The organism is Mesorhizobium sp. WSM4846 (genome assembly GCF_055811415.1).
In genome coordinates this window covers 115,344-171,631 of record NZ_JBVVPZ010000002.1, presented here as the reverse complement: position 1 = coordinate 171,631, position 56,288 = coordinate 115,344, and the positions used below count along the sequence as shown (strand labels likewise).

Annotated in this window: 55 protein-coding genes and 1 pseudogene (1 of these 56 only partly in view); 28 read left to right on the top strand and 28 right to left on the bottom strand. The window is 59.5% G+C overall.

Annotated elements, in window-relative coordinates; all coding sequences use genetic code 11:
• Positions 1–153: 153 nt before the first annotated feature.
• The gene (locus AC0L15_RS03100) at positions 154–1,020 is read right to left on the bottom strand and encodes a glycosyltransferase family 2 protein (protein ID WP_128245259.1); all 867 of its coding nucleotides are present in this window, start codon (positions 1,018–1,020) and stop codon (positions 154–156) included.
• A 344-nt stretch (positions 1,021–1,364) separates the two neighbouring features.
• On the opposite strand from AC0L15_RS03100, the gene AC0L15_RS03095 reads away from it, so the two are divergent.
• The 4 genes from AC0L15_RS03095 to AC0L15_RS03080 all read left to right on the top strand — a co-directional run bounded on the left by AC0L15_RS03095 (position 1,365) and on the right by AC0L15_RS03080 (position 5,885).
• Positions 1,365–2,648, top strand: a complete 1,284-nt coding sequence (locus tag AC0L15_RS03095) for a glycosyltransferase (RefSeq protein ID WP_473495927.1) — start codon at positions 1,365–1,367, stop codon at positions 2,646–2,648.
• A gap of 233 nt (positions 2,649–2,881) precedes the next feature.
• Complete coding sequence (locus AC0L15_RS03090; protein ID WP_287244726.1) at positions 2,882–3,865, top strand: class I SAM-dependent methyltransferase; 984 nt, start codon at positions 2,882–2,884, stop codon at positions 3,863–3,865.
• A 30-nt stretch (positions 3,866–3,895) separates the two neighbouring features.
• Positions 3,896–4,855, top strand: a complete 960-nt coding sequence (locus AC0L15_RS03085; protein WP_287244724.1) for a glycosyltransferase family 2 protein — start codon at positions 3,896–3,898, stop codon at positions 4,853–4,855.
• A 40-nt stretch (positions 4,856–4,895) separates the two neighbouring features.
• Positions 4,896–5,885, top strand: a complete 990-nt coding sequence (locus AC0L15_RS03080; protein ID WP_473495886.1) for a hypothetical protein — start codon at positions 4,896–4,898, stop codon at positions 5,883–5,885.
• Here AC0L15_RS03080 and AC0L15_RS03075 read toward each other — a convergent pair.
• The 5 genes from AC0L15_RS03075 to AC0L15_RS03055 all read right to left on the bottom strand — a co-directional run bounded on the left by AC0L15_RS03075 (position 5,846) and on the right by AC0L15_RS03055 (position 11,238).
• Positions 5,846–6,229, bottom strand: a complete 384-nt coding sequence (locus AC0L15_RS03075) for a hypothetical protein (protein ID WP_473495885.1) — start codon at positions 6,227–6,229, stop codon at positions 5,846–5,848. The genes AC0L15_RS03080 and AC0L15_RS03075 overlap by 40 nt on opposite strands.
• Positions 6,226–6,372, bottom strand: a complete 147-nt coding sequence (locus tag AC0L15_RS03070; RefSeq protein ID WP_287061281.1) for a hypothetical protein — start codon at positions 6,370–6,372, stop codon at positions 6,226–6,228. Before AC0L15_RS03070 ends, AC0L15_RS03075 begins: the two co-directional genes overlap by 4 nt.
• A gap of 157 nt (positions 6,373–6,529) precedes the next feature.
• Complete coding sequence (locus tag AC0L15_RS03065; RefSeq protein ID WP_287244718.1) at positions 6,530–7,975, bottom strand: lipopolysaccharide biosynthesis protein; 1,446 nt, start codon at positions 7,973–7,975, stop codon at positions 6,530–6,532.
• Between the two features lie 789 nt (positions 7,976–8,764).
• Positions 8,765–9,988 (bottom strand): class I SAM-dependent methyltransferase, encoded by a 1,224-nt coding sequence (locus AC0L15_RS03060; protein ID WP_287050105.1) that lies wholly within the window; start codon positions 9,986–9,988, stop codon positions 8,765–8,767.
• Positions 9,985–11,238, bottom strand: a complete 1,254-nt coding sequence (locus AC0L15_RS03055; protein ID WP_287061278.1) for a class I SAM-dependent methyltransferase — start codon at positions 11,236–11,238, stop codon at positions 9,985–9,987. Before AC0L15_RS03055 ends, AC0L15_RS03060 begins: the two co-directional genes overlap by 4 nt.
• Positions 11,239–11,621: 383 nt before the next feature.
• Between AC0L15_RS03055 and AC0L15_RS03050 the strand changes: the two genes are divergently transcribed.
• A complete protein-coding gene (locus tag AC0L15_RS03050) occupies positions 11,622–14,633 on the top strand; it encodes an FG-GAP-like repeat-containing protein (RefSeq protein ID WP_353812986.1) in 3,012 nt (1,003 codons plus the stop codon).
• Between the two features lie 223 nt (positions 14,634–14,856).
• On the opposite strand, the gene AC0L15_RS03045 is transcribed toward AC0L15_RS03050, so the two are convergent.
• Positions 14,857–16,197 (bottom strand): nucleotide sugar dehydrogenase, encoded by a 1,341-nt coding sequence (locus AC0L15_RS03045; protein ID WP_287244710.1) that lies wholly within the window; start codon positions 16,195–16,197, stop codon positions 14,857–14,859.
• Positions 16,198–16,522: 325 nt separating this feature from the next.
• Here AC0L15_RS03045 and AC0L15_RS03040 point away from each other — a divergent pair, with 325 nt between their 5' ends.
• Both AC0L15_RS03040 and AC0L15_RS03035 read left to right on the top strand, forming a co-directional pair.
• Positions 16,523–17,485: an NAD-dependent epimerase/dehydratase family protein gene (locus AC0L15_RS03040; RefSeq protein WP_128245266.1), complete on the top strand. Its 963-nt coding sequence runs from the start codon at positions 16,523–16,525 to the stop codon at positions 17,483–17,485.
• 23 nt (positions 17,486–17,508) lie between these two features.
• The gene (locus AC0L15_RS03035; protein ID WP_287244708.1) at positions 17,509–18,798 is read left to right on the top strand and encodes a glycosyltransferase family 4 protein; all 1,290 of its coding nucleotides are present in this window, start codon (positions 17,509–17,511) and stop codon (positions 18,796–18,798) included.
• Between the two features lie 797 nt (positions 18,799–19,595).
• On the opposite strand, the gene AC0L15_RS03030 is transcribed toward AC0L15_RS03035, so the two are convergent.
• The 5 genes and pseudogenes from AC0L15_RS03030 to rfbF all read right to left on the bottom strand — a co-directional run bounded on the left by AC0L15_RS03030 (position 19,596) and on the right by rfbF (position 23,365).
• On the bottom strand, positions 19,596–20,651 hold the full coding sequence (locus AC0L15_RS03030) for an acyltransferase family protein (RefSeq protein ID WP_287244706.1): 1,056 nt from the start codon (positions 20,649–20,651) through the stop codon (positions 19,596–19,598).
• 167 nt (positions 20,652–20,818) lie between these two features.
• A pseudogene (locus tag AC0L15_RS03025) lies at positions 20,819–21,064 on the bottom strand (IS630 family transposase); the annotation flags it as partial.
• 280 nt (positions 21,065–21,344) lie between these two features.
• Complete coding sequence (locus AC0L15_RS03020; RefSeq protein ID WP_128245269.1) at positions 21,345–21,521, bottom strand: hypothetical protein; 177 nt, start codon at positions 21,519–21,521, stop codon at positions 21,345–21,347.
• A 25-nt stretch (positions 21,522–21,546) separates the two neighbouring features.
• Entirely contained in the window at positions 21,547–22,590 is a 1,044-nt protein-coding gene (locus tag AC0L15_RS03015) for an NAD-dependent epimerase/dehydratase family protein (protein WP_128245270.1), read from the bottom strand.
• The gene (gene rfbF / locus AC0L15_RS03010; protein ID WP_128245271.1) at positions 22,526–23,365 is read right to left on the bottom strand and encodes a glucose-1-phosphate cytidylyltransferase; all 840 of its coding nucleotides are present in this window, start codon (positions 23,363–23,365) and stop codon (positions 22,526–22,528) included. Before rfbF ends, AC0L15_RS03015 begins: the two co-directional genes overlap by 65 nt.
• Before the next feature lie 89 nt (positions 23,366–23,454).
• Here rfbF and AC0L15_RS03005 point away from each other — a divergent pair, with 89 nt between their 5' ends.
• From AC0L15_RS03005 to AC0L15_RS02990, 4 genes are all read left to right on the top strand, one after another.
• On the top strand, positions 23,455–24,279 hold the full coding sequence (locus AC0L15_RS03005; protein WP_128245272.1) for a PIG-L deacetylase family protein: 825 nt from the start codon (positions 23,455–23,457) through the stop codon (positions 24,277–24,279).
• A 408-nt stretch (positions 24,280–24,687) separates the two neighbouring features.
• Positions 24,688–25,440: an FG-GAP repeat domain-containing protein gene (locus AC0L15_RS03000; protein WP_287244702.1), complete on the top strand. Its 753-nt coding sequence runs from the start codon at positions 24,688–24,690 to the stop codon at positions 25,438–25,440.
• Between the two features lie 155 nt (positions 25,441–25,595).
• Complete coding sequence (locus AC0L15_RS02995) at positions 25,596–26,348, top strand: FkbM family methyltransferase (protein WP_287244699.1); 753 nt, start codon at positions 25,596–25,598, stop codon at positions 26,346–26,348.
• A 139-nt stretch (positions 26,349–26,487) separates the two neighbouring features.
• Positions 26,488–28,569, top strand: a complete 2,082-nt coding sequence (locus tag AC0L15_RS02990) for an oxidoreductase (protein WP_287244697.1) — start codon at positions 26,488–26,490, stop codon at positions 28,567–28,569.
• Positions 28,570–28,724: 155 nt separating this feature from the next.
• Here AC0L15_RS02990 and AC0L15_RS02985 read toward each other — a convergent pair whose 3' ends face one another.
• Positions 28,725–28,859: a glycosyltransferase gene (locus tag AC0L15_RS02985; RefSeq protein WP_287245621.1), complete on the bottom strand. Its 135-nt coding sequence runs from the start codon at positions 28,857–28,859 to the stop codon at positions 28,725–28,727.
• A 242-nt stretch (positions 28,860–29,101) separates the two neighbouring features.
• On the opposite strand from AC0L15_RS02985, the gene AC0L15_RS02980 reads away from it, so the two are divergent.
• The gene (locus AC0L15_RS02980) at positions 29,102–29,335 is read left to right on the top strand and encodes a hypothetical protein (protein WP_287244694.1); all 234 of its coding nucleotides are present in this window, start codon (positions 29,102–29,104) and stop codon (positions 29,333–29,335) included.
• Positions 29,336–29,809: 474 nt separating this feature from the next.
• On the opposite strand, the gene AC0L15_RS02975 is transcribed toward AC0L15_RS02980, so the two are convergent.
• Together AC0L15_RS02975 and AC0L15_RS02970 are read right to left on the bottom strand one after the other, a co-directional pair.
• Positions 29,810–29,980: a hypothetical protein gene (locus AC0L15_RS02975; RefSeq protein ID WP_287244693.1), complete on the bottom strand. Its 171-nt coding sequence runs from the start codon at positions 29,978–29,980 to the stop codon at positions 29,810–29,812.
• Between the two features lie 34 nt (positions 29,981–30,014).
• Positions 30,015–31,595: a DUF4214 domain-containing protein gene (locus AC0L15_RS02970; RefSeq protein ID WP_287244691.1), complete on the bottom strand. Its 1,581-nt coding sequence runs from the start codon at positions 31,593–31,595 to the stop codon at positions 30,015–30,017.
• Positions 31,596–31,866: 271 nt separating this feature from the next.
• On the opposite strand from AC0L15_RS02970, the gene AC0L15_RS02965 reads away from it, so the two are divergent.
• Together AC0L15_RS02965 and AC0L15_RS02960 are read left to right on the top strand one after the other, a co-directional pair.
• Entirely contained in the window at positions 31,867–33,033 is a 1,167-nt protein-coding gene (locus AC0L15_RS02965) for a glycosyltransferase family 4 protein (protein ID WP_287245619.1), read from the top strand.
• 93 nt (positions 33,034–33,126) lie between these two features.
• Positions 33,127–33,582, top strand: a complete 456-nt coding sequence (locus AC0L15_RS02960; protein WP_287244689.1) for an NUDIX hydrolase — start codon at positions 33,127–33,129, stop codon at positions 33,580–33,582.
• Positions 33,583–33,640: 58 nt separating this feature from the next.
• On the opposite strand, the gene phnF is transcribed toward AC0L15_RS02960, so the two are convergent.
• Both phnF and AC0L15_RS02950 read right to left on the bottom strand, forming a co-directional pair.
• Positions 33,641–34,426 (bottom strand): phosphonate metabolism transcriptional regulator PhnF, encoded by a 786-nt coding sequence (gene phnF / locus AC0L15_RS02955; RefSeq protein ID WP_287244686.1) that lies wholly within the window; start codon positions 34,424–34,426, stop codon positions 33,641–33,643.
• Positions 34,423–35,604, bottom strand: a complete 1,182-nt coding sequence (locus AC0L15_RS02950) for an alpha-D-ribose 1-methylphosphonate 5-triphosphate diphosphatase (RefSeq protein ID WP_287244684.1) — start codon at positions 35,602–35,604, stop codon at positions 34,423–34,425. Before AC0L15_RS02950 ends, phnF begins: the two co-directional genes overlap by 4 nt.
• 121 nt (positions 35,605–35,725) lie before the next feature.
• On the opposite strand from AC0L15_RS02950, the gene AC0L15_RS02945 reads away from it, so the two are divergent.
• The 3 genes from AC0L15_RS02945 to phnE all read left to right on the top strand — a co-directional run bounded on the left by AC0L15_RS02945 (position 35,726) and on the right by phnE (position 38,199).
• Positions 35,726–36,583 (top strand): PhnD/SsuA/transferrin family substrate-binding protein, encoded by an 858-nt coding sequence (locus tag AC0L15_RS02945; RefSeq protein ID WP_287244681.1) that lies wholly within the window; start codon positions 35,726–35,728, stop codon positions 36,581–36,583.
• A gap of 79 nt (positions 36,584–36,662) precedes the next feature.
• The gene (locus AC0L15_RS02940) at positions 36,663–37,412 is read left to right on the top strand and encodes a phosphonate ABC transporter ATP-binding protein (RefSeq protein ID WP_287244679.1); all 750 of its coding nucleotides are present in this window, start codon (positions 36,663–36,665) and stop codon (positions 37,410–37,412) included.
• Positions 37,405–38,199, top strand: a complete 795-nt coding sequence (gene phnE / locus AC0L15_RS02935; RefSeq protein ID WP_287244676.1) for a phosphonate ABC transporter, permease protein PhnE — start codon at positions 37,405–37,407, stop codon at positions 38,197–38,199. Before AC0L15_RS02940 ends, phnE begins: the two co-directional genes overlap by 8 nt.
• A gap of 58 nt (positions 38,200–38,257) precedes the next feature.
• Here phnE and AC0L15_RS02930 read toward each other — a convergent pair whose 3' ends face one another.
• The gene (locus AC0L15_RS02930; protein WP_236378594.1) at positions 38,258–39,367 is read right to left on the bottom strand and encodes a calcium:cation antiporter; all 1,110 of its coding nucleotides are present in this window, start codon (positions 39,365–39,367) and stop codon (positions 38,258–38,260) included.
• A 395-nt stretch (positions 39,368–39,762) separates the two neighbouring features.
• Between AC0L15_RS02930 and AC0L15_RS02925 the strand changes: the two genes are divergently transcribed.
• Positions 39,763–40,419, top strand: coding sequence for a TerC family protein (locus AC0L15_RS02925; protein WP_128167821.1), 657 nt, complete (start codon positions 39,763–39,765; stop codon positions 40,417–40,419).
• Positions 40,420–40,530: 111 nt separating this feature from the next.
• Here the strand turns inward: AC0L15_RS02925 and AC0L15_RS02920 are convergent, their stop codons facing one another.
• Both AC0L15_RS02920 and AC0L15_RS02915 read right to left on the bottom strand, forming a co-directional pair.
• Positions 40,531–41,661: a site-2 protease family protein gene (locus tag AC0L15_RS02920; RefSeq protein ID WP_287244674.1), complete on the bottom strand. Its 1,131-nt coding sequence runs from the start codon at positions 41,659–41,661 to the stop codon at positions 40,531–40,533.
• A 447-nt stretch (positions 41,662–42,108) separates the two neighbouring features.
• On the bottom strand, positions 42,109–42,546 hold the full coding sequence (locus tag AC0L15_RS02915) for a CBS domain-containing protein (RefSeq protein ID WP_287244672.1): 438 nt from the start codon (positions 42,544–42,546) through the stop codon (positions 42,109–42,111).
• A gap of 221 nt (positions 42,547–42,767) precedes the next feature.
• On the opposite strand from AC0L15_RS02915, the gene AC0L15_RS02910 reads away from it, so the two are divergent.
• Complete coding sequence (locus AC0L15_RS02910) at positions 42,768–43,178, top strand: DUF427 domain-containing protein (RefSeq protein ID WP_287244671.1); 411 nt, start codon at positions 42,768–42,770, stop codon at positions 43,176–43,178.
• Between the two features lie 59 nt (positions 43,179–43,237).
• On the opposite strand, the gene AC0L15_RS02905 is transcribed toward AC0L15_RS02910, so the two are convergent.
• Both AC0L15_RS02905 and AC0L15_RS02900 read right to left on the bottom strand, forming a co-directional pair.
• Positions 43,238–43,651, bottom strand: a complete 414-nt coding sequence (locus AC0L15_RS02905; RefSeq protein WP_287244669.1) for an HD domain-containing protein — start codon at positions 43,649–43,651, stop codon at positions 43,238–43,240.
• A gap of 149 nt (positions 43,652–43,800) precedes the next feature.
• The gene (locus AC0L15_RS02900) at positions 43,801–44,055 is read right to left on the bottom strand and encodes a hypothetical protein (protein ID WP_023799556.1); all 255 of its coding nucleotides are present in this window, start codon (positions 44,053–44,055) and stop codon (positions 43,801–43,803) included.
• 250 nt (positions 44,056–44,305) lie between these two features.
• Here AC0L15_RS02900 and AC0L15_RS02895 point away from each other — a divergent pair, with 250 nt between their 5' ends.
• Positions 44,306–44,647, top strand: a complete 342-nt coding sequence (locus AC0L15_RS02895; protein WP_287244668.1) for a hypothetical protein — start codon at positions 44,306–44,308, stop codon at positions 44,645–44,647.
• A gap of 62 nt (positions 44,648–44,709) precedes the next feature.
• On the opposite strand, the gene AC0L15_RS02890 is transcribed toward AC0L15_RS02895, so the two are convergent.
• From AC0L15_RS02890 to AC0L15_RS02875, 4 genes are all read right to left on the bottom strand, one after another.
• Positions 44,710–46,116, bottom strand: a complete 1,407-nt coding sequence (locus tag AC0L15_RS02890) for a PAS domain S-box protein (RefSeq protein WP_287244666.1) — start codon at positions 46,114–46,116, stop codon at positions 44,710–44,712.
• A gap of 169 nt (positions 46,117–46,285) precedes the next feature.
• Positions 46,286–46,450, bottom strand: a complete 165-nt coding sequence (locus AC0L15_RS02885; protein WP_023799553.1) for a DUF3309 family protein — start codon at positions 46,448–46,450, stop codon at positions 46,286–46,288.
• Between the two features lie 361 nt (positions 46,451–46,811).
• On the bottom strand, positions 46,812–47,033 hold the full coding sequence (locus AC0L15_RS02880; RefSeq protein WP_287244664.1) for a hypothetical protein: 222 nt from the start codon (positions 47,031–47,033) through the stop codon (positions 46,812–46,814).
• A gap of 8 nt (positions 47,034–47,041) precedes the next feature.
• Positions 47,042–47,224, bottom strand: coding sequence for a hypothetical protein (locus AC0L15_RS02875; protein WP_084646754.1), 183 nt, complete (start codon positions 47,222–47,224; stop codon positions 47,042–47,044).
• Between the two features lie 170 nt (positions 47,225–47,394).
• Here AC0L15_RS02875 and AC0L15_RS02870 point away from each other — a divergent pair, with 170 nt between their 5' ends.
• The 5 genes from AC0L15_RS02870 (at position 47,395) to AC0L15_RS02850 (ending at position 50,953) form a co-directional block, all read left to right on the top strand.
• Positions 47,395–47,826 (top strand): hypothetical protein, encoded by a 432-nt coding sequence (locus tag AC0L15_RS02870; protein WP_023799551.1) that lies wholly within the window; start codon positions 47,395–47,397, stop codon positions 47,824–47,826.
• A gap of 338 nt (positions 47,827–48,164) precedes the next feature.
• A complete protein-coding gene (locus AC0L15_RS02865) occupies positions 48,165–48,371 on the top strand; it encodes a hypothetical protein (protein ID WP_023799550.1) in 207 nt (68 codons plus the stop codon).
• A 117-nt stretch (positions 48,372–48,488) separates the two neighbouring features.
• The gene (locus AC0L15_RS02860; protein WP_473495884.1) at positions 48,489–49,841 is read left to right on the top strand and encodes a Do family serine endopeptidase; all 1,353 of its coding nucleotides are present in this window, start codon (positions 48,489–48,491) and stop codon (positions 49,839–49,841) included.
• A gap of 159 nt (positions 49,842–50,000) precedes the next feature.
• Positions 50,001–50,438: a DUF2267 domain-containing protein gene (locus AC0L15_RS02855; RefSeq protein WP_287288073.1), complete on the top strand. Its 438-nt coding sequence runs from the start codon at positions 50,001–50,003 to the stop codon at positions 50,436–50,438.
• Between the two features lie 50 nt (positions 50,439–50,488).
• Positions 50,489–50,953 carry a YbhB/YbcL family Raf kinase inhibitor-like protein gene (locus AC0L15_RS02850; RefSeq protein WP_287227103.1) on the top strand — a complete coding sequence of 155 codons (465 nt, stop codon included), beginning with the start codon at positions 50,489–50,491 and terminating at the stop codon, positions 50,951–50,953.
• A 26-nt stretch (positions 50,954–50,979) separates the two neighbouring features.
• On the opposite strand, the gene AC0L15_RS02845 is transcribed toward AC0L15_RS02850, so the two are convergent.
• Positions 50,980–52,455 carry an FAD-dependent oxidoreductase gene (locus AC0L15_RS02845; RefSeq protein ID WP_473495883.1) on the bottom strand — a complete coding sequence of 492 codons (1,476 nt, stop codon included), beginning with the start codon at positions 52,453–52,455 and terminating at the stop codon, positions 50,980–50,982.
• 247 nt (positions 52,456–52,702) lie between these two features.
• On the opposite strand from AC0L15_RS02845, the gene AC0L15_RS02840 reads away from it, so the two are divergent.
• A complete protein-coding gene (locus AC0L15_RS02840) occupies positions 52,703–53,455 on the top strand; it encodes a hypothetical protein (protein ID WP_287244651.1) in 753 nt (250 codons plus the stop codon).
• A 144-nt stretch (positions 53,456–53,599) separates the two neighbouring features.
• Here the strand turns inward: AC0L15_RS02840 and AC0L15_RS02835 are convergent, their stop codons facing one another.
• Positions 53,600–54,658, bottom strand: a complete 1,059-nt coding sequence (locus tag AC0L15_RS02835; protein ID WP_287244649.1) for a LacI family DNA-binding transcriptional regulator — start codon at positions 54,656–54,658, stop codon at positions 53,600–53,602.
• A 212-nt stretch (positions 54,659–54,870) separates the two neighbouring features.
• On the opposite strand from AC0L15_RS02835, the gene AC0L15_RS02830 reads away from it, so the two are divergent.
• Complete coding sequence (locus AC0L15_RS02830; protein ID WP_473495882.1) at positions 54,871–55,860, top strand: substrate-binding domain-containing protein; 990 nt, start codon at positions 54,871–54,873, stop codon at positions 55,858–55,860.
• An 89-nt stretch (positions 55,861–55,949) separates the two neighbouring features.
• Positions 55,950–56,288, top strand: partial view of a sugar ABC transporter ATP-binding protein gene (locus AC0L15_RS02825; protein WP_473495881.1) — the 5' portion only. It continues 1,176 nt past the right edge of the window; the window shows 339 of its 1,515 coding nt (coding positions 1–339); its start codon is at positions 55,950–55,952; its stop codon lies beyond the right edge, outside the window.

Sequence of the window (56,288 nt, the reverse complement as noted above, 5' to 3'; positions counted from 1 at the left end):
CGGCCAGGGATATCCCCGCGTACACCACGACGTGGAGAATGCGCCAACCTTTGCGCTGAGCCGACAACTGGCCCAGGCGCCGAACTCGATGATTTGAGCGAGCGTCGCTGTCGACTGAAAAGGGCAGTTCCTGGAGCATCTCTTACCTCTGCACTAGATCTTCAGAATATACTCGGGCTCCACCCGGCCCCTTGCCACATGTGAAAGGGCCAGGAGATTGCCGCGCAGACGCCCTCGCCGGTCGACGTAGGATTCCGGCCAGAGGCTGCGCATGAGATTGGCGAGCAGATTTTTGCCCATCAATCTAAGTGCGAAAGTCGATGGGACGGTGCCTTTGCGGACGAGGTAGATCGGATTCGCCACTTGGGAATAGCCGAAACGGATGCCGTTTACGCGACCGCTCTTGATGCCGAGGTGAACCCCGCGGATCGACGGCAAACGGACGACCCGCCCTCTGGCTCTCAACTGGCTGGTGAAATCAACGTCTTCCTGCCAGCCATAGAGCGCAAGCCGTTCGTCGAAGCGCAGGCCGTTGATGAATGCGGCCCTGATCGACATGTTGCATCCATAGGCGCTGAGTTGATCCACCCCACGCGATTCAGTCGCAGGGCCGGCCTCGCGAAGCGCCTGGATGCCCTCGTCCCATGTGAGCCCTGCGGTTGTCGCGCCGTCCTTAAGCACGTGTCCCGTCATCACTGCCCAGTCGGGCTGCTGCTTGAACGCCTTCGATACGCCTTCGAGGTAGTCGTCTGCCGGAATGAAATCGTCGTCGAAAAAGGTGATTATGTCGAAACGGTCGCCTGCGACGTCGAGGGCGATGTTGCGCTGCGCCGGCAAGCCGGTCCTTCCGACGACGCGCGATACGGGAAACCGGCAAACCGTGTTACCGGGAATATGGCTGGCGTCGGGGGCCGACAGTATCACGGCGTCAGGGAGCAGGGTCTGTCGCTCAAGCTGTGCGAGAAGCCGAGCCACTTGTTCCTTGCGACCAAACGTTGCGACGATCACCACCACTTTCATCGACGATCAACTCTCCTCGCGAGCAATGGATTACAGATACGGCGTGCGACCACTGCTTGCGAAGTGAGCGCGCTGTGATCCTAATCCGCCGGCCGCGCCGATACAGCCTGCGCATAAGGTTAGCGTTGAGGCCTGCTTAGGCCCATCGAAGTAGTAGACGTACCTCGTTGGAGTACATCCGGCCTCGGGAGGGTGCGGCGCTTAACCCGATAGGCAACTTGTTTGGACGGGACGGACGGCACACAGTCGCTGAGCATCCGGGCAACAAGAATTCCGGAAAAAAAGTGCCAACATTCCGTGAGGGGCAAAGCATGCGCCATGTGCGACAGCCGAAAGCAACCACTATGGTGGGCCGTGATGCCAAACATTTGCGATCCATCAGCAAGACGCCATTTGCCGCGATAGACCGCAACGCCCGCATCGCCGTCGTGCATGATTGGTGCCCCAACTTTCGGGGAGGGGAGCAGGTCCTTGCTCGTATCTGCAAGACTTTTCCAAGAGCCGAGGTCTTCACCCTCTTTGATTTTCTCCCGAAGGAAATCAAGGAAGAGTATTTTCCAGGCGTAATTTTCCACGTTTCCGGCATGAATCGACTTCCGTTCGTGGAAAAGTACTACAGGTCACTTTTCTTTCTCTGTCCGTTTATGATCGAACAATTTGATGTCACGGGTTATGACGCGGTAATTTCCTCTTCGGCCGCATTCTCTCGAGGCGTTCTGACTCGCCCAGACCAACTACACCTGTGCTATGTGCACAGTCCGGTGCGGTATGCGTGGGACGAACAATTCTCCTATTTGCAGCAAGCAGGCCTGGGATTTGGACCAAAAGGTCTAGCTTTTCGTTACATGCTTCACAGGCTGCGGACCTGGGACACCCGAACGGCACATGGTCCTGACCTGATGCTGGCAAACTCGAATTATGTCCGCTCTCGAATCGAACGGATTTACGGCCGCGACGCGCGGGTAGTCCATCCGCCGGTCGCCATCGAGGATCTTAAATTCGTGGTCAACAAGGATGACTACTACGTCACGGCCGCGTTCCACGCCCCGTATAAGCGTACGGATCTGATAATCGAGGCGTTCAGCAAAACGCCGTCGCGTCGCCTAGTTGTTGTAGGCGACGAAGTACAATCCAAGCATCTGCGATCGCTTGCCGGCTCCAACATAGTCTTCACCGGTTATCTGCCGCGGCATGAATACATCGAAAAAATCGCCAATGCTCGTGCGATGGTGTTCGCTGGATGCGAGGATTTCGGGATAACGCTTGCCGAGGCCCAAGCGTGTGGTACTCCATTGATCGCCTTCGGCCGCGGAGGTGCGCGCGACATTGTCCGGCCGCTTGGCGAGAGCGCCCATCCGACAGGTGTGCTCTTCGACCGTCAGGCCGTCGATTCCGTAGCTGGGGCCATTGATCTATTCGAGAAAAATGCACTGTCCATTACGCCGCACGCCTGTCGCATGAACGCGACCCGGTTCTCCGAGGAAAGATTCGACCTGGCGATTCTCGACGCCCTTGGCCTGGCCCAGTCTGTCCAACTCGCTCGCGCAACCGAGTACAATGAACTCTTCGGAGCCGAGAGCTCGACGGGCGATATAACCGGTTCACTTGTCGAGCCAATTCTACAATGAACTCATTTGACCTTCACATGGCAAGTAACCGCAAAACGCTTCGATCGGCCGTGTGCCCGTGCTGCTCGGCGCCAGTCAGCCGGTCAATCTACCGGGTCGAAGCCATCCCGGTGCATAGTTGCGTCCTGCTTAACTCGGCCCAAGAAGCCCATGCCTTTCCTCGTCGCGACCTTGACCTCGCATTCTGCGAAGCATGCGGGTTCATATTCAACAGGGCCTTTGACGAGACGATCATGGGGTACTCCACCAACTTCGAGGAATCCCAGCATTTTTCCAGCACCTTCAACAATTTCGCGAAGGGACTTGCACGCGAGATTGCACAAAAATGTGCGATAGCCGGCAAGCACGTGTTAGAGATCGGCTGCGGCAAGGGTGAATTTCTCCGCGAACTTTGCATGACGGCCGGCGCCACCGGGCTCGGCATCGATCCAGCTTATCGAGCCGACAAAGGCCGTAATGACGAGAACGGCGACGTCAAGATCATCGTCGATTTTTTCGGACCGGACTACCAGCATCTCCAGGCGGATACGGTCCTCTGTCGCCACACGCTCGAACACGTAAGCTCGGTGTCGAGTTTCGTGCGGCTGATCCGCAAGATGATCGGCAAGAGGACCCAGGATTGGGCGGTCTTCGAGACGCCGGATGCAAAACGTGTGCTCGTGGAGAGCGCGTTCTGGGACATTTACTACGAGCATTGCTCCTATTTCAGTCCTGGCGCGCACGCACGCCTGTTTCGCCAGGAAGGTTTCGACGTTACCGATCTGGAGCTCGTCTACGACAACCAGTACATCGTTCAGTACGCCCGGCCGTCAGCCGGCCGGACGACGCCGAGACTACCGCTCGAGCACGATCTGGAAGTGATGCACCGTTTGGCGGAAACCTTTCCCGCCCGCGTGCGAGCCGCTCAGACTTGCTGGCAGGAGCGCATTCGCGCCGCGCACGCCGCCGGCCGGCGGGTCGTCCTGTGGGGCGGCGGCTCCAAGGCAGTGTCGTTCCTGACGACCTTGCAGCTTGGAGACGAAGTCTGGGCAGCAGTCGACATCAACCCCTACAAGCAAGGCAAGTTTACGCCCGGAACCGGGCACCCGGTCATCGCGCCAAGCGACTTGTTGGACGCTCCCCCTGATCTCGTCATCGTCATGAACCCGATATACCTGAATGAAGTGACGCAATCCTTGATTGCGCTGGACCTTCGAGCGGAAGTCGTCGCGGTCTGATCGCGCTCTCTCGTCAAAGAAGAACCCGAAATGGAACGTCCTAAGTCGCCGCAAGTGTCCCTTGGTATGCCGGTCTACAACGGCGAGAATTTCGCCGCCGAAGCGATCCGGTCGATCCTCGAGCAGGACTTCGGTGATTTCGAACTCGTCATCACCGACAACGCTTCGACGGATAGAACAGCCGATATATGTCTGGAATTCGCGAGGCTGGACAAGCGCGTCCGTTATGTCCGAAACGCGCGCAATTTGGGCGCCGGTGCCAATTTCAATCGAGCTTTCCAGCTGAGCACAGGCGAATATTTCAAATGGTGCGCGCACGATGACCTCTTGAGCGGTGGTTTCTTGACAGACTGCGTGCGTGCGCTTGACGCGAATGCCCGCCACGTTATTGCCTACCCGCGCCTGCTGGGAATCGACGAGACAGGGCAGCTCACTTCCTATGTCGAAAGGGTGCTGCCGGACATGGAAGGACCGTGGCCCGCATCCCGCTTCCGGTTGATGGTTGCTGCGCACGGTTGGGATGCTGCGATGTTCGGCCTTTGGCGTCGGGAATCCTTAGCCAAGACGACATTGCACGAGCCCTACTACGGCTCCGATTGTGCGCTTCTGGCCGAGATGGCTCTTCTCGGGACGTTTGTTCATGCGCCCAACGCGATACTGTACAGCCGTGACCATCCGACGCGCTCGGTGCGGTTGCCAAGCTCCGAGCGATTGGCTTGGCAAAATCCTGGTGACTCCGCGGCGAATGCCTTTGAATTGTCGAGGCGGCTAAAACACCTCGTCGCAATTGCCTATCGGCACAGGCGCACAGCACCGTTGGGCATGACACTGCTTCATCTGGTTGCGTGGATCTTGGATCCGCTGCTTATCGCAAGATTGTTCCTGGAACTTGTAGGCGCCATATCTCCGCAGCTTCGTACCAAGCTCCGCGGCGCCGGCCTGGGAGCGCTGAAACGCATTCATGCCGTGTCAAACCGATCGCCTGGCTAGAAACGAGTGATCTGGTGCGACGCCCGTCGGGAGGCTTTGTATGAACCTTCGCCAAGTCACGCCCGCGGCCTCAACAGTGTCAGCCTTCCGAAAATTGCCGGAGGGCTCGGGCAAGAGAAATCTGGTGATCGTCCGGGCGGGGCGTAGCTCTTTGCATGCCGGCTGGACTGAGGGGGCGGGCGACGCCGACTTCGATCTTCTCGTCGCCGCCTACGAGGCTGGCGTCTCCCATGGACAGGACGAGTTCAGCGTATTTCTCCCGGGGCGCAAGATCGCCGGCTATCATGCCTTGTTTCAATGCTACCCTGAAATTGTGACGCGATATGATCTCATTGCACTGATCGACGATGACATCGAGACGACGAAGCTGGACTTGAATCGTCTGTTCGCCATAGGCCGCCGCTATAAACTTGATCTGTTTCAGCCAGCACTGTCTTGGGACAGCTATTTCTCCTACGCAGCGACGCTTTTCATCGGCAAGCGATATTTATTGCGATATACCAACACGGTCGAGATGATGTGCCCGGTGTTCAGCGCCAGGTGCCTGCAAACGGCATTGAAATTGTTCGGGCTCGGCTACGAGACGGGAATAGACCTTCTTTGGACCCGCCTGACTGACATGCCTTGGTTGCGGTACGCCATCGTTGACGATGTCGTTGTGAGACACACGCGGCCCGTCGGGACAACAAAGTCGCTTCAAGGTTTCGCCGCCAATGAGCGTTATGACGTGCAGGTTGATGCTGTGCTGAAGAGGTTCGGCGCTGCGTTTCGCGGGTTCGTAACCTATGCAGCGGTGGACCGGCGCGGGCAGCTCATCCGGTCTCGCTTTCTGATCGGCCTTAACTCGCTGTCCCTTTGGCGGGCGCTGCCCAAGACGCCACTTAGATGGCCGCAGTTTATGCGCCGCTCGACCGACTATACGCGACACTGCTGGCTGAGGCCGGTCAACCTGCAACGGATCGACGTCGAAGGAGTGGTTAAGTCAGGCCGTCAGCCGCAAAGTCTGGGTCGCCGGCTCAGGCAACGATGATATCGGGCGCGAGACCAAGCTTGTGTGCCGCCTGGGCAACTTCGTCTCGATAGAGCGGTCATCACGATGATTGACCGCACGGGTCGGCCGCGCAGGCTCTCCGGCCCAACCACAGCTGTGCCTGTGCCTGGAGCAAAGCGCTCTTGCTTGTGCGGGCTGACGTCGACCAGAGCGCTTATCCGCGCGCCCTCGGGAACGACGTTGACGAAAGTGATACCGTTTGATCCCGCACCCCAGGCAAGGTAATGGGTAATCGCGCCACCAGGCGACTTTGTCGCGATAGTTTTGGTCGAAGCGGCGGACCAACGTATCAATCCTTTCAGTCTTGAAAGACCAGCGGTCATCCCGGTTTCGGGAGGCTTGCTTCGATGAAGAGGTACTGGTCACGGTCGCGTCCCCACAGGTGGTGTAGCTCGGCGGTAGCGACGCCGCTCGCCAGCGCGCCCTCGATAGCGCTGTTGCGATCGAGCGGCTTTGCGGTGGTCATCGACAGAACTTGCGCGCGCTCGAGGAGAAGACTCCGGATTCCGATCTCTTGCGCGAGATGATTGGCTTTGCCGCCGAGAGGTTGGGGGCGCCACCGGCGCCGGCTGGAAGGGCTCCTATTTCCCCGGGTTCTTCTACAGGTCGCGCCCGACACCAAACTAGCCGCGAAGCCTGAGGAACAAGTCTCGCGCATTGAACAGGTCAGAGCGCACCAGCACGAAGAGAGCCGTACAATAGACAGCGGCTCCAAGGACAATTGCGCTAATAAGAAGCGTCTCCTGTGAGGCGTGCTCAGGCGCGCTGCTTAGCCACGCGCTGACGGCGCCGAACATCAGGAGGGCGGCGAGAGCCAGTCGTGGGAAGATCTCAAGGGGTCTCAGCACGTCGATACGCGCGATGCGCTGAGCGTAGAAGAGGAAGATTGGTAGGAGGACCAGGCCGCAGGCTACGAGCGCCACCATTGTCATCTCGAGGCTGATCTGCGCAGTGACGGACAACAGCATCGTTGCGACAACAGAGTAGGCTATGTTCAACTTCAGGATCAACCTGGAGTGACCCATTGCAAGGATCGTAAACGCGCAGAGGCTGTCAATCGTGCGTTGCAGGCCCAGCAGCATGAGAATCTGGACAGCGACGACCCCGCTGGCCCATTGCGGGCCGAAGATAAAGGGAACCGCGATCGGTGCGATCGCGGCAAATCCGATGAATGCAGGAAACCCCGCTATCCCGGCGATGCGGACGGTCGTGTTGAAGAAGCGGTCGATCTTTTCGGGTTGATCTTGAATCCGTGCCACGGTGGGCATAGTGACAGCCATCAGCGGACTGAGGAATACTTGCACCAGAAGGTCGAGCGGACGACGGGCGAGAGCATAGACTCCGACCGCGTGGGGGCCGAGGAACGTACCGAGTAGGACCTTTGGAATTTCCTCATTCAGAAAACTCCAAAAAGTCTGGACGATAAGCGGGCCACCAAATCCTAATAGGTCACGAACCTTTGCATAGGAGAAGGTCAGACGGGGTCGCCAAGAACTGCCAACGAGCAGGACAGCGGTTTCCACAGCCGCTTTTGCAAGGTGCATCCAAATCATGCTCCATACGCCGAAACCGCCTATTGCCAAGACGATGCCGAGTGTGCCGCCGACGACGGTGCCGGCAAGCGTACGCAACGCGAACAAGCGGAACTCGAGTTGGCGCTTCAACACAGCCGCAGGTACCGACGAGAGGGCCTGGATTACGACGACCACGCTGCTCCAGCGGATGAGATCTTCGAGAATGGGCTGTCCGAACGCTGCAGCAATCAAACCGGCAGACATCCAGATGAGCCCGCTAATCACCGCGCCGCTCGCGGCGAGAAGCCAGAAGGCCGAGTCAAAGTGTAAGGACTCAATTTTAGGATGCTGAATGAGTGCCTCCGGTATTCCGGTCGTGACTGGAACAGCAAGAATGACGGGTACAACCATGGAGAGGGCGGCGAGGCCGAATGCTTCAGGTCCGAGGTGCCTGGCCAATACGACAAAAACGGCAAACATGGCTGCTTGCCGCCCCCATGTTTCGACTGCTGTCCAAGCTGCGCCGGTGACAATCTTCGCGCCGATCGATGTCATCGCATGTTTCTTTGCCCGTTGGAGGACGGAACTGCGACTTTCGATCGCGCAGTCAAGGCTTTCCGTCGTCGTCTCACAGCTGCGCCGCTAGCGATCTGGCCTGGTCTACGTGAATAAAAAGGAGAGCCGTCGATCTCTCTCCGGCTACCGTTTATCGAGCTGGAATCTCGCGAACGCAGAGTTGTCGCGGGACACAGATGGCGTTTCGCATGCTTGCTCGTCATTCTATTCCACCACCCCACAAGCACGCATGGCTGAGGATGCTGTGGTTGGCGAGGAAGGATGGCTGCTTCCAGTTCTTATTGGTCATAGGCAGCTCCTCTGGAAATCCTCTTCGTAGCGCAATCAAATTAGGCGGTGTTAAGGCTGATATCCTGATATTATCGCTGCGGGCGCGTCGCCGGGATTCGAATTCGTTCGAGTGCATCTTGCCAACCTTACGCCGGAGCGTGGGAACGTAAACGTCCCCAAACGACGTATGTCTTACGCCCCTCCGGGCAGTTTGGTGCAGCCCGATTACCGCATCCCGCGTCCCACACGCCCATCCGCACAGGCGATCAAGAAGCGGGAGCTACCTCTTTCCGCGCTGGCTGATATTCAAGGGCAAACGAGGTGCCCGCGGCAATCAAAGTGAGAGCGCTCTCTGCCAGATTGTCGGGCTATAACGATACGAGAAAGTCCGATGACCCTTGGTGGAATGGCCGTGTTGATCCCGACCGGCACGGTCATTGGAGTATCCCCTGCCAATCCCGTTCTGCGCTTTCGTGCCGCCGCGGTTGAATTGAACTTTCATGCAACCGCAATCTCCGGTGTGAAGCCGAGCTCCGCTACGAGACTGGTGATCTCCTCGCGGTAGAGCGGGTTCATGACGATGATTGATTCGACTGGCTGGCCGCGCAACGCCTCCGGAGCAAGGACCGGAGTGGCGGTTCCTGGGGCAAAGCGACCTTGCTTGTGCGGATTCACGTCGATGATCGCGCGGATCCGATCGGCGCCTGGCACCACGTTGACGAATGTAATGCCCTTCGATCCCCCTCCCCAGACGACGGTCTGCTGGGGATTGCGCCTCGCGATGTAACCACCCAATCGCTCGATCTTGTCGCGATAGGCGCGCTCGAAATCGCGGACGAGCATCTCGATCTCGCGGCTGTCAACGGAAGTAGCGTACTTAGGGGCAGCCGGCCGCGCCTCAATGTAAAGATATTGCTCGCCGAAAGACGTCCCTGCATCCAGCACTCGAAAGCCAGCTGTCTCGAACGCCGCGTTTAGCGAAGCGGGCGTGAAATAGGAGGCGTGCTCATAAATGAGGTCCCAGATTCCCATATCTCGGAGCGTGTAAAGGACATTCGGGACTTCAAAGAAGAACACCGTCTCCGGTCCGATGCCCGGATGGGCGCGAAGGGCGCGCAGGAATTTCACCGGCTCGGCGATATGTTCGAGAACCTGGCGGCATACCACTAGGTCCGGACGCAAATCCGCGTAGGAATCGCCGAACCAGTCGTTGATAAATCGTACGCCAGGGACCACCTCCCCCCGATTGTCCTCGAAGCTCTTGTCGAAACCGATTCCCTGCGCACCGCTGATCAAGCTTAGCCGCTTCAGGAAATCCCCCTTGCCGCATCCAATATCGACGATCGTCTTCCCGGAGAGCGCGTAGGTCCTGCTCAGGCGCTCGGCCAGCGTTTCAACAAACGCCACGAAACGGGGGGAGAAATGAAGCGAATTCTCGTAGCTTTGCGTATAACCAATGCGATTTTCCTCGAATGAGGCATTGAAGACGTGCGTGCAGCCGAGGCAGAAGGTAGTCGCAAATCTGCCGGTCTGTGCCGCGCGCGCCGATGCCGCGTCCGCACAAAGCGCGTTGCAGAGCAGGGGCAACGCTTCGAATAGCACCGAATTGAGCAGATTTCGCTGACCGCAGACCAAGCAATCGGTTCGAATGGAACCCGCCGACTGCGTCGGTCCATCGGCTTTCAGGCAAGCCATTTGCGCGCGGTCCGCCTGTTTTGTCATATGATTCTCGGCGTTGGGACGGGGAGGATGAATTTTCCGCCGCGTGCACGATACTCGGCCTGTTGATCGAGAATTTCGTCTACGAAATTCCAAGCAAGGAGAAGGACGTAATCGGGTTGCACCTCGAGAAGCGCTTCAGTCGAGCGGATCGGCAGGCGCTGTCCGGGCATATATTTGTTGTGTTTATGGACGTTGCGATCCACGACGAAGTCCACGAGGTCGCACCCGATGCCGACGGTGTTAATCAGCGTTGCTCCCTTGGCTGCCGCTCCATAGGCGGCAATCGTGGCACCCTGCGACTTTAACCGGCGCAAGAGCGTGGAAAGGTCGCGCTTCAGCGCGTCGACCTTGGTGGAGAAATCGCGGAAATAGCCGATTGCATCGATCCCGCGCGAGGCCTCATGGGCAAGTTGTTCCTTTACTGTCGCACCCACGTTCTCGCGCGTTTCCACGTAAAGGCGCAGCGAACCGCCGTGGATTGAAAGGTGCTTGACCTCGTTGAGGTAAAGCCCGTGACGGCGAAACAGCTTGTCCAGTGCAGTAACTGAAAAATAGCAAAGATGCTCGTGATAGATCGTGTCGAACTCACAATGTTCGATCAAAGGTTCGACATAGGGTGCCTCGATAACCGCCACACCGTCATCCTTGAGAAGTCGGGCAATTCCTGCCACAAATCCGTTGGTGTCGGCCACGTGGGCGAGCACGTTATTGGCATGGACAATGTCCGCGCGCATGCCTTGCGCGCGCAGCGTTTCAGCGAGATCGCGGGTGAAGAACGCACAGCGCGTGGGCACGCCGACCCTCTCGGCAGCGGCGGCAGGTCCGTCGGCGGGATCAATTCCGAGCACCCGGATTCCCGCTTCGACGTAGTTCTTCAGCAGATAACCATCATTGCTCGCCAATTCGATGACAAGACTCTCCGGGCCAAGACCGCGGCGGTTGATCAGATCAAGCGCATTCGCACGCGAATGCTTCAAGAGAGCAGGGGAGAAAGAAGAATAATATGGATAAGAATCGGCAAAAAGGATTATCGGATTCACCGTCTCGGTGATCTGGACGAGGCTGCAGTCTTTGCAGAACGCGACGCGCAGCGGAAAAATGGGCTCCGGTTCGCTGATGTCGCTGCTGGTGAGAAGGCGATCGGCCAGTGGCGTTTTACCGAACTCGAGAAACGTCTCAATGCCACTTCCACCGCAAGATCGGCAGGCCCGCTCGGTCACCGACTTCGCATCTAGGCACATCATGTCCATATCGTCCCCCTTAGCCCGGCTCAGTCTGCTTTGGCCAGAACGGGAACGAGACCAGGTGCTCGTCCAGTTCGCAATCGCGGATCAGCTTTTTCACGTGGGCGATGCGCTTGAAGCGCTCCTCTCGAACTCTTCAAGCAAGAGACCAACAGTGCCGAATGCCTCGTGGAGCTGCGCGACGCCGCGTCGGGCCTTCCATTGCGGCTTGAACGCGTGCAGGCTCTCGGTTTCCTCGGCCAGCCGTGTCCCAAATCCTCCCGCGAGGGTACCCATTTTCATAAAAGTCTTCCCCACCAACAAACACAGGCCTCGAACGCCAGTGAGTTCTGTTACCATGGGCGATCGGCGTTCAACAATGCGAGCGAACGGATGATGGAAGCGCACCAATGTGGATTAGGCGGACCTTCAGCACCATGCTTGCTAGTCAATTGCGACTGCGACTTAGGCCGTTTGAGGTAGGCGACTGGTCAGCGTCGGCTGTCGTTGTTGTGCCGCATCCGGATGATGAGATGCTGGGTTGCGGTGGCGTTGCGGCCAAAAGATTGCCTCGGGGGCCCAGGTCCGTTTTGTTTTTGTCACCGATGGCGCCGTCTCCTCACCGCGACCTTAGGCATCCTGAAACCTTGCGGACACGCGAGGCCGGAGCCATAGAAGCAGTGCATCGTCTGGGCGCATCCGAAAGTGTTACATTCTTACGCCTTCCAGGCGGGGCGGCCAATCATCACGTTCATGAGATAACAAATGCGGTCGTGTCGATGCTCAAATCATGGCGGCCGCGGAGCGTTTTCGTGAACTATGCAAAGGATCCGACTTCCGATCGTGTCGCCGTCAATGCAGCAGTTCGCGCGGCGCTTCGTGCTTATGGTCGCCCTGTTGCGGTATTAGAGTATCCAGTCTGGATTGGTACCATTGCGTCGTCCACGCCCAATAGCCTCGCCTATCTTGGCGACGTTATCGGCGTAACGCGGGAAGCGCTGGCGGCGCATGCGCGCAGATGCAGCGCCTGGAGAACCAAGATGAATGGCGGACGCTGTCGGACTTGTCAGGGGGAGATTTCGTCGGGCGGTCGCTGGCCGACTACGAAATGTTCACACGCTGCGAAATCAACATTTAGCATGTTCGGCCGCCTGATCGCGGTCCTGGTGATCGGGTACACCCTCGCAAGTTGCGAGGCCGCTCGGGGACAGGGGCCTCCCGAAGAAATTCTACAGTCGGGTCTTGTTTTTGAACGCAAAGAGATTGCCCCCTATTCAGGAGACGTAAAGCTTGTTGGCGATATAGACGGCGACAGTCGACTAGATTTCGTCCTTGGCGGCTTCCCCGAGGATGCGATGTCTTGGTGGCGGTGGCCCGATCTGGTCCACACCGTAATCGCGAGGCCCCGCGTCGAGTTCACCACCGACGGCGTGCTTGCCGACATCGATGGGGACGGTGATCCCGACATCGTCACGGCCGATGGGTCCGATGCTGTCAATCTCGTCTGGTTCGAGAACCCGCGGCCGAATGATAACCCGACCCACGGTCCCAGCTGGAAAGGTCGGGAAATCGGTGCAGTCGGCAGCTGGGGCAAAGACATCAAGGCGGCCGATTTCGACGGGGACGGCCTCGTTGATATCGTCGTTCGGGCGCCTGGCGAAGTGATGATTTTCTTCCAAGAAAGCCCCAGCTCCTGGACCCGCGTGGGCTTGTTCTTCTTCAACTTTGGCGAAGAGGGAATGGCAATCGGTGATATTGACGGCGATGCTGATGTCGATCTCGTCCTTCACGGAGTATGGGCGTCGAATCCAGGCGCAGCGGCAGCACGCGATCCAGCACTATGGCGCAGCTACGAGGTTGGTCCGTTCAATCCTGCATTCAAGGCGCTCGTCACCGACCTTGACCAGGACGGCCGCGCCGACATTCTGACTTCGAGTTCCGAGCACACTGACGACGTCGCCTGGTTCCAGCCCCTCGCCGGACCGACGGGCCGCTGGATCCGCCATGTCATTCAGCCTTCTGTCGCGGGCGCCCATACGCTGCAGGCCGCCGACATGGACGGAGACGGAGACAACGATGTCGTTGTCGGGCAGATGCATACGACTGAGGAGCGCAAGCTCGCGATTCATTACAATGTCGACGGGCGAGGAACGCGCTGGGCCCGTCAAGTGATCGACGATGTGGGTCTCCACAACGGCGTCGTGGCCGATGTCGACAGGGACGGCGATTTTGACATCTATGGGGCGAACTGGGTGGGCAACCCGCCTGTCAGAGTGTGGATCAATCGGCTGGATCCGCCTGCATCGGTCCGCCTCGACCGCTGGACCTATCATCGCATCACGAACGGGCACGTCCGCTCCTTTGGGATCGCTTTTTCCGCCATGGATGGTGATGATCTCACTGACATCATCTCGGGTCCGTTCTGGTACCGTCAACCGTCCGAATCCTGGAACACAGAATGGGAACGGACCCGGCTTGCCGAGGGTGTGGACGCGGTCGCAGCCCTGGATCTCGATGGTGACGGGCGCGGGGAGGTCATAGCACAGCGCGGCGGAGGCAGGGCGCTGCACCTGGTGTGGCTCCATGCCGAGGACATTGAAGCGCACCGCTTTGAAGAGCACGGGATCGGAGAGGTGCCCGCCGCCAGTCATGAACTCGGCTCTCAGGGCCATGCGCTAGCCCAGGTCGTAAAAGGTGGGAAGCCGGAGCTGGCGGTCTCGAGTGGCGGTGGGGTTTTCTATTTTGAGATTCCTGACGATCCAACAGTCGAGCCATGGCCGCGCACCCGCATCTGCGCCGAAGCGTCTGATGAAGGGATCGCATTCGCCGATATCGATGGCGACGGTCTACTTGACCTTGTCGCCACGACCGGCGATGCAAAGACGGTCGCATGGTGGCGCAATCCAGGTGACGGCTCGCCAGACTGGGAGCTTCGGCACGTTGGAAAAGTTCCTGAAATGGTCTATCCCGACCGCGTCGCGGCCGCCGATCTTGATGGCGATGGACGTGCGGACATCGTCGTGACCGAGGAAAACGGCAAAGCCGACAGCGCTAAGGCGTATTGGTGGCACAACCCCGCCGACAGCTCCTCCGACTGGGAGCAACACGAAATCACCTCGCGTGGTTCCCTTAATAGCCTTTCAGTGTCCGATATGACTGGGGACGGCAGGCCGGATCTTATCATGGGCGAGCATCGCGGCGCACTTCGTCTCTCGAGCTGGCATAATCTGGGTGGAGGACGGTTCATCGAGCAGCTGGTCGGCGAAGGGATGGAAAGCCATCTGGGAGCAAGGACGGTCGACCTCGACGGTGACGGGGATCTCGACCTCGTGTCGATCGCGTGGGACGCATTCGAAGCGATCCATGTCTGGCGGAATGACGCGGTCGGCAAGGATGCTGATGGCGACCAAAAGGCCCGCTGACGGGGAGGGCATCGGCCGGCGCCGCATGAACGTGGCGACCTCGTCCGGCACCACCTGTTTACACGGCTGCGCCGGCTTTACACGGCTGCGCCGCGCTCATGCATGCCTCGACGCGCAAGTCCGGGAAAATGCGATGCGCTGAATGAATTCAACCGCTCGACGCGTTAAACCATTCAACGTTGTCGATAGCCGGTTGACCAAGCCGGTGCGCAAGTCGGGCCGCTCATGCCTTTACGACGTTGTCGGTGCGTGACTGACTACGCGCACAAGCATTTCTGGTATCGAGCACCAGCTTTGCGTGCTTGGTGATGTTCTGCCAATCAATCGCATCATGATCTGTCGAGATGACAACGGCATCATACGATGCCAAACTGCTAGGGCAGATATCCACAGAGGGGCGACCTGCCAGGGTGGCGTACTCTCTCGTTCCGGGTATCTCCGGTACGTAGGGGTCGTGGTAATCAACGACTGCCCCGCGTCGCTCCATGATTTCGATCAGCTTCAACGATGGGCTTTCTCGTGTGTCACCCACGTTTTTCTTGTAGGACATCCCGATCACCAAGATCCGCGAACCGCTCAGGCCGCGGCCGGCTCGCCGGTCCAAGGCCTCCACAAGGCGGTCAACCACATAATGCGGCATGTTCGTGTTGATTTCACCGGCAAGCTCAATGAAGCGTGTTGTTACTTCGTACTCTCTTGCCTTCCAGGTCAGGTAGAATGGGTCGATCGGGATGCAGTGCCCGCCGAGGCCGGGGCCTGGATAAAACGCCATATATCCGAACGGCTTGGTCTTGGCGGCTTCGATCACCTCCCAGACGTCGATGCCCATCCTGTCAAAAATCACCTTTAGCTCATTGACCAACGCAATGTTCACAGAGCGAAATATGTTCTCGGTCAGCTTCACAGCCTCTGCCGTTGCGGTGGAGGCCACGGGAACGGTTTGCACGATGATCTGGTCATACAGTTCCTTGGCAACCTGTAGGGACGAAGGGTCGTCGGCGCCTATCACCTTTGCAACTGTAGCGGTGGTGTGTACATCGTTGCCTGGGTCCACCCGTTCGGGCGAATAGGCGAGAAAAAAGTCCTTTCCCAGAGAAAGATTCGTCGCCTCGAGCAGCGGCTGCACGACCTCTCGCGTCGTTCCTGGCCAGGTCGTCGACTCCAGAACGACAAGTTGACCAGGGCGCAGCCGCTCCGCGATCGCACGTGCGCTGTTTTCGACGAACGACAGGTTCGGCTCCCGGTTTTTGGTAAGCGGCGTTGGCACCGCTATCAAGATCGCGTCAGGTTCGCTTAGGTCGGCGAAATCGCTGGTGGCGCGAAACCGCTTGCTGTCGACAGCCACTTTGATGGCAGCACCAGGCAAATGATCTATGCCTGTTTCTCCGCGGTTAAGAAGTGCAACCCGAGACGCGTCGATGTCGAAACCGATGACTTTGAACCCCGCGTCCAGCGAGATCATGGCGAGCGGCAGGCCAACGTAGCCGAGGCCCATGATGCCAATGGTGTAGTCCCGCGTTCGGATGCGGTTAACCAGTTCCTGAAGATCTGGAGCAGTTTGCATGAGATGCTGGCAACTTTCGCTTCAATGTCGACAATAAAGGATCGCCTCAATTACCGCGGGGAAGCAGTTCACAGCAATCAGCAAAATGTATGCGCTTAGCCAGCCCCAGAGCTGAAAATAGCATGGATTGCACCATTGGGAGAACAGCCGAAATGCTTACCCCAAGCCACGTTGTCAAATAAACCTGGCGCTGCCACATTTAACTTTCAAGCGACGTCCTAAAGGATCTAGGAGCCACCTTCGCTCGCGAGATCGAAGATGTCGCGTTTGGCGAAGGGACGCACACTGCGTCAGACGATTAAACTGTTCGGTTGAGGTGGGGAATATGATGCAATCGATCCTGGTAACTGGTGGAGCGGGCAATATCGGCAGCGCCCTCACTCGCGCGTTGGTCAAGCTACCTCAGACCCAGGTGGTCGTCGCTGACAACCTGTCGACCGGAAGTCGAGACAAGGTACAAATAGACGCGGGCAATCTGACCGTAGTAAAGGCGGATGCGAACGATTTCGACGACATCTCGTCGTTGTTCTACCGCTTCCATTTCACCCACGTCTTCCACTTCGCAGCCGTGGTCGGTGTGCAGCGGACTTTGGCAAATCCGTTGCTCGTGCTGCGCGACATCACCGGTATCGAGAACGTGCTGAGGCTATGCAAGAACACCGGCGCCGAGCGTGTCTACTTCGCTTCGTCATCGGAGGTATATGGCGAGCCTTTCGAGATTCCTCAAAACGAGAGCACCACGCCGCTTAACTCTCGTCTGCCATATGCAGTGGTGAAGAATCTTGGAGAGGTCTATCTGCGCACTTTTCAGCGTGAGTTTGGACTGCCATTTACCATTTTTCGCTTCTTCAACACCTACGGACCACGTCAGAGCGAGGATTTCGTTCTGCCGCGATTTGTGCGTGCCGCCCAGCGCGGCGAGCCCCTGACGATTTACGGGGACGGTTCGCAGACCCGCACCTTCTGCTATGTCGACGACACGGTTGACGCTTGCATCGCGGTTCATCGAACGCGCGCGCACGAGAACGAAGTGATCAACGTGGGCAGCGACGTGGAAATGAGCATTCGACAGCTGGCCGAGTTTGTCATCGAAGTGCTGGGCTCGTCATCGAAGTTGGAATTCCGACCGCCCCTTGCGGAGGGCGACATGACGCGCCGCTGTCCTGACACGAACAAGATGAAGGCTATATTGAACCGTCCCCTGGTGCCGCTCGAAGAGGGCATTCGCCGCCTCGCCGACCACCTCTCCCGACCCGAAGACCGCCCTGCACTTAGAAGAGTCGCCTGAACGAGCTGACGGTGGGGAGTGACATGAAGCTCGTATACGTCGGTCAGCCGTACGATAGACTTTTTCCGCCTGTTCAAAACTCAATCGGTCTGATCGTCTACAATACGGCGCTGCGGCTCGGCGAAGGCCTGCAGATTACGCTCTATGGCAAGCATTATCGAGACGATACGGTGCCCGCGGACCTGCCGTTCGCGGTGCGGCGGGCTGCGGCGCGGCGCGACCGCGCGCTGCAGCGGATCATCCACCAGTTTCCGCGCCTGGCGCGCTGGCTGCGGCTGGATCGGAAGGCCGATGACCACTCGCAATATCGTAACAAGGTTCGTCGCTACCTCGCCGTCGATCAACCAGATATCGTCCATTTGATGAATTACTGGGCATGGTGCCGGGAACTGAAAGCAGCCAGCTCATCTCATCGGCTCGTGCTTGAGATGCAGTGTGAGTGGCTGTCACAGCGTGACCGCGATCAGGTGGCCCGTCAGCTCAAGGTGGTGGATGCTGTGGTCGCCGTCAGCGACCACATCGCAAGCACCTTTCGTTCTGCATTCCCGGACTATCCTGGCGTCGTTGCCACTGTCGGTAATGGCGTGGACGTTTCTTACTTTCGGCCGAGCGAGCAGCGGGCTTCCGCATCCACCAGAACCCGACATGTCATCCTGTTCGTTGGGCGGGTGTCGCCAGAGAAGGGGCTACACACACTGATCGAGGCCTTCATTGAGGTTGCGACCAGGTTCGCGGACGTGGAACTTCGGATCGCAGGGCCGCATTCTCCGCTCCCGGCGGACTTCCTGACCAGCCTCTCGTCGGATCCGCGGGTTACCGCGTTGAGCCGTTTCTACGATCGCTGGGGCAATTGCAAATATCGGGAACACTTAGAAGAACTCATCGAGAGCCACGGGTTACGTGATCGAGTTCACTTCGTGGGCAACGTGCCCCACAAGGACCTCGTAGCGACGTACCATGAGGCCGACATTGTGGTGAATCCGTCACTCAGCGAGAGCTTCGGAATATCGGTCGTGGAGGGCATGGCCTGCGGGATACCGGTGGTTGGAACGCGCGTGGGCGGGATGTGTGAATCCATTCTAGCTGGCAGCACCGGGATGCTGGTCGAAGTCGATGCTCCTGGCGAACTCGCCCAGGCATTGATCACGATGCTGGAGGATACCGTCCGGGCAAGCGAAATGGGAAACGAGGGGCGCAAGCGTGCCGTCGAGCTGTATTCGTGGGAGGCGCGCGCAGAACGGCTCAAGTCCGTCTATCAGAAACTGCGCCCAGGCACGCGGGTCCATGTTTCCACACAGATCGTGAGCCATTGAGCCTTAGCGGTGGGCGGCGATCGCCAAGTGCCTCGCAGCTTGTAGGCCGATGTGATGCTCATGCGGCGACCCTCAGTGTAGCGCTCAACCCAGTGAGCGTATCGGTCTACGGCCAACCCATGTCGGATTGAAATAGGCCCGTCAGGCCCCGCCGTTCTCTTCCGTAACGGGCGTCAGGGGCACCCCAAAGGGCGGAGAGAGGCCGAGTGAACCTGGCTGTAACGCTCCGCAATCTGTTCTCCAAATCGCAACGCATTGCTGGTGGCGGGGCGGGTGGCCTCAGGATCGTAACGAGAGGCGGCGACCCAGATTTTGCGCGGGTGCGCCTACGAGCCGCCGGTCCAGCAGCTACTTGCATCGAACCTGAACGCAGGTGACGTTGTCTACGACATCGATTGCGGCGCGCCCGCGTGGGGGGCGGCAGGGCGCGCCTACGCATCTGAACCGGTGCGCAAAGCGCTGCCGCGATTGAGCAGAGCGCTCGGCCCAACAGGTCGACACCATCTGCGTGTTCGCCGAAGCGGTCGGTCCTAAGTGCGCACCGCCCACAGGTGATCTATGAACTCGACGACGCCAGGCGCGAGGGGCTTCAGCTGAAGGTCCCGGGCGATCGCGTCGTTTATGGCATCGATGGACTATGGGTAACCATTCTGCCCGCCTCCTACGCCAATGGGAACCGGCACATCGAGCATGTGATGGCGGTCCGGCGAGCGAAACCGCGTCTATCCGACGGGCGGAGCCGTCGCCTTCGACCGAGGTCGTCTTCAAACATGGGCACCGGCCCAACGACAGCCGAACTATGCAGTGCGGAGGATCGGCAGCCGAATATGGATCGCGCGTTTCTCAACAAGATGCCAGCTGAGAAAGCCCGCGCAGACTGCTATAGGCAAGGTCAAGATCGTTAGCTGCGTAGGCGTGATTGCCGGAACATACATGATCAGTAGCTTCTGAATCGGCCATGCGTAGAGATACACGCCGTACGATATATCATTCCTTCGGTTAATCGAATTTAAGACGCTGTTCTCGTTTAGAAACGCCAAATACAGGACCAGATAACCTCCAAACACGCCCACTGCGAGGGGCGCTAGCCGTTCCGAGCACATCCCGCCTATGAGAAGGAAAGAGCACAAAAGCGCTACCCGATTGCTCCTCCTCACATTCTCCTTGAGCAGCTGAAACAACGCCCCAATGGAAAATATCATCGTAAAACGTACGGCATCGTCCACGTTACCGATGGGCTCAAAGTTTCCAAGGTCGTAGCGAAAGTAGACACCCTGCGAAATGGAACTAACGAGGATTATGGCCAGTGACATTGACATGATCGAAAAGACAAGCGTAACGCGACCGAGACAGAATACCACAATTGCCACAAGCACATAACAGCGAAACTCGTATGCAATAGTCCATAGTGATCCATTAACATCTGGTGCATGGGACCCGGCAAACGCCGATCCTACCTGCGCCGGATTCAGCAAGAGCGCCATTTTGGAAAGCTTAGCCGCCCACTGGCTCGGAGATAGTTCATCAAAGTCACCACCTCCCAGCCAGAATACCAGACTAATGCTGATCAAGTATGCCACAACAAATCCAGGAACTATACGAAGTACACGTCTGGACATGAAGGCGTAGATGCTGCTTCGCATCGCGCTGTCGAGCACGAGGAATCCACTAATGAAGAAAAATCCGTAAACAGCTAGCTGGCCGGAGGTCAATGTACCGAAGATGTTCTTCAGCACCTCGCGATTCGAGTTCCCATCTATAAGTTCCGGCGAGTGGGATATAATAACAAGCGACGCAAAGAATAGCCGGAAGAAGCTTAGAGCGTTGGGCCTTCGTAAGTCGAAATCACTCATTTGATAGCCTTCGAGAAGTGATCTCTTGCGTCGGGCATTGCGATCTCAGCAAGGAGACCAGTTTTTGGGCAGAGCGCGTCAAAGTGAGCTTAGAGGCCGCCGATGGGCATTGTAAGTTCGTCCTTTGAGAGCCGAATTCATCCTTTCGAAGGTACGTGCCTCACGACCTAGTGGATTGATTCCAACGTTTGGAACCTGCGGTTTCGGGCGGCGATGATGTCATCGGGGTTGGCTTTCCAGATGAATGGTCGCGGGTTCTCGGCATTGTATTCGCAGATGAAGCGGTTAATGGCGGCCTGAAGATCGACAACGGAATGGAAGACGCCGTGCTTGAGCCTGCGCCGGGTGGGTCTGGCGAAGAAGCCCTCGACGGCGTTGAGCCAAGAGCAGGATGTTGGGGTGAAATGGACGCGGCGGCGCAGCATCTTCGCTGCCATCTGACGCAGACGACTGCAAGACTTCTTTCCGTTCCGACAAAGGATCAATTCGCAACACATTGCTGGTGGCGAGGCGGTGGCGTCGGGATCGTAACGCGACGCGGCGACCGGATTTTGCGCGACGCATCCAGAAAACCGGCGAAAGCCGGCGTATGGCTGGTCGGAGTCGAGACCCTGACGGCGCGCGGGTCGGGAAGAGCCGGCTTCGGGAAAGCCGCACGCCCGGATCTCTGAGGGCGAAAGCCGAATTGCTGACCTACTCGACCACGACCACACTGAGCGGAAAGACAGGCTCGTCCTCGCCGTCGTCGACCTTGAGGGAAAGCCGATCGGCAAAGGGCGTCGTGCCGAGCTTCAGGAAAGTGTCGATGTGACTTCCGCCGCAGGAGCGGCAAACCTGCTCGGTTACAGAGGCTGCACCAGCAATCATCATGGCCATGGCTCCCGGCTGTGTTGGTTCAAACCGCTACCGCTAATTGCGGCGTGCGACGCAGATCGGTATCCAGTTCACCATCTTGGATCAGCTTCTGCACATGGGCGATGCGCTTGAACCGCTCGCCCTCGAAATCCCCAAGTGCAAGGCCTTCCGCTCGAAATGTGTGATAGAGCTGTTCGATACCGCGCCGCGCTGTCCATTGCGGCTTAAACCCGTGCAGGCGGCGACCAATATAGGTGCAGTCGACGCGATAGCACCGTCTGTCAGGCCCGGCGTCGGGCGCGAACTTCACCCGGCTATCGGGAACGATCGTTTGCACCAACTCCGCGATCTCTCGAATCTGATAGTTTTCCGTGGTCAAGCCGACATTGAATGCCTCGTTGTGGACCAGCTCTCGCTCGGCTTCGAGTACCGCGATATAGGCCAGCGCGATGTCCTCCACGTGGACGATCGGCCGCCATGGCGAGCCGTCGCTCTTGAGGTAGACCAGGCCGGTCGTGTAGGCCCAGGCGGTCAGGTTGTTAACCACGAGATCGAAGCGGATGCGAGGCGACAGGCCGTATGCAGTCGACGCACGCAGGAACGTCGGGCTGAACGATTGATCCGCCATCGGGGCGACCGCTCGCTCCACATTCGCCTTCGAAGCGCCGTAAGGCGTAACCGGGTTGAAGGGAGCATCTTCAGTTAGAAAGCTGTCGCCGGCCGCGCCGTAATTGCTGCAAGAGGAAGCATACAGGAACCGCTGGACGCCGGCGGCCTTGGCGAGTTGCGCGAGCCTGACCGAAGCGCCGCAGTTGATTTCCTCGGTAAGCAGGGGTCGGTAGTCCCCCAACGGATCGTTTGACAGTCCGGCGAGATGGATGATCGCGTCGAAGCCGGCGACGTCGTCGATTTCAATGTCGCGGATGTCTTTCTCGATCGTCGGCACTTCGGCCAACGTTCCTACGAAAGTGCATGACCGGAAGATGTCGCTGTCCAGGCCCGTGACGTCATGGCCGCGTTCAAGCAGCATCGGAGTCAGGACGGAACCGATGTAACCGAGGTGGCCTGTAACCAGAACTTTCATCGATCAATTCCCATGTTTTCCAGGGCGCTTGCCCGCTGTCCCACAATTTCTGAAGGAGATGCTTTTCGCGGATGGTGTCCATGCATTGCCAGAAGGATTCGTGGCGATATGCCATCAGTTGCCCGTCAGTCGCGAGCCGCTGCATTGGCGCGTGTTCGAACATGACATCGTCGCCGTCGATATAGTCCTTTATACCCGGCTCGAGCACGAAGAAGGCGCCATTGATCCAACCCTCCGAGGCCTGTGGCTTTTCCGTGAAGTTGACAACGCGATGACCATCGAATTCGATGTGCCCGTAGCGTGCTGGCGGACGCACCGCCGTCATCGTTGCAAGCTTGCCATGCGATTTGTGAAAGGCGATCAGTTTATCAAGGTTGACGTCCGAAACGCCATCTCCCCAAGTGAGCATGAATGTCTCGTCGCCCATCCAGTCGATCAGGCGTTTTATGCGGCCGCCCGTCAGCGTATTCAGTCCCGTCTCCACAAGATCGACGGACCAGTCAGGCAGCGAGTTCGAGTGGCGCTTGACGCTTCCCGATGCAGCATTGACAGTCAAGCTGCCATCGAATGCGACATAGTCGCTGAACCAGCGTTTGATGTATTCGCCTTTGTACCCCAACGCGACGGCGAACTCGCGGTGGCCGTAGGCATAGTAATGCATCATAATATGCCAAAGGATCGGCTTTGCTCCGATTTCGACCATTGGTTTCGGCCGGATCTCGGTTTCTTCCGCTAGCCGCGTTCCCAGTCCGCCAGCAAGAATTCCTACCTTCATTGTTTTCTCACCCCAATCGCCTACAGTGTTTTGCTACCATGCGCAGGTCGGGTTGAACCACACCGAAGAAGGGATGATCGGAAGCATCGATGCATGACGTCAGGCATACGATTGGCGCTATGCTCGATAGAGCGATGCGTAACCGGTCTCATCCTTTCGATGTAGCAGACTGGCAGGCGTCGGCGGTCATCATTGCACCCCATCCCGATGATGAAACGCTGGGATGTGGAGGGGTTGCCAGCAAGAAGTTTAGCTCGGGCGCCGATGTCCGGTTTATTTTTGTCACCGACGGTTCGGCATCCCATGCAAATCGGGTTGACAGGGAGGCGCTGCGGATCGCCCGCGAGGACGAAGCGATCGAGGCGGTTTGCCGGTTGGGAGGGTCGGCCGATCGGGTGAGATTCCTGCGTGTTCCCGACGGCACGGCAAAGCATCACATCGGCAAGATCGCAGAGGCGATCGCTGAGTTGCTTTTCGTTTGGCAACCGCAGAGCGTGTTCGTCACCCATGCAAAAGAGCCGCCCGCGGACCATGTTGCCACCAATCTTGGCGCCCGAGGCGCGCTGCAACTGTATGGCCGGCGCGTGACCGTGTTCGAATATCCCGTCTGGTACTGGTATCAGTGGCCCTGGGTTCGTCTCCACGATCGAGTGCTTGGATTCAATCGCACCGCATTGCGGCAGACGGTCCGGACCCTTGCCGGCTTGCGCGGCGTTAAGATGTTCAACTCCCACGCTTTTATCGGCGACGTGATAGATGCAAAACGTCACGCGCTGGCAGCTCACCGGTCCCAGATGGAGCGGCCAGCGGGACTCGACGACTGGCCTATCCTGGCGGATGTAGGTGGTGGCGATTTTCTGAATCGGCTGCTGAGCGAGCACGAGATATTCACGCGATACGAGCTTAATGCGTGAACATAAGCGGCCTGAAGCGTCTCGGGAGGAAGTCGGCGGGCGGCCATGACCTCTTCGGGGTTCGAGCCAAAGCTGCGGTGCGGCTTCGATCCCTCTGCGACTTTACTTGCCGCCCGTTTTGGATGAACCGCCGTCCCATCCAAGACGGAGCCTCGGGTCCGTTCTGGTATCGCCGGCCGGCCGATCCCTGGCAAGGTGAATGGGAACAGGCCGGCTCGGCGAGGGAGTGGATGCGATCGCGGCAATCGACCTTGACGACGACGGACGCGGGGAAGTGATCGCCCGGCGCGGCGGGGGCGAGACACTGAACCTGGCGTGGCTTCAGGCGCAGCAGGCGTCAGCGCGGGGCTTTGAGGAACATGCGATCGGCGAGGTTCCCGCCGCCAGCCACGATCTCGGGGCACGGCCATGCACCGTCGCAGAACGTCGAAGGAGGCCGGCCGAGCTTGCGGTCGCAAGCGGTCTCGGAGTGTTCTACTTTCCCATCCCCGGCGACACGGCGGCGGGGGGCCGCTAACCCGCATTTGCCCTGAGGCCTCTGACGAGGGGATCGCGTTCGCCTATATCGACGGCGACATCCTGCTTGACCTTGCGGCCACTACCGGCAACGCAAAGGAGATCGCATGGTGGGGCAATCCGAGGGATGGCTCTGCCGACTGGCAGCGCCGCGACGTCGCCAATGCCCCCAACATGGTCTATCCGGACCGCGTGGCGGTCGCCGATCTGGACGGCGAGGGACGAACCGACATCGTCGTGAGTGAAGAAAACGGGCAGGCCGACCACGCAAAGGCCTATTGGTGGCGCAATCCCGGCGACATCAAGCAAAACTGGGAGCAGCAGGAGATCACCTCGCGCGGCTCGCTCAACAGTCTTTCGGTGGCCGATATGAATGACGATGGCCGGCCGGACCTCGTCATGGGCGAGCACCGCGGCGCCCTGCGCCTTTCGCTCTGGCGCAATCTGGGAGGCGGGCGGTTCATCGAGCAATTGGTCGGCGAGGGCGTCGAGAGTCATCTCGGCGCCCGCACGGTCGACCTCGACGGCGACGGCGATCGTGAGATCGTTTCGAAGGGGTGGGATGCTTCCCAGGCCATCCATGTCTCGCGCAACGATGCCACCGTTCCATCGGACCGGGAGGCCGGGCAGGTACCCCCAAGATGAGATATCGCCCACAATCGGAGTAGCGATCAGTCGGAGGAGGTAGGAGCCGGCCAACCGGTTGTCGGGCTCGATCCCGGGCGCGCAATCTGTCACCTTCGCGGCGAGCGGCACGGGCTGGCCCCGTCCCCGAGGCGTCGAAGAATGGGAAAGAGCGCGTGACATTGACGGCAAGGTTCCTCAGCGTGTTCAGCGACGCGCGCGTCATAGCCAAGGGAGAGGCCGCCGGTCTCAAACTGGTGGCGAAGACCGCCGACCCGAACTTTGTTCGCGGCACCTACGAGCCGCCCATCCAACAGGCGATCGCGGCAAACCTGGCGCCTGGGGACGCCTTTTTCGACATCGGCGCGAATATAGGTTTCTTCAGCCTCATCGCCGCGCGCCGCGTCGGGCCGCGCGGTCAAGTCTATGCGTTCGAACCTGTTCCCCGCAATGCCGCAGCTGTCGCAGAGAGTGCACGGCTTAGCGGGTTCGACACAATACGGGTGTTCGCCGAAGCTGCGGGCGCCACATCCGGCCGTGGCCAGCTTCTGCTCGCCCATCACATCGGCGGCGCCGCGCTTGCCTCGGCGGGAGCACCGCCGGACATGAGCGGCCGCCTGGAGGTCAGCATAGTCGCCATCGACGATGCCATCGCCCAGCGAGGCCTCAGGCCGCCCTCGCTGGTCAAGATCGACGTGGAAGGCGCCGAAATTGACGTCCTGGGCGGTATGACGGAAACACTGCGGCGACACCGTCCGAAGGTGATTTATGAGGTAGACGATGCAACGCGCGAGGGGCTCAACCGCAAGGCCCGACAGATCGCGGAACTCCTGACTGCTGCAGGCTACGCATTAAAACCGCTGCCAGCCTCCTATGGCAATGGGGAATGGCGGGTCGAACACGTCTTGGCGCGGCCGGTGGGCGCTTAAGAACTATCTTCGCGGGCGTCATGCGAGACAGCAAGCCTGATCAATGGGACAAGCGAGGCAGTGCGCGACTTCTGCCCAGGACTGCGAAACGTCATTGATGCCTTGAAGAATCTCGTACGACGACGTGAGGAGGGTCTTGTTGTTGCACCGTCATGACTGGGTAGAAACTGCTGAAGAGGCTGGGTCCGGCGTTGCCCGGCCGGAGGTTCTTGTCGCAGACGATTTTCAAGATAAACGCGCCCGCGGTGCGGTAATTGGCACCTTGGCAGTCAAGGGAGGTGTCAGGCGAGGACGTGACATCGAACGCCAGATCGCGATCGATCACGGCGCACTTCGTTTCCAGCCGCTCGTCAGGCCAGGTTGGGGCCGGCAAGGGATCTCCTATGGTCCCTTTCAGCGAGAGGCTGGTCTGGTGCTATTGGTCTCGATCACCAACGGCCACAACACATCGCAGGGATCGCCATTGCCTGATGACCTCGCCAGGCGGCTCTACCGTTGGTTGCGAGGACCCGGCATTGACCCATGGCCCGGCCGACTGGTTGCCCTGATACGTGCGCCACGAAAGAGGCTCACCCTTCGCCGTTTTTGGTGGTGGACGCTTAGCACCTCCAGAACCTACCGGGGATCGAACATCGACGAGAACCTGGCTGTCGGCTGGTTCCCCAGTGAGGCGCCGATTAATCCCGTGGAAGAGGGCTGCGGCTTTGTCGTGCATGCCGCAGAAGGCGAAAACGGCGAGCTGTGGGCTCGTGTAGGAAAGCAATGCCTGAGTGCGTTTCGGCGCCTAAAGAATGTTCATGTCTATTATGTCGTGGCGTTGCGAGAGCAGGGCGCTGTCTATTATGCGGCCGCCGACCAAAAAGCCCACGGTCTTGCCGCTTTTCCGATGATGCGTCCGATCGCGATCGATCCTTTCAACAAGGACGAAAAGCTGTTTGCGGGTGTTCATCAGTCGGCACTTGGCCAGATCGGTTTTCGGGTCGACACACGCGTCCAAGCGGTCCAAGTCGGGCGGATACCTCAATTTTCGACGCTGTTTGGCACCGCCCACGCCGCCGATGCACTCGTCGAAGGCTGGCCGGGGCAAATCGCTGCAATCGGGGGGCGGTGGCATTTTTCGCAGGACGCTGGCGATAACCTATCCGTCGTCGATCCTGGTCGCCCTTCAGGATTGATCCACGGGCTGCTGGCAATTGGCGCCGTCTCGGATATGTGTGGTCTTGTTTGTCGGTTTCGGGACAACGACAATTTCTGGGTGCTGAAACTGTCGACGCTCGGATGGACCTTGGTGCGCAAGCAATCGGGCAAAGAGATTACGATCGCGACCGGTACGGAACACGCTTTGCGCAGCTGTTCTACCCATTCGGTCCAGATTCTTGACTGGAACGGTCAGGTGAGCTGCTTTCTTGACGGGGTTCGCCTTTTCGAAGCTGTCAATGCCGATTCAGTCGAGAACGCTACCGGAGTAGGTATATGGAAAAGCTTCGATAGCGAGCCGCGCTGGCATAATTTCGAGGCTCATCCTTGCGAAGTTCCCATCCCATTTATGGCGCCTCTGGGGGCACCTTGGAACCAACTCGGAGCAACCCTGTCCTATGCCGACGGTTTTACCGGTACTGCCGGCGAACTAGATCGCCGCACGTCGGAGCTGGGCGACGGGCAATGGGCCAGAACACTGGGCACCGGTGTCATCGACGTTGATGGGCTGGGCAGCGCGCGTGTGCGCGCGAGCGTAGACAGACCGAACCCAGGTCGAACATTTTATTCGCTGCCATGGGACCTACCGGGATTCGCCGATCTCGAGGCCACAATCGAGCCTCCTGGGGAGCGCCGAGGACAAGATCAGCGCGGCCGGGCAGGACTGCTTTTCTGGCAAGACAGCGACAACTACGTTTGTGTCACGACTTGGCTCGACGACGTCTACCAGGGTGCATCGATTTCGGTGTTCATCAAGCGGCTCGGCTTTGAGGAACTTTATGACGCGGTTTGGACAAATGTGGCGGACAAGGTCGTTTGGGGAAAACCTTTTCGCATGCGCGTTGCGTTCGACGGAAATCGGTTTGCAATCTTGATCGACGACGAACTGGTGATGCAGCGAAGCCTCACCGATATCTATCCCGACGATGCCGCCCTTCAAATTTTTAGGGTCGGACTCGCCGTCAACTGGGAGTGGGGAGATGACACGGGCTCGGTGTTCACGTCGTTCAAGGCCCGGCGCTGAGCGAAAGAGCGGTTTCGCTTTCCAAGCCATGAACGGTTGGATGACGACGGCCATGTCGTACAGGTCCCGGGTCGACTGGGCTATTTTTTCCCCCGAATAGAGATCGGCGACCCGCGCGGCTTCCTGGCGTCCCAGGTTCGCCGCCCGCCTGCATATCAAGAAAGGCCGATGATATGGGCTGCAAGCGCTTCCGGGTCATTCTTTTCAACCACAACGCCATCGCCAGTCGCTTCCACGATTTCGGTCATGCCGCTGACGCGAGTGGCTACGAGAGGAGTACCATTCGACAGCGCCTCGGCAGGCTCATTCCGAAGGACTCGCTGAGAGATGGATTATCAGAAGCGTTGCTTCGGCATATCGCGCGGCCATTCTTCGTAGGGCAGGGTGCCAACGAAGCTCAGAGTGGGATCATCGCGCAGCGCGGCATAGTAGGGACCGGGGTATGCGCTACCGTTGTGGTAGAAGCGAGCGAGATCGCAGACTTCGCGGTCCGCACTCAGGTCAATCAGGAACTCACGAGGAAGCGTTGCCGATGGGGCCGACGATCTCGCGGCGGGACTTCAGGACAGGCCGCGATAACGGTCTGCCAAGCTTCAATCAGCGTGTGAATGCCTTTTCGGGCGACACACGGCCCAACGAACAATACTTTTCCTGGTATTCGCGCTACGGCGACGTCCTGGTTCGCGGGGGCGCTCCATTCGGCAGGACTGCGAAAATTGTGCCCATTTCAGCAAAGCACGTGCGCCGCCGTCACGACATGTTCTGAGCACCGACGGTGAGATCGCTGGCGCGAGGGCTCGGTTCATCGCGTGGCGGTCAAGTTCTGCAAGCCCGTCACAGTGCATGTGCAACACGATTGCTGCTTGCGGCGCCCCCTATCGAATGGCGGGCATGCGGAAAATTCCGGGGCTTGGACCACGTCGGGCGATAGACGGCGTATTGTCCGAATGGCTTGGGCGAGAAAGTCGAATGCGTAGAGACTTTGTGCCACCAACGGCGACCGCGGCCAGGGGCGTGACCGTGTCAAATGGCTGGCTCAGGATTACGACTTTCATCGAGCCCGCAGCCTATGGCGCTGGTCCATTTTTACGAGCGTCTCCAAATGCAGTTGGTCCAACGCGGCCGCGATGGCACCGGCGGATATCCAGATTGTGCAGTGATCACAACGCCTGTCGCCGCAAGGAGGCAGAAAGCCGAATCAAGGTGGATGGGATCGATTTCCTCCCGCTGGATAATGGCGTCAGGTGGACCCCTCGTTTACCGGAGCAGCCAGAATATTGGGCACCACCATGGCGAGCGCCGCAATCCCGAACGCCTCGGGGCCAAGGTGCCGCGCCAGCACCACAAATGCACCGAGCATAGCGATCTGTCGGCCCCAGCTATCGACTGCGGCCCAAACAGCGCCAGTCACGACCTGTCGGCCGAAAAAATCATTGGACCGCCAGCTAAGGCTCGTTGGCAAACAGAACCGTGTGTCTGGAGCGAAACTCATACGAATGGATCAATTCCGCCACGATCTGTTCTCCACTCGCCTTGTCGCTGTCCAGTTTCGACACGTAAGCAGAAAGTCCCTGGCCGTCTGGCTCCCGTCCCAGCAATGTCCGATAGAGAAGGGCCACGTATTGCGCGTTTCCAAGCCCAACCGGCTGATTGTCAGTCCTGAATTCGACCGAAAGCAACATCTTCGTCAGTAATGGAACAATCGATGGATCCTTCTTCATCGCGATGACCTCGCGCCACTGTTCGGTCGGAGACGGCATGCGACGCAGGACCAGGCAGTAAGCATATGCAATCTGGTTGGCGTGGTTGAAGACAGACTTGTCGAACGCATCAAGCGAACAGGGGTGAAATGCCCCGATGCCGGGAACGGGGGGCACCGACATCTGGTCAGCAGGCGGCAAGCTCTCCGTCGTGGCCATTGACGAGCTCGAGCCTGCATTGCCGTTCGCAATGGTCTTCTTTACGGCATCGTATGCCGGCTTTCGCCCGCTCGGCGCCCATAGCCCTTCGCCGCGCTTCTTCAGGCGCACGAGGCCCATAAAGGCCTCGTAGCTTGGCGCCCAGTACGGCTCGTCGAGCAGTTCGTAGATATGGGCAGCTTCCAATCCATATCGAGATTGATATCGGCGCAATAGCGTCATCGTCTGGACCAGACCGTCCGCCTGCTGCTTTTCCCCTCGTTGGCTGCCCCCGGCGTAGTTGAATTCGGTTAGCCAGATTGGACGACCGAGAGTGGCCAAGAACTTGAATGCTTCCTCGGGGTCGCCCTCGTAAAGATGCCAGACCGATATATCCCATCTGATGCCGTCCTGCAGCATGCGGGTGAACGCTGCGCGGTGACCCCAGCCGGCCGTTCCCATTGCTTTTCGTATGGTCGGATCCACTGCGATGGTTGCATCCGACAGGCCGCGCAGCACTGCGCTTGCCTTTGCCCAGCGCGGACTGAAATAGTCGGACGTCTCGGTGCCGCCGGCAGGGCCCCAGGAGCAGTTGTATTGGATTCCGTTGTCCTGCATCTCGCAGGGCATCAGGATGGCGTAGTTCTCCATCTCGTTGCCAAGCTCCCAAACGCGGATGTCGTCCTTGAAGCGGGATACCAGTGTCGACGCGAGATCGTAGGCTTGCGCATAGAGGTCATCGACGGATTGATTGTCGAGGTCCAGGTCGGGCGTGATTACCGGCAGGATTTCGACTCCGCGCTGCTTGCCCGCCTTGACCAGTTCGGCAAGCTTGGTGGCGCTGTCGGCGCTGGAAATGTTGACGCGATACGACTTCATGCCGAGGTCGCTGACATAGTCGAGTTGCTGTTCGATCGATATCCCGGGATAGGCGTTGAAAGGGTGGCCGTTCACCCCCCAGAGTAGATCCGCTGCGCACGAAGCTGTCATGCCCAGCAGGCATGCCAGGGTTGTCCATAGGCGTCTGGCCGCGGCGACGGCCCGTCCAACGGAACCTGATTGCGATGGATTGGTCGGCCGCTGCATCAGCTCGAACTTGCCTGGTTTGCGCCGGACATCATGCGGCATCACTCCACTCGCTGAACTCGCCTGACATCCATCCGAGCACGACGATTGAGATCTGCCGCAATGCCCGACGCAGTCTATCAAAACCGCGCCACGCAGAACCTCACACGTTTGGCGTAAACGCCTATGATTGGCCTCGCCATTCGGATGAGAGCTGCCGGGAAGCCTCTGAGGAAAACGACCGGGTACGTCCCAAAGGCCAGGATGACCCTGCTGTCCTGGTCGTCCAAAGTCGTGGAACTGAGGCATGGCGCTGGTGACCAAAAACCCTGTGATGACACGACATTGGACAATCAACGGCCGTTTTCTCGCGCAGCCGACCACCGGAGTTCAGCGCTACGCACGCGAGATCGTTTCCGCGCTGGACGCCTTGATCGTGGGCCAGGCTGCCTTGACACGGGATCTCACGGTCGAGTTGCTGGTCCCGCCGGGGGCGCTTGACAAATTGCCCCTGGCAGCGATCCGTGTCCGCACTGTCGGCAGCGTCGGCGGGCATTTATGGGAACAGGCTGTGCTTCCGGCCTATCTTCGCGGCGGGCTGCTTAGCCTCTGCAATACGGGCCCTGTGACGGTTCGTCGGCAGGTGCTGTGCATTCACGACGTCAATACACGGGCATGCCCGCAGAGCTATTCATTTCCATTCCGGCTTCTTTACCGCACCTTGGTTCCTGCCCTGGGCCGGGCCGCGCATAAGATTACGACGGTATCGAAATACTCTGCGGGTGAACTGGCGCGCTATGGCGTGTGCCCGGCGGCAAAGGTCGAAATTGTAGGCAATGGGCATGAACATGCGTTGCGATGGGCTCCTTGCCACTCGGAACAAACACTGGCAGTGGCCGGCCCTGGTACGATCGTCGTGCTTGGCAGTTCTATCCCGCACAAAAATGTCGGCTTGATCATCGGCATGCACGAGCGTCTTGCCGCGGCGGGGCTGCAGATTGTTGTTGTCGGCGCTTCAACGTCCCGCGTTTTCGCCAGCAGCGGCGACCAGAAATCGCCGAACGTCATTTGGCTGGGAAGAAGGTCGGACGCGGAACTCGGCGCGCTTCTGCGCGATTGCCTATGCCTCGCGTTCCCCTCCTTGGTCGAGGGTTTCGGGCTGCCGCCCCTCGAAGCTATGGCACTGGGATGTCCGGTGGTCATGTCGGACCGTGCCAGCCTCCCCGAAATCGGCGGCGATGCGGTCTTGTACGCATCACCTTGCGACGAGAATGCGTGGTTCGATTGTTTTATGCGCCTGGTCCACGAAGAAGGCCTCAGAACCAAATTGATCGCACGCGGTCGCGCCAGGGCGGCGCGATTTCAGTGGGCCGCGTCAGCTCAGCGCTATCTGGAGCTGTTGGCCAGCGTGGATGGATTTCCAGAAGTGCCGCCACCACCGCCTGGGGTAGTCGAATGCAATCCGAATGAGCGACTTGCGGCGGCGGCTAGTATCAATTGAGGTATCTCGAGTCTAACGGCATCTGCCATTCAGGCGCATCATTCCCGTTCAGCCTGCCTGCGATGACAGGCTGGATTCCGGAGGCATGAGGCGATGGCGAAAAGAAGTGCGGGCATCCTGCCTTACCGCAGATCGACCAACGAACTGCAGGTGCTGCTTGTCCATCCGGGCGGGCCGTTCTGGCAAAGCCGCGATCTCGGCGCATGGTCGATCGCAAAGGGCGAGTATGGTGATGACGAACAGCCGGAAGCCGCGGCGCGTCGCGAATTTGAGGAGGAAACCGGCTGGGAGCTCTCGGGAGCACTGCTTCCGCTAGGGGAACTGCGCCAGCCCGGCGGCAAGCTTGTTACGGCCTTCGGCGCCGAAGGCGATTTCGATGCCGGCACCTTGCGCAGCAACATGTTCAAGATGCGATGGCCGCCGCGCAGCGGCCGCATGCAGACTTTTCCTGAGATCGATCGCGCAGGGTGGTTCGGCCTCGAAATGGCCCGGGAAAAGTTGCTTGTCGGCCAGCGGCCTTTTCTCGACCGGCTTGTGGTGTCTGTCTAAGGGTCGACCCAATGGCCCGACTGACGTCCTCAACTGGTCGTGTTGACATGCGCCATAATCAGAAGACGAATTCGACGGATGTCAGCGGCCAGCAGCCGCGGGTCCATTCGATTGGTACGCCGCTGCGGTCCTCGTTGACAGCATTGATGCGGAATACTGGCGTTCCGGGCGTCAGCCGCAGGATTTCCGCTTCATCGGGGGATGCAAAGCCGCCACTGATGCGCGTCTCGGCCCGCCGGTAGTTGTCGATGCCATGCGCGCGGAAAACATCGGTCACCGACTGACGCACATCGTATCTCTGCTCGAAGTCGGGGAAGAGATGCGCCGGAAAGAACTTGGTATTGACGTAAACCGGCTGCTTGTCCGACGTTCTGATTCGGCACAGCCGGATAATGGTGGTGTCAGGTGCGAGACGCAACCGTTCCGCCACGGCCGCTTCGGCCGGTTCCCGGACGATCAGCAGCGTATTGGTGCCGATTTCCTGGCCGTGGGCTTCGAAATTGTCGAGAAAGCGCTGTCCGTCGCGAACAGTGAATGTCGAGGGCAGGTTTCGCACGAAGATGCCGACGCCCTTGCGGGCGGTGAGGTGGCCCTCATGCTGTAGCTGCTGCAGCGCCCGGCGAAGCGTAATGCGGGTGACCGCGAGTTTCTCTGCCAGATGCGTTTCGCCGGGAAGCTGGCTGCCCGGCGCAAGACTGCCGCTCTCGATCAGATCGAAGATGTGATCGTAGATCTGCTGCCAGATCGGCGTATCGCTGCGTGGCCGAAAGACCAGCCCGTCAAAGGCCAGAAGGCGATTGCCATTGCGCTCGTGTGGTGTTGGAATTTTCGTGTCCAAGTTCATGACACCTTATTCGCCGGCGACCGCTGTGCAGGCCGTCGGTCTGTGCGGGAGAGCCCGGAGCTATAGACAATTTGTCCATGGACCATGGTGGCCACCACGCGCGGATGCTCTGGATCGCCTGCATCGACCAGGATCAGATCCGCCCGGCGGCCGGCAACAAGCGAGCCGCGATCGTCGAGGCCGGCCACCCGGGCCGGGTTTGCCGAAACCAGATTCCATATCGAGGGGAAGTCGCCGGCGTCTGGCGAAGACAGTCTGAAGGCCGCATGCAGAGGCGAAGGGTAGTGGTAATCGCTGGTCAGCACCGTGCAAAGTCCGGCTCTGACGGCCTCGGTGGCATTTAGCGCTCCATTATGGCTGCCGCCGCGCACGACGTTGGGCGCGCCGAGGATCACGTCCTCGCCCATTTGCCGCGCGGCCTTGGCTGTTTCGAGCGTTAGCGGAAATTCCGAGGCCTTTGCGCCGAGGGCGCGAAAATACATGCGTTCCTCGGGAGACGCTTCGTCATGGGCAAGAAGCACATTGCCATTGGCCCGCGCAGTTGCGGCCAGCTTCCCGATCGCGATCTCAACCTCGGCGCGGCGGGACCAAATCTGGCCGAGCAACGTCATGTATTGCTCGCGGCTCAAGCCAGACCGCTCCGCCATCTGACCGATCTTGCGGGCAATCGTGCCGTTCAGCACCGACCCCGTCGTATGATCGTTGACGGCGATGATCGGCCGTGGCGAAAGCAAGAGCCATCGTACGACCTGCGCCATCTGATCAAGCGCGAAGGTCTCCCAGCGCAGATGCAGACGCGTATCGCAGCCAAGGCTATCGCGGAGATCGCAGACCGCGCCGATCAGCTGTTTGGCAGCGTCGAGCGAGCGAAGTCCAGGCTCCCACGACACCGTGACGCCGTGAAAGGCCGTGGTTACGCCATTGGCGACAAGCTGGCGGTCCGTATCTTTCAGCGCCAGCGCGGTGTCGAAGCGGACACCGGGCCGCGGCATGATCTGGCGCTCGAAGCCGTCGCCGTGAATATCGACGATCCCCGGAAGCACGAGCAGACCATCGGCATCGATCGTGGAGGCATGGGCCGCCCGCAGCTCTGACACGATCCCGCCGGTGACGCTCAGGTCCGCGGTTTCAAGTCCCCGTTCGGTAAGGATGCGACCACCCTGGATGTGCCAGTTCACTGTATCCCTCAAAAAAGCAAAAGCTGCCGGTGGCGCCGGCGACATGTCACGAGCACGTCATCTGCTGCGTATACGGATTAGCGGGTAACAGTTTCCTGTCTATACAGCAAAGGAAAAAACGATGATCCGCAGCATCGCAACCGCACTCGCCCTGACGCTTGCCTCCGCCGTTTCAGTGTTTGCGGAGCCAGTGAAATTCGCGGTAACCGACATGGAGGGACTGGAGGCTCTTCAGCAGGAATTCGGTGCTTTCCAGACCGCTCTTCAGGAGGCGACCGGCCTGGATGTCGAGCTGTTTCCGGTCAGTTCGCGGACCACCGCCGTCGAGGCGATGAATTCCGGGCAGGTCGACCTTGTCCTGACCGGTCCTGCAGAATACGTCGTCATGAAGGAATTAAGCCAGCCGAAGATTGTTGTCGCCTGGCAGCGCCCCGACTATTTCGCTCAGATCGCCGTGCTGGCGAATGGACCGATCCGCTCGGTCGAAGACTTGAAGGGCAAGAAGGTCGCATTCGGCTCGGTCGGCTCGACCTCCCAGCACCTCGGCCCCGCGCAGGCGCTGGCCGATTTCAACCTGAAATATGCCACCGATTACGAACCAGTAATCATATCGCGCAACATCGCGGCTGAGGCTCTCATCCGCGGCGACATCGCCGCTATCGGCTTGAATTTCGGCTATCTCAACTCGGTCCGGGAAGCATTCCCCGGCGTTGCCTTCTCGGTCATCGCACGGGGCCGCGATCTGCCGAACGACATTCTTGTCGCCCGCAAGGACATTTCAGATGACGTGTTCGTCAAGATCCGCGATGCCTTTGCGAAGAATGGCAATGAGCTGATGAAAGCGATCCTGACCGGCGAGGACAACCAGAAATTCAAGGGCGGTTTCTTCCTGACTGATGTCAGGGACTCGGACTACGACTATGTCCGCTCGATGTACCGCACGATCGGAATCGAGACCCTCACCGACTTCGTAAACTGAGACTCGCTCCTTTTCAGCGACAAGGCCGGCGGCTAACCGCCGGTCTGTTTCGCAGTTCGGTCTGGGCCAAGAGGTCACTATGACAGCCATCATTCGGGCGCACGATCTTGCGAAGAGCTATGCGAACGGAAAGATCATTTTCTCCAGTATCGGCCTCACCATAGCATCGCGCGAACGGGTTGCCCTGATTGGCTCGAACGGTGCTGGAAAATCCACCCTGCTCAAATGTCTCATTGGTCTTCTACCGTCGAGCGGTGGCGAGGTCGTCACCCTCGGCGAGAGCTTCCGCTCGGCGCCGTCCGTCGCCCAGCTGCGGCGCATACGCAGGCAGATCGGATTTGTCTTCCAGCACCACGGACTGGTCAGCCGCCAATCGGTTCTTACAAACGTTTTGCAGGGCAAGCTCGGGCTGCCCGGCGGCTGGCGCGGCTGGCACCATTCCATCGCAAAGCAACACTGGCGCGAGGAAGCAATGCAGGCCCTCGCCGAAGTGCGGCTTCTCGGCAAGGCGGGCGCCCGCGCCGACGCGCTTTCTGGAGGGCAGGCGCAGCGGGTGGCGATTGCCCGTGCGTTGATCCGGCGTCCGAAGCTTTTGATAGCAGACGAACCGGCGGCAAGTCTCGACCCGGCGGCTGGACATGATGTGATGCGCGTCTTCTCCGAGCTGACCCAGGAACAGGCGATCACTTTGGTCTACACCACGCACGACATGGAGCATGCTCTCGACTACTCCGACCGCTTGATAGCGCTCAAGGCGGGCAAGGTCTTCTTCGACCGACGGACGGAGCAGGTGACCCGTGCTGATCTGAAAGACGTCTTCGATGCATGACCGCCTTTCGCCGAGCCGGATTCCATCGATCTCGCCCGTCACTTTCAGCTTTGCCGTCGCTTTGGCCGCTCTCGTGATCGTTTCCGCCGGGCAGGTCGCACCTTCGCCGGAACAACTGGCAGGCGGGGTGCCCCGAATGGTCCATCTCGTCGGCCGCATGATACCCCCAAATGTCGAGCCAGGGTTCCTCCTGAGGGTTTTCTGGCGCATGGTCGAAACGTTTCAGATAGCGCTCGTGGGGACAGCAATAGGTGTCGTCCTCAGCTTGCCGTTTGCCTGGCTCTCGGGCAAGGACATAACCCCGATCGGCCCGTTCCGGCATATCTCCAGGATGCTGGTCTCGTTGTTCAGGACTGTTCCAGATTTGGTCTGGGCACTACTTTTCGTGTCAGCCGTTGGTCTCGGGGCGGTTGCCGGCACCATGACCATCGTCGTCGATACGATCGGCTTTTGCGGGCGCTTCTTCGCCGAGGCGATGGAGGATGCCGACGAAAGACCTCAGGAAGCGCTGTTTGCAATCGGCGCCGGACGATTCTCTGTTCTGTGCGGGGCAGTACTGCCTGACGCCATGCCGTCCTTGATAAACACCACGCTCTTCGCGCTTGAAAAGGCAGTGCGCTCATCAGTTGTTCTCGGCCTCGTTGGAGCCGGTGGCATCGGCCAGGAGCTGAAGGTCGCGTTCGATCTTTTCCAATACAGGAATGCCTCGACCATCATTCTCGTGATCTTCGCCATCGTGGTGTTGATGGAGTTCGTGACGGATCGCCTGCGCTCGAAGGTCCAGTAATTGCAGGCTAGGCATGTGCGCCGCAAATCGACAGGACGCAGCGATGGCCGAAGACGACCTACGGCACGAAGATAAGGAACAGATAGGCGACAAATACGACGAGATGAACGAGCCCCGTCAGCATCGTTGTTCGGCCCGTCCCAAAGCTCACGATGCTGATGGCAAGCGCGAGGATGAGAAGCACTGTATCCCCCGGACCCAGACCAAGAGTCAGGCTTCGTCCGGTGAGCAGGCTCGCCGCACCGATCGCCGGGATTGTCAGGCCGATTGTGGCGCAGGCCGAGCCGAGGGCGACATTCAGCCCTCGCTGAAGTTCATTATTGAGTGCTGCCCGAACCGCCGATACCGCCTCCGGCATAAGCACAAGCGCAGCGACGAAGAAGCCCACGATGGCGTCCGCCTGGGTAATATGAAGAAACTCGAGCCCATTCTCGATGCTGCCGGCCACCTGCTCGGTCAGAAGAACGATCCCTGCCAGTCCGACAAATAAGAGGAGCACATTGGTGGTCACTCTCCCACCCTCAGATACATGCTTGTCATGTTCCGCGCTGGAGGTCAGGTCTTCGATAAAATCGCCCCGATGGCGCACCATCTGGGCAAAGACGAAGGCACCGTAGAGGAGGATTGAAAGAACGCTCACGAAAGCGAGCTGCGAGGCGGAGAACGTACCGGGGCTTGTTGCAAGCGTGTAGTTTGGAAGGATCAGCGTAAGAACTGTCAGCGCCATAATGACGGCAAGCGAGGCGTTGGTGCCCTGTCGTTTGATGTCCTGATATCGATGCTTCAGCCCACCTAGGGTGAGGCAGACCCCGACGACGCCAGCGCAAACGATCATGACCGTCGAAAACACAGATTCGCGTGCCAGCGTCGGGTTGTTCTCGCCGTGCAACATCATCGAAACGATGACCGATGCTTCGATGGCCGTCACCGAAAATGTCAACAGCAGCGTGCCATATGGTTCACCGAGCCGCAGTGCGACGGCTTCTGCATGATGCAAGACCACAAACACTGTCGCGAAGATGAAGATAGCGACGACGATCAACGCCAGGATTTTGATCGAGAGCGGCGAATGCTCGATCGACGCGGCGCCGAAATGAATGAGTGCGGCCAGGCCCAAGGAGCCGATTGGGAACAGATATTGGCCGATCGATCGTCGATGAGCAGCCAAGACAGAATTCCTTCATCGCCATCGACGTCGCAGATCGAGTGTTGGAGAAATTGACCGAAGCCCACTGTATCAGTCTACTTGCGGCTGCCGGCCCGTTCAATGGCCGCGTGGCAGATCGACCTGGCTTAACCAGCTTGCCGAACTCGATGCCGCATATGCGGATCACAATTAAGCCTTGAGTTTTTGCGCTTGGGGCAATAGCTAGGTGCTGCCAGGCCGGGCCCCTCTGGCAGTCCATCAGGACTGCGATGTCGGACTGGAATTCCAATCCGGGTGGCCTGGCTTTGAGTTTTCTTCAGCTGTAGCGGCATTTCTCTTGTCATACGCGGTGTCCGCGTTGCTCTACGGTTATACTCGCAAGCCGCGTCACCCCTAGCTGAACGCAAGGGTGCCGTATGACAGATTTTTTCAGTCCCGAAGCAATGACCGCTCTCATGCAGGTCATCATGATCGACCTGGTGCTGGCCGGCGACAATGCCATCGTTATCGGCCTTGCCGCGGCCGGACTACCCAAAGAGCAGCGCAGAAACGCAATCGTCGTTGGCATAATCGCAGCGGCCGTTCTGCGCATCGGCTTTGCGGCCGCGACGACCCAGCTCCTGCAGATCGTCGGGCTGCTGTTCGCCGGCGGTCTTTTGCTGTTGTGGGTCTGCTGGAAGATGTGGCGCGAACTCCGGCAAAACCATGCGCAGGAAGCACAGGCGATCGAAGCGCTTTCGGAAAGCGACGTCGACTACGATGGCGTCGTAGCTGGCAAGGCTCCGCGCAAGACCCTGGCCCAGGCAACCTGGCAGATCATCATCGCCGACGTCTCCATGTCACTCGACAATGTTCTGGCGGTAGCCGGTGCTGCGCGCGAACATCCGAACGTGCTGATCTTCGGCCTTGTCCTCTCCGTCGCGCTGATGGGCATCGCTGCAAACCTCATTGCCAATCTGCTTCAGAAGCACCGCTGGATCGCCTATGTCGGGCTGGTGGTCATCCTCTACGTAGCTGGCGACATGATCTATCGCGGTGCGCTTGAACTTCTGCCTCACGTTCCGGGCGCTTGAGACACAGAAAAAAGGGCCGGGACGACCTTCGTTCCGGCCGATTTCTGCTTATCGCTCCGCTACGATTTAGAGCGCACTCACCCGATCCGGCGGTGAAAAGAATCCTCGTGCTCAGATCCGTGTGAATCGCGGCTTGGCCCCACGCAAACGACCAAATCGGAAGGCATCCGACACGGCTGAGCGGATCATGAGCATCTCGCCTATGGTTTCGTGTGTCATGAGCCCGACCAGCCGGTCGGAACTGTCGACGACGGCTACAGCAGGCACATCTGCCTGCTGCATCAGCCGCAGGCTTTCCTCGAGACTTTTGCGGTAATGTATTTTCGGGATATCGTGCCGCATTGCGCTCGCGACCGGTGCGGCGGGTCCCTTTTCCTTCAATGTCCGGATCATGTCGTTGCGTGTCACCAATCCTTCAAGACGGCCTGCGGAGTCGACGACAGGGAATTCGTGCTGCGTGGTCGCGAGCAGCATCTCGATTGCCTGGTCGAGCGTCGCCGACCGTTCCAGCCGGGCGAACTCGGTGATCATCACATCCGCGACAAGGACGCTTGTGGCTACCTCCCGGATCTGTGCGTTTTGCGCTTCCGCTGCCGCGGCGAGATAGACGAAGATGCCGATGAAGATCAGTAGCGGATTGTAGAACAGCCCAACAAAACCGAAGACGAAGGCCAATCCTTGCCCGATCATGGCTGCGATCTGGGTTGCGCGCGACCACGACAGGCGGGCGGCGAGTGCGGCGCGCAGGATACGGCCGCCATCCATCGGGAAGGCTGGGATCATATTGAAGATGACCAGGAAGACATTGACCCCGGCAAGCCTGGCGAGAAAACTCATACGCGGATCCTCGATCCCGGCCATCTGTTCGACGCCCGCCGACCCGCCGAGCAGGACGAAGATCAGCGCGGCGATCGCGACATTGACCAGCGGCCCCGCGACCGCGATCACGAACTCCTGCCCCGGCTCTTCGGGCATGCGTTCGAGCCTGGCGACGCCGCCGATCGGGAAAAGCGTAATGTCCGGCGTGTTGATGCCGAAATACCGCGCAGCGGCGATGTGGCCGAACTCATGCAGGACCACGCAGCCAAAAACCGCAATGATGAAGGCAACGCCTTGCCAGGCCGCTGGCGTGCCGCCGATCTGATAGTGCGTCAGCCAGATCCAGACGAGCAGAAGCAGGAAGGTAAAGTGAACGCGCACGGTGGTGCCGGCGATCGTCCCGAGGTTCAGCGACCAACCCAAATCCGTCCACTCCGAGAGGCCCGACGTTCGCAAGAGGCCCCACCTTGGCAACAGGCCCCACCTTCGCAACAGGGTTTGGCAGGACGCTTGCAATCGTTCGAGAACATCAGGTGCTCAAGCTCATCGTGTGCGACTAAGGGCTGCCCGGCCGCGAGATGCCCGCCTCGGTGTCGCGCGGTCCCGTCGCAAGAACAGCTTATCACGACACGACATCCGGGTGAACGTCTCGGCGCGTGATCTGACGCGTCGGCGCCTGCAGGATGATTTCGCCCTGCCGCGCTTTTTTCGGCGCTGAAGGACACGGTGCTTCGGATCGTTGTCATGGATGCTCCTGAACCTTTGCCGAAAAACATCGCAAATGCAAAAGGCTCCGGCGGGGCGCCGGCGTTAGCCGACGCACCGCGAAACAAGTGATGTTGACCTTGCGCCGACATGTCGCGGCGTTAGTCAGTGAGCAGTCTGCGAATGCTCGCCGCCCGGCTTCGAGATGTCGCTTAAAGCTTCTCCCGCTTCTGCCGCTTCGCCATTCGTCGCGAGATCGCCAAGCGAGATGATGCCGACGAGCCTCTTGTCGCGGTTCAGAACCGGGAGCCGACGTATCTGCAGGTCGCCCATGTTTTCAAGCACATGCTCGACGTCTTCGTCATCGAAGCAATATTTGACCTCCGGGCTCATGACATCACGCACCTTCGTGTCAGGTCCCTTGCCCAATGCTACGCCGCGGATCGCGATATCTCGATCGGTGATCATCCCGACCAGCCGGTCGTGGTCGCCCACGGGCATCCCTCCGGCGTCAAGCCTGCCCATCATCTCAGCCACTTCGCGGATCGACTGTTCGGGGTTAGCGACCTGTACATTCCTCGTCATGCAGTTGCCGACCTTCATGGCAATCTCCCTTAACTTGCGAAGCCCCGCCGCCGGTTCCGGTGTCAATCTAGGAAACGAACTCTTCGGCGGTAACGTTCCCTTGAATCTGAATGCCCCGCGGGAGGTTTTTCATCTGTCGCCGGCTCCCCCGATGTCGCGGCTCCAATGAGCCTCACGCGGTTGGAACCCTGACGGGCGATACGACGTTCCAGGAGATCGGCAGCCAACGGAGAAGTCGAATGCAGCCCTTAGCCGTAAATTCCACCAGCCGTCCCGGCGCGCTGACGATTACCCCGTTCAATGGAACCGTGACGGTCAGGTTCTCCGACGCGATCATTGCCTCGACAGAGCGGGCAAAAGTGCTCCATGAAGAGGGGCAAGATCCGGTCTTCTATATCCCCTTCGAGGATATCTATTTCGACCTCCTGGAGAAGACCAACACCACAACCCACTCCCCGCTGAAGGGCACGGCCAGTTACTGGCGGGTCCACGCGGTCGGCGGAGCGGCCGACGACTTCATGTGGGCCTACGAGACGCCCGACACGCCGGTATTGGCCATCGCCCGCCATGGCGCCTTCGATCCCAGCAAGGCGCGGATCGATGCCGATCCTGCCGAGGACAAGCGACATACGCCTCACATCCCCGAATAGAGCCTCGCATGAAGGTCGCACATCGGCCGATCACGCCACAGGCGACAATCCTCTCGTCATCAGGAGAATTCTTCGTCGAGGATCCGCAGTCCGTCTTCATATTTCGATGTCGACGCGCCAATCTGCTGTGCTTGCCATAAATTGTCGGCAAGATCGGCGCGCTTGACCGGCAGCGCCAATGGGTTGGCTGCTGCTCTGCGCACGAAAGCGAGGTCGTCCTCGTGCGGCCTGCGTGTCATCGCATCGACTGCCGATACGATGGAGGTTCCGAAACCTGCCGCCTCGAGCCGCTCGCGATCCCAATCGTCGCTTTTCTCAACAACGTCATGGAGGTAGGCAACGGCCTTCTGGTCGAGCGTTTCGACGGCATCAACGACCCGGCGGCAATGCTCGATATAGGGCCGTCCGGTCTTGTCCGTCTGCCCCGCATGAGCTTGTTCGGCGATTTTTGCCGCGCGGTAAAGGAAGCTCACTGCCTCGATCCTTGCTGGCCTGTGTGATGCTGCAACCGGCCTTGTTCCGGTCCACAACATGCCTCACCGAATGCGCGACGATTGCCTGAAGTTCCACAGAATGGGCAAGGCTCCGGCGCCGAAAAATCTCCAGCGCCGCGAGGGCAGCCTTACAGCTTGCTGCCGCCCTGGTCGCGGGACGCTCCATCGACAATGCCGGAACTGGGCAGAATTCCAAAATCCTGCGACTTGGCACCTTGTGCCGCTGTCAAAAATCCGTCCGCGTGGAGACCGCGCCGCAGCAACTCCCTCACGGCCGCAGACCGGCTTGGCATGCGCCTTTCGAAGCGCCAGTTTTCCAAAGCAGCCAATTCCTCCGACGTTAGCATGATCTGCAGTCGTTCGGGTCTTTCCAGCTCGGCCATTTCTGCCCTCCAGCCGCTCAAAGTTAGTATTAGTCTAAGAAGTAGGAAAAGCCTCAGCGGTCGTCAAGACCGGTTGATTTGCCATTGGTGTGAACGACTGACAACTACGGCAAGGCGTCGATTATGCAGTCTTTGTCATATGCTAAATCATTGATTATGCGGGTAATTTTACTAATTCAGCTTGCTATTCGGATCGATAGGGCACATGCTAATCACGAGGGACAAACCGCTCCTGAAAAGGGGGTTTTCCATGCGCTTCGGTTACTCGGCCCATTTGTGTCACGACGTCAACCTCCGGGTTTGGGCAGCCGCCCGGGATAAGGGGATACTCAATGTCACTTCGGTGGCCGAGGCTGTGCGGCTGCGAAACCTCGCAGAAAACGTTGCGCTTGAAGACGTCGAATGCCTGGTGTTGCAAGCCGCCCAGTTCTACGGGGCGGCCATGGAATTCGACAGCCTGACCGTGTTTGAACCAGGTAACGTCGATCGGCACTCGCTTGGCTGCGATGCCCTGCCTGGAAGAGGCGACGTCGATGTTCTGGAGGACAGGGCTGTTTCGCCTTATTTTCGCCCGCCGGACCAAACGCAATAGGTCTGGCCGAAAACAGTCGGTCGCGGGGAAGGGCTCAGCTTCACGAGCGCGGCGAAATTCCTTCAATCGGCCGCGATTTCGGCTAGTGATGTCTGGACGAAATGCAGCGGCGCCTCGAGCGTCCAGGTGATGCCTCGGGCGTGGAACTCCAGCCGCCCGCTGCCGCTGAGAGCTTGCGGCGCCACTCGCTCAAGCACGACCAGTCCGAAACCGCGCGCCCTGACAGCGTCCAGGATTGGCCCGTCCAACTCACGCCAGACCAGTCGAAAAGTCTCAGCGCCGTCGCCCGCAGGGACCACGTGCCAATCGATCTCGACGCGTCCGCCGTTGCACGACAGCGCTCCATGTTTTGCCGAATTGGTGGCGAGTTCGTGAAAGGCTATGCCGAGATACTGGACGGCGTTCGGCTGCAGTACCACCAGTGGCCCGGCCATCGACACGCGGGACTGCGCTGCGAAGGCCTTGAGCTGTGCCTGGATGAGCTCGCCGACCGTCGCGCCGCGCCATTCGGCATTGACCAGGAGATCATGGGATTCCGAAAGCGCCATGATGCGCTCTCGAACTTGCCCGAGGAAAGCCTCAGGTGTGCTCGTCAGCTTGCTTGTCTCGCGGATCATCGAGATGATGACCGAATACTGGTTCTTCACCCGATGGTTGACCTCGCGCATGAGCAGTCGGATGCGCCGTTCGTTCTCCTTGTGGGAACTGATGTCGCGCGCGATCTTGGAGGCGCCGACGACCCGCCCGATCCCGTCGCGGATCGGTGAGACGGTGAGCGAGACCGAAACGAGCGTGCCGTCCTTGCGCAGGCGCATCGTCTCATAGGAGGGGACGCGTTCGCCGGCGCGGATGCGGCTGATGATCGAGACTTCCTCGTCGAGACGGTCAGGCGCAATGAGCATCGTCACCGGCCGGCCGATCGCCTCGGCAGGCGTGTAGCCGAACAGGCGTTCTGCAGCATCGTTCCAGCTGGTGATGATGCCATTCATGTCCTTCGAGACGATGGCGTCCATCGACGACTCGACAATGGCGGCAAGACGCATGCGGGCTTCATCGCCCAGCGTCTGCGTGCGCAGGTCGAGCAGCGTGTTGATGGCACCGACTACATTGCCCGCTTCGTCGCGAAGCAGGCGTGGGTGAGCCCTGAATGGGACCAGTTCGCCATCCGGCCGCTCCGCAATCGCCTGGTCCCAGGAGACATCCCGCCCTTCACGCAGCGCCACGGCCATCGGACACTCGCCATGCGCCATATCCCGACCGTCCAGATGACGAAGCTTCCACGAGCCGCACCATAGGTCCCGACCGATAACAGGACGATGGCCCCAGAGCTCAGCTGCGGCTTCGTTGAAGAAGGTGATGCGTCCCTGCCCGTCGACGGTGTAGATGGCGACCGGCAGTGCCTGCATCAGATCGGCAGTGGGAATGCCCGGAACTCCGAGGCCGACATCGGCTTGTTCAACGAAGTTCACTTATGGCGCCATTCTCGTGGATTTCTGAGCGGCTATAATGCCCTTGAGCGGTTTCGGTTCCGTCCGGACAATCACGTGCGGCCCCCTTTGCCAGCAGTCGCGGCGACATTCCTGGGCAAGGCATCAGGCCCACACAGGATCATCGCCAAATTGTCCGCCTAATCGTGTACTAAATGCGCCCGAGAAGGACCAGGATAATAACGATCAGCAGCACGAGACCGAGGCCACCGCCACCATAATAGCCGGTGCCGTAGAACGGTCCACCACCCAAACCGCTGAACCCGCCAAGCAAGATAAGGATCAAAATGATGATGAGTATGGTTCCGAGGCTCATGGTGGTTCTCCCATTCGTGCGCTGCCGCGCCATACAAGGGCACGTCCATGCGCCTGTTGATGACGGTATGAACTCCCAGAGGGGCTTCCTGTTCCACCGCAAGTAGCATCGCTGTCGCTCGTCTAGCGGGAAAAGCCGGTAGGCTGACGAGCAGCCCGCCGGCAGGGAGCCCGCGGGCGACAGGCTTTCTCAGCCTCGGACCGCCTGGAGGAACGGCGATCACAGCAAAAATGCCTGACGCAGTCGAAAGTTGCGGCGGTAGGCCAAAGAAGGCCACAGCCACTGGCGGTGCTCACAGTCGACGGCCGGATGATGCTTGGCACCTCCACGCCGCACGCTTCGCAGGGGACGTGAATACAATTCACCTTCCTTTGGTTGCCGGCCGGGTGCCACCGCCCTTCTTTTCGGGGTCATGAGTATGGTGGCTGTCGCGTTCGCCTCCGCCGCCTGAGATCTTGCTGCGGCTGCGCAGATCGGAATCGGCTGGCGGCTTTTCAATCACCAGCGGCTCCTTGGCGTTTTCGTGCGATGCGCCAGGACCGCCATGGCGAATACTGGCGCGGGTCTTCTTCGACGTAGACATGAAATCACCTAACGGTCCTGCTGGTGGCCTTGATGGGTCGTATTGACCTTCGTGTTGCCCTGCTGGCCCTGTTTGTCGGGATTTGGGGCGGAATGGCTGTGCTGCGTTTGGTCGACAGGAACCGACTTGTTATCGCCCGGACCCTTTGGGCTCTGGTTCTCTGCCGGAACGGGTGGTGGTTTTGTGCTCATGACCGTCTCCTTTCACTAGCCAAAACAAGCAGGCCCCCGGGAAGGTTCCTGATCCGAACCGGGCGAGGGGCAAACTCCTGACATTGTCAATTCCGGCCTTGTCGGCGCGTCGCAGCGCAATAATCTTCTGTTAGGGCGTGGGCACTTCCACCTGTTGAAAGGAGCCGACCATGAAACACCAAACACTCGACCAACTGCAGACAGTTGCGAAAGTTGAGCCCTCGGCGACATACCCGACCATGACTCGGGCGCAGCGGATCGAGCGTTGGGCAGAGCTTCTCGAACAAAATCCACGGCGTTGCCTCGGAGCCCTTTCAGGCACCGAATATCTCAGTCCTGAAGCTCGTGACGTAGCGCGTGGCGCGGGGTCGCCGATCACCGTTGCCTATGAGGATCCGGTGCTGCGCGCCATGGGTCTGAAAGATGATACCTACGGTGAGGCAAAGCGCTTCTTCGAGCTAAGTGACTGGCAGTTGCACAACATCGTCTGTCACTGTCACGTTGGTGCTACGATGCAAGCGCGATGGGCTGCCGCCAGAGTCCGCCGGACGATTACCGGGAACAGACTTCTGGCCTGGCTGAGGGCAAGGTTTGTGCATTGAGGCCAGCCCAGAACGGTGACGACAAGTCTTGATCGTTCTCGTTAGCGGCTGGCCGGCAAATGGCTGGTGGCATCGCCGGCGCCGCAGTGTTGATCGAGCCGACGCCTTGCATTCAGGGCGGCCGGACGAAGGCTCATGGCCGGGTCCCTTGTCGGGGGGGCAGGAAGCTCGATTCATGTGAACACGGCCCGCGCCCCTGATCCATGCCACCACCGATGCATCGTTGGCGGAATCTGGTCCCTGTGACATGCCCGCAATCGCGTCTCGGAACTTTTCTGGAGGCACATGGTTGGAATGTGCGGCTGAAAGAATCCGGGCCTGTGCCAAGAAGGTTCGCCATGAAGCTTCGCGAGTTGATGGACCAAGTGAAGGATCTGCCCCCGGATACCCTCGTCTGTGCCGCCGAGATTGACGAGGCCTTTGCGGCCAACATTGCCGGCATAGAAACGGTAGAAGGTGCCCGGATCGAAAGCCGGAAACCGGACGGCACCGAAGCTGTCGAACTCGCCAACGGGAACGACAGGGTTGTCGTAATCCGCTGGTGAACCGCTGGCTCATGCCGGAGCGGCTGCATGCTTGATCACTGAACGCTGGAGGCGTCGCAGGCCATGTTACCGGTATTGAATAAAAGACTTTGCGCCGGCCTGATCGCCGGAACTCTGATGCTCTCGGCCGGCGGCTTTGCTCCGCTCGCAGCTCAGGAAATCCCAAACGACTTCACGGCGATCGCGCGCGAGAAAATTCCAGCCGTGGTCGCAATAACGACCAAACAGATCATCCAGGACCAGGCGACGCTGGGCGACTTTCTTAGTCCTTTCGGCAGTCCCGGCCTCGGACTGGCGCAACCGCAGGTGCGAGAGGCCCTTGGTTCCGGCTTTGTGATCAGCCCCGAGGGGTACATCGTCACCAACAACCATGTCGTTGCCGATGCAAGCGAAATTCATGTCGTATTCTCCGACAAGGAGACGTTGCCTGCGCAGCTCGTCGGCCGCGATCCGGCAACCGACCTCGCGGTGCTGAAGATCGACCCGCGGTCCAACATGACAACGACCGCCTGGGGTGACTCCGATGCAGTACAACCTGGCGCATGGACGATCGCTATCGGCAGTCCGTTCGGGCTCGGTGGGACCGTTACCGTCGGCGTGCTTTCGGCCCGTTCGCGCGACATCAATGCCGGTCCTTACGACGATTTTCTCCAGACCGACGCCTCAATCAATCGCGGCAATTCCGGCGGCCCCCTGTTCAATGCGCGCGGCGAAGTGATCGGGGTCAATACGGCCATCGTATCTCCCACAGGTGGCAGCATAGGGATTGGCTTTGCGGTACCATCCCGCACCGCCCGGAACGTCGTCGACCAGTTGATCCGCACTGGCCGGATCGAGCGCGGTTTCATCGGGGTGCGTCTCCAGGAGATCACGCCGTCGATTGCCGAGGCGCTTGGAATACCCGGCAGCAAAGGAGCGCTGGTCGCCTCGGTCGAACCCGGCAGTCCGGCAGAGCAGGCAGACATACAGGCGGGAGACGTGATTACGCGCTTTAACGGCAAGGACATCCAGAGCGTCCATGATCTGACCCTCGCGGCTGCGAGCCAAAAGCCGGGAACGAAAACGACGCTGACACGGAACCGCGGGGGCAGCCAACAGGAAATAGCTCTGACCATCGGACAGCGCAACGATGAGGAGCAACAGACCAGCGCCGTTCCAAAGTCGGAAACGGCTGACGCGCGTCTTGGATTGTCGCTCAGCCCAATCCCGGATGAGGCGCGCCAGCAGCTCGGACTCCAGCCGGATACTACGGGCGTGTTCGTCCAGGAAGTGGCTCCAAACAGCCTCGCCGCCGAAAACGGCGTTCAGCCTGGCGATGTGATCGTCTCGGCCAACAACCGGGATGTGACACAGCCGTCGGACATCCAAGAGGAGTGGGCGAAATCCCGCCAGCTGAACAAGCCGATGTTGTTCCGCATCAGCAGGCAAGGGCAATCTCTTTTCGTTGCCGTGGCCACGTCCAAATCTTGACGGGCCAACTCTTGACGGGAACGCGTTAAGTTTGGCGAACGTAAACTTGGCCGAATAGATCACCCGCGTTCGCGAGAGGCGGCCTTTAGGGACGGGAACAACAGCCGACCAAGGCCGTTTCGTCCAATGAGTCATTCAACCTGTTGAAAGGAGGCTTCGATGAGCGCCACCGGACTCGAAGTATTCGACAAGACGCTGCAGACAACAAACATCTGGCTCGACGAGATCATGACCGAGATTGGACCGGATCGGCAGGTCGCATGGCATGTGCTTGGAGCGGTGCTCCACGCCCTGCGAGACCGCATGCAGCCGGATCTTGCCGCCCACCTGGGCTCGCAGCTGCCGATCCTCGTGCGCGGCGCCTACTACGACCAATATCAGCCCTCCAAGACTCCCGAGAAGTTGCGGTCGCTCGACGAGTTCCTGGCCAAAATCAAGGCGGAGCTGGAATTCACCCGACCGGTCGATTCCAAGGATGCATTCAGGGTCGTATCCCAGGTTCTCGCTCACCATGTGGGAGAGGGGCAGATGATCAAGGTTTGGGAATCCTTGCCAGCAGAAGTCAGGCGCGTCGCGGAAGCTCAGCAAGCGGCGTGAAATAGCGCCAGATATAGCTGGCTGTAGCGCTTGTTCTTGGGGAGATGGAAATGCCACTCACCCTTATCAGCCCGGCGTTCCCGGCGGCCGGGAAAATCCCTGAAAGGTATACCCGCGACGGCGAGAACGTCTCACCACCGCTAAAATGGTCCGGTGTTCCGAACGGTACCAAGAGCCTTGTTCTTGTCGTGCAGGACCCCGACGCGCCGAGCGGGATTTTCGGGCACTGGGCGGTGTTCAATATCCCGCCCGATGCGAGCGAACTCACCGAGGCGCAGGATGGCAAGCCAGGCCCGTCGGCACTCAGGCAAGGCACCAACGATTTCGGCAATGCCTATTACGACGGCCCGCAGCCGCCGGTGGGACATGGCGTCCATCATTATCATTTCCGGCTGGCCGCGCTCGACGTGCCGAGCCTCAGTGTGCCGGGACAGGCGGGCGTGCAGCTCGTCTGGAAGGAAGCCCAGAAGCATGCGCTGGAGCAGACCGAGTTGGTCGGAACCTACGCACGGTAACGCCGGCCCGTGCCGGTCGCCTCCGTTTATAGTGCGGCCGGAGCAAGCGGGTTTCTAGCCGGGCCGTGGATGACCGAACCGTCGGCGGCGAAAATCGAGCCATGGCAGGGACAATCCCAGGTGTTGTCCGCGTTGTTCCAGGTCACGGTGCAGCCCTTGTGGGTACATGTCGCCGAAACCGGGTGGAGCACCCCTTCAGCGTCTCGCCACGCCGCGATCTTTTCGTCGCCCCTGACGATCACACCGCCCATGCCCGGCACGATGTCGTCGAGGCTTGAGACAATCGATTGGCTGCGGCCATTCTTGTGAAAGTCCTCGGGATAAGGCCGCGCCGGATCATAGAGCTTTTGCAATGGGCTCGGCCGCGCGCAGATCAGATCCGCGATCATCATGCCTGCGGCCGTTCCATTGGTGATGCCCCAGGCGTTGAATCCTGTGGCGATATGAAACCCGGAGGCTTTGGCCGGATCGGGTTCGCCGGCATATGGAACCCTGTCGGCCGTATCATAGTCCTCATTGCACCAGCGCCACGCAACGTCCCCAACGGGAAGGCTCATTCTTGCCCATTGTTCCAGCTCGACAAACCGTTTCGCCACATCGCCGACCTGGCCAGTGTCGAACTTGGGGCCGAGTGCGACAAGCAGCGGGCCTTCGGCGTCGCGGCCGGTGCGGATGGAATGCGTCGGATCGTCGATGCCGATGAACATGCCGTCGACAGCAAGAGGGTCATCGATCCGAAACGCCATGGCAGTGTGGCAGCGCGGCTGGGTCCGGTTCGCCATGCCGACGGGGCTCTTCACTGTCATGTTGGTGGCGACGACCACATGCTCGGCGTGAACGGTGCCGCTGTCGGTAACGACGCGCCAGCGGCTTGCCTCGCCGATAGAGATCGCGCGGCTGTTTTCGAAAATCCGTCCGCCACGGGCCGTCACCGCTTGAGCCAGGCCAACCAGATACATCGCCGGATTGAACTGCGCCTGGTCGGAAAAACGCAGAGCGGCGGCCGTTTCGAAAGGCAGCGGCGCGCGCTCCAGAACATCGGCGTCCAGCCCAATCTGGCGCACGGCTTCTGCCTCGGCCACGATCTCCGCGCGCCGGCTTGCATCGCAGCTGTAGGTATAGGCATCCTTGTTCTCGAGATCGCAGGCGATGGCATAGTCGCGAACCCATTCCCGGATCTGCACGGCGCCGGCGGAATTCGCTTCGGCATAGGTCTGCGCCTGGTCCAGCCCAAAAGTGTCGATGAGATGGCGATAGATCAGCGCGTGCTGCGTCGTGATCTTGGCCGTCGAGCGGCCGGTCACCTGGCCGCCTGTCCGCAGGCCTTCGATGACGATCACCGACCGACCGGCCTCGCAAAGGCGAAGCGCCGTCGTGAGCCCGACGATCCCGGCGCCCACGACAACGGCATCGGCATGGATCGAGCCCTCGAGCGGGGGATAGTTCGTAGCGGTGGCTGCCGCCACCCAACAGCTTCCCGGTTTTCCCGAAAGAATGGCCATTTCACCGGCGTCCCATGCGTTCGATGCATCTCCATCGACAACCCGTGCCGGCGCGAAAAAGTTCCGAGATCTACGGTCTTCAATCGTGGTTTCTTTGGAACTTCAGCAGATGATCCGGGCAGTCGAACGCAGCAACGGACGTGAATTGGTATAGGCAGATGCCATTACTGTTAGGCCGGCGGCCGAAGACTGCGCCGTTACGGCCTGTGGCGAAGGTCACCTGTGCGCGCCCGGCAAAGCCTGAAGAATGGTTCGAGCCACCCGCATCCAGTATTTTGGCGATAAAACAATTCGTACCTTGTTTTTCCCCATTGCAATTGCCAACCATCGAAATGGATTGATTCGGAGCTTGTCTATGCGTGGACTGCAAGTGGCCCTGGCTGCGGTGATCTTGGGCATTTCAGTCAGTTCTGGACTCGCCGATGACAATTCTCCCTTTATCTATTTTGCGACCCAGGACCCTTTCGCAGACGGTTTGCCGACCAAGAATGATGTTTATGTCTTTGGTGGCGTCTTTGCGCACGGGGCCTTCGGGGACGCGATCAATGTTTTGGGTGCCGACTACACGGACAACTATATAATCGGAGCTGCATACGGTCGCGATTTCGTCGATATCGGCGCTGGCTTCGTTCTTGGTGGCGTCGCCGGCGCGGCCATAAGATTTGGCGAGGACGATGATACGACTGGCGAACTTTGGGCCGGAGCGCGACTGCGCCACCACGGCCTGGTCATTGGTGATTTGGCGATTGCGCCCGCACTGACTGCTGGATTCAGTGCCGTTACCGGCCCTACCGAGATCGAGCGCGAACGCGAAATCCTCCACGATGGCGATGCATCATTCCTCGGCTTCGTTGGTGCGGAGCTTTCGTTCAGAGTGAGGCAGGCCCCCAACGTCGAACTCGTCTACCAACTCCACCATAGATCCGGCGCCGATGGTACATTTGGAGATATGACAGAGGGTTCCAATGCGAACGCCCTTGGAATCCGTTATCGCTTCTAACGCTCGGTGCTGTAGACCTTTTTACAGGCGCCTACGCCCCCACCCAGTTGGCTCGTGCTGAGGACGGCGACACTCCCGTGAGAGTCGGCGCGATGAACCACTGAAAATCTCAAGGCGGTGTCGCCCTATAGCGCCGGGTCACCCTCAGGCTATATCCTTCAGCGTGTCCAGCGGCCCTTTCAATGCAGACCTGGGCTGGATCAACTCTGGCGCGATCAGGAAGGTCTGCGGTGCCGTCGGCGGTTCATCGATCAGCTCGAATGCCTTCGTGATCATCGCCTCAACATTCTGCCGCACCATGATTACGGGGAAGGGCAGGAAGGAGCCGAAGGGGTCATAGTCGTAGCAACCGACGACGAGTTCGCTGAACATTTCCGCCGGCCGGCCGGCCATGAAACGCAGCAGACCTTCCATATTGATCGACGAATTGATGAACAGCGCGCGCGGCAGCTTGCCACGGCATTGGTAAAACGCCTCGAAGGCACGCAAAGTTATATCAGGCGAATAGCCGGAGGACTGCACACCATCGTCAGGGTCGGCGCCCAGCAGCGCCTTCTTGGTCGCATGGAAAGCGGCGATGCGTTCGCGGCTGGCGTGGTCGTTGCGGCCGCCAAACAGAAACAGCTCGTCCGGCCGCAGAGGATCGTCGTTGGCGAAGTGGCGGATGATTGCCTCCGTCAGCATCCGCGCGCCCTGATAATTGTCGCTGATCACCGAATGCGCCTTCGCTCCCGGCAGGTCGATGTTGATATGCCTCAGCCCCGCCAGTTCGCAGACCTCGTGCACGCCATCGGGATCGGTGGCGCCGACGATGAAGAGCTGGTCGATTGAATAGGAGATCAGCGTCTCCGCGGTCCGCCGTTCCTCTTCGGGGTCGCGGCTGGCGCTAACCACCACCGGGCATTGGCCGCGCCTGCGCACATGCCCCTCAAACGTCTGCGCCATGGAGGAGAAGTAGCGATTGTCGTGGACGGGCAGCATCAGGCCGACCAGGCCCGATCGCGAGCGTCGCAAGCCTCGCGCTTGCAGATTGGTGGTGTATTGGTGGAGTTCGGCGAGACCGAGAATTGTTTGCGCCGTACTTTCCTTGATGCGGCGCTTGCGCCAAGTGCCGTTCAGGACGGCACTCACGGTCGACGGCGAACTGCCCGACAGCACGGACAGGTCATAGATCGTCGCCTTCTTCTTGACCCGCTGATCCATCTGGCGCCTCCGGCGCGTCTATTTAGAGCAATATCCCGCTTGACGAGAGCTTCTCGATGCACAATAGTTTCTGCACCATCGATTGTGCAAGCGAAAACCGGTGGATGATCGATGGGGGAAGTGCCCCGTCTCTTTCGGGGAGGTTTCTAACGGCCGCCGTCGTTCGACGGCTCGAGTGTGTTCCCACTAGGAACGTTATGGGAGGAGTACAGATGAAAAAGCTCTTGATCGCGGCGCTTGCCGCGACCCTTATGATTGGCGGATCATTCGCTGCGAGGGCACAGCAGGCCGGCAAGGTCGGCGTCGTCGTCAAGATCGGCGGCATTCCGTGGTTCAACGCAATGGAGGCGGGTATCAAGGAGCGCGGCGAGAAGCTCGGGATCGACGCATTCATGGTCGGCCCGACCAGCGCTGATCCAGCACTGCAAGTTCGCGCCATCGAGGATCTGATCGCGCAGGGCGTCAAGGTCATCGGCGTCGTGCCGAATGATGCGAAAGTGCTTGAACCGGTCCTGCAGAAGGCCAAGGACGCAGGCATCATCGTCATCACACATGAATCGCCTGGCCAGAAGGGCGCCGACTGGGATTTCGAACTCGCGTCCGCCACCGGCTTCGGCGAGGCTCACGCCAAGCTCCTGGCGGAGAAGATGGGCGGCAAGGGTGAGTATGCAGTGTTCGTCGGCTCGTTGACGGTGCCGCTGCACAATGCCTGGGCCGATGCGGCAATCGAGTATCTGAAGAAGAATAATCCCGACATGAAACTCGTCGGCGAACGTTATGGCGTCGCCGAGGATGTAGACAAGAGCCGCAGCACTGCGCTTGACCTGATTTCCGCAAATCCCGGCCTGAAGGGCTTCCTCGCCTTCGGCAGCCAAGGCCCGATCGGCGCTGGCCGCGCAATCGAAGAGCGCCGGAAGGTGGGCGAAATTTTCGTGCTCGGACCATTCTCGCCAGGCCAAGGCCGGAAGCTCATCAAAAGCGACGCGATCTCCGGCGGCTTCATGTGGAATCCGAAGCAGGCGGGCGAGGTTTTCGTCACGCTGGCCGACCATCTCATGAAGGGCAAAGAGATCAAGGATGGCGATACGATCGAAGGGCTTGGGACAGTTAAGCCCGACTTCGAAAACCGTAACATCATCGTCGATCAACTCGTCCCCATCAACAAGGATACTGTCGACGATCTCGCGGCGATGGGCCTGTAAAGCCTCCCAAGGCTAATGGCAGTCGGGCCCGGCCTCGAACCGGCCCGGCTGCAGGATTGCAAACGCGATTGGATCCAGGTTTCGACTCGATGGCTGATCAGGCACTCGATGGCGCCGCACCACGGCCGCTGCTGTCGCTCCGCAACGTCAACATGACGTTCGGCGGCGTGAAGGCGCTGAAGAATGTCAGCTTTGAGGTGTTGCCGGGCGAGGTGCATTGTCTTGCCGGCGAGAACGGCTCCGGCAAGAGCACGCTGATCAAGATCATTACAGGCGTGTACAAGCCCGAGGCGGGCGCCGAAATCGATTATGATGGCCAGAGCTACTCTCATATGTCGCCGGTTACGGCGCAGGCCAGCGGAATTCAGGTCATCTGGCAGGACCTCGCCCTGTTTCCCGAGATGACTGTCGCCGAGAATATCGCGTTC

Bases quoted from the DNA above. Each gene is read 5' to 3' on its own strand.
- AC0L15_RS03100 (WP_128245259.1), bottom strand. From the start codon at position 1,020: ATGAAAGTGGTGGTGATCGTCGCAACGTTTGGTCGCAAGGAACAAGTG.
- AC0L15_RS03095 (WP_473495927.1), top strand. From the start codon at position 1,365: ATGGTGGGCCGTGATGCCAAACATTTGCGATCCATCAGCAAGACGCCA.
- AC0L15_RS03090 (WP_287244726.1), top strand. From the start codon at position 2,882: ATGGGGTACTCCACCAACTTCGAGGAATCCCAGCATTTTTCCAGCACC.
- AC0L15_RS03085 (WP_287244724.1), top strand. From the start codon at position 3,896: ATGGAACGTCCTAAGTCGCCGCAAGTGTCCCTTGGTATGCCGGTCTAC.
- AC0L15_RS03080 (WP_473495886.1), top strand. From the start codon at position 4,896: ATGAACCTTCGCCAAGTCACGCCCGCGGCCTCAACAGTGTCAGCCTTC.
- AC0L15_RS03075 (WP_473495885.1), bottom strand. From the start codon at position 6,229: ATGACCGCTGGTCTTTCAAGACTGAAAGGATTGATACGTTGGTCCGCC.
- AC0L15_RS03070 (WP_287061281.1), bottom strand. From the start codon at position 6,372: ATGACCACCGCAAAGCCGCTCGATCGCAACAGCGCTATCGAGGGCGCG.
- AC0L15_RS03065 (WP_287244718.1), bottom strand. From the start codon at position 7,975: ATGACATCGATCGGCGCGAAGATTGTCACCGGCGCAGCTTGGACAGCA.
- AC0L15_RS03060 (WP_287050105.1), bottom strand. From the start codon at position 9,988: ATGACAAAACAGGCGGACCGCGCGCAAATGGCTTGCCTGAAAGCCGAT.
- AC0L15_RS03055 (WP_287061278.1), bottom strand. From the start codon at position 11,238: ATGGACATGATGTGCCTAGATGCGAAGTCGGTGACCGAGCGGGCCTGC.
- AC0L15_RS03050 (WP_353812986.1), top strand. From the start codon at position 11,622: ATGTGGATTAGGCGGACCTTCAGCACCATGCTTGCTAGTCAATTGCGA.
- AC0L15_RS03045 (WP_287244710.1), bottom strand. From the start codon at position 16,197: ATGCAAACTGCTCCAGATCTTCAGGAACTGGTTAACCGCATCCGAACG.
- AC0L15_RS03040 (WP_128245266.1), top strand. From the start codon at position 16,523: ATGATGCAATCGATCCTGGTAACTGGTGGAGCGGGCAATATCGGCAGC.
- AC0L15_RS03035 (WP_287244708.1), top strand. From the start codon at position 17,509: ATGAAGCTCGTATACGTCGGTCAGCCGTACGATAGACTTTTTCCGCCT.
- AC0L15_RS03030 (WP_287244706.1), bottom strand. From the start codon at position 20,651: ATGAGTGATTTCGACTTACGAAGGCCCAACGCTCTAAGCTTCTTCCGG.
- AC0L15_RS03020 (WP_128245269.1), bottom strand. From the start codon at position 21,521: ATGATGATTGCTGGTGCAGCCTCTGTAACCGAGCAGGTTTGCCGCTCC.
- AC0L15_RS03015 (WP_128245270.1), bottom strand. From the start codon at position 22,590: ATGAAAGTTCTGGTTACAGGCCACCTCGGTTACATCGGTTCCGTCCTG.
- rfbF (WP_128245271.1), bottom strand. From the start codon at position 23,365: ATGAAGGTAGGAATTCTTGCTGGCGGACTGGGAACGCGGCTAGCGGAA.
- AC0L15_RS03005 (WP_128245272.1), top strand. From the start codon at position 23,455: ATGCATGACGTCAGGCATACGATTGGCGCTATGCTCGATAGAGCGATG.
- AC0L15_RS03000 (WP_287244702.1), top strand. From the start codon at position 24,688: ATGCACCGTCGCAGAACGTCGAAGGAGGCCGGCCGAGCTTGCGGTCGC.
- AC0L15_RS02980 (WP_287244694.1), top strand. From the start codon at position 29,102: ATGGGGCCGACGATCTCGCGGCGGGACTTCAGGACAGGCCGCGATAAC.
- AC0L15_RS02970 (WP_287244691.1), bottom strand. From the start codon at position 31,595: ATGCCGCATGATGTCCGGCGCAAACCAGGCAAGTTCGAGCTGATGCAG.
- AC0L15_RS02965 (WP_287245619.1), top strand. From the start codon at position 31,867: ATGACACGACATTGGACAATCAACGGCCGTTTTCTCGCGCAGCCGACC.
- AC0L15_RS02960 (WP_287244689.1), top strand. From the start codon at position 33,127: ATGGCGAAAAGAAGTGCGGGCATCCTGCCTTACCGCAGATCGACCAAC.
- phnF (WP_287244686.1), bottom strand. From the start codon at position 34,426: ATGAACTTGGACACGAAAATTCCAACACCACACGAGCGCAATGGCAAT.
- AC0L15_RS02945 (WP_287244681.1), top strand. From the start codon at position 35,726: ATGATCCGCAGCATCGCAACCGCACTCGCCCTGACGCTTGCCTCCGCC.
- AC0L15_RS02940 (WP_287244679.1), top strand. From the start codon at position 36,663: ATGACAGCCATCATTCGGGCGCACGATCTTGCGAAGAGCTATGCGAAC.
- phnE (WP_287244676.1), top strand. From the start codon at position 37,405: ATGCATGACCGCCTTTCGCCGAGCCGGATTCCATCGATCTCGCCCGTC.
- AC0L15_RS02925 (WP_128167821.1), top strand. From the start codon at position 39,763: ATGACAGATTTTTTCAGTCCCGAAGCAATGACCGCTCTCATGCAGGTC.
- AC0L15_RS02915 (WP_287244672.1), bottom strand. From the start codon at position 42,546: ATGAAGGTCGGCAACTGCATGACGAGGAATGTACAGGTCGCTAACCCC.
- AC0L15_RS02910 (WP_287244671.1), top strand. From the start codon at position 42,768: ATGCAGCCCTTAGCCGTAAATTCCACCAGCCGTCCCGGCGCGCTGACG.
- AC0L15_RS02900 (WP_023799556.1), bottom strand. From the start codon at position 44,055: ATGGCCGAGCTGGAAAGACCCGAACGACTGCAGATCATGCTAACGTCG.
- AC0L15_RS02895 (WP_287244668.1), top strand. From the start codon at position 44,306: ATGCGCTTCGGTTACTCGGCCCATTTGTGTCACGACGTCAACCTCCGG.
- AC0L15_RS02885 (WP_023799553.1), bottom strand. From the start codon at position 46,450: ATGAGCCTCGGAACCATACTCATCATCATTTTGATCCTTATCTTGCTT.
- AC0L15_RS02880 (WP_287244664.1), bottom strand. From the start codon at position 47,033: ATGTCTACGTCGAAGAAGACCCGCGCCAGTATTCGCCATGGCGGTCCT.
- AC0L15_RS02875 (WP_084646754.1), bottom strand. From the start codon at position 47,224: ATGAGCACAAAACCACCACCCGTTCCGGCAGAGAACCAGAGCCCAAAG.
- AC0L15_RS02870 (WP_023799551.1), top strand. From the start codon at position 47,395: ATGAAACACCAAACACTCGACCAACTGCAGACAGTTGCGAAAGTTGAG.
- AC0L15_RS02865 (WP_023799550.1), top strand. From the start codon at position 48,165: ATGAAGCTTCGCGAGTTGATGGACCAAGTGAAGGATCTGCCCCCGGAT.
- AC0L15_RS02860 (WP_473495884.1), top strand. From the start codon at position 48,489: ATGCTCTCGGCCGGCGGCTTTGCTCCGCTCGCAGCTCAGGAAATCCCA.
- AC0L15_RS02855 (WP_287288073.1), top strand. From the start codon at position 50,001: ATGAGCGCCACCGGACTCGAAGTATTCGACAAGACGCTGCAGACAACA.
- AC0L15_RS02850 (WP_287227103.1), top strand. From the start codon at position 50,489: ATGCCACTCACCCTTATCAGCCCGGCGTTCCCGGCGGCCGGGAAAATC.
- AC0L15_RS02845 (WP_473495883.1), bottom strand. From the start codon at position 52,455: ATGGCCATTCTTTCGGGAAAACCGGGAAGCTGTTGGGTGGCGGCAGCC.
- AC0L15_RS02840 (WP_287244651.1), top strand. From the start codon at position 52,703: ATGGTTCGAGCCACCCGCATCCAGTATTTTGGCGATAAAACAATTCGT.
- AC0L15_RS02835 (WP_287244649.1), bottom strand. From the start codon at position 54,658: ATGGATCAGCGGGTCAAGAAGAAGGCGACGATCTATGACCTGTCCGTG.
- AC0L15_RS02830 (WP_473495882.1), top strand. From the start codon at position 54,871: ATGAAAAAGCTCTTGATCGCGGCGCTTGCCGCGACCCTTATGATTGGC.